Genomic DNA, 57,671 nt, shown 5'->3' on the forward strand with positions numbered 1-57,671 from the left:
GGATAAAGATGGGGTAACACATGATTACAGGTGCGTGCTACCGCATGGTTATCCACATCCATGACCGCTACTTTATAGCCGCCAGCTTCGATGGCTTGGCTGCGAGTACTCACACTTGAGGCTCGAGCCGCCATCAACATGACGCGTTGCTGCCCAGGTAGCGAAGGATGTTCTCCTAGACTTTCGTAATCGTAAACATGGTCTATGGCCGTATCAACGGATAATAGGTCAGGGTCTGATTCGATTTTTTCGCCAATAGCTTCGTCATCCAGCTCAATATCCATCGCTATAATACGCTGCATGGCTTGATTACCGGATATCGCAGCCACCGCAACACGCGCATGGCCCATGCGTTTGCGTAGCTGGGCAATCATTTTGCCGAGCTTGTCTATATCGACAATCTCATCACCATCCATGATCTGTTTGGCCAGCGTCACCTCGGCCACATGCTCAATGCTGTAGCTGTTATCGGTAGGCATGATCTCGACACCACGAACGGCCTCTGCTGAGATATCAATACCTAGCCCCGGTTTCTTACCAAAGCCAAATAAACCCATGGAACTCCCCTAACTGGAATAGGAATAGTATAGCGCACGTGTTATTAAAATTGTTCTATGCGAATGATCATATTAAGCGCAAATGTAATGATCATGCAAAGCACTTTGCAAATTCTAAATAATCGTTCTGTTTATTCTGGTATCTTTCTATAATATGTAGAACTTATACGCAACCCGCGAATCAACAGATGACACGGATACAAGGGGCGACTTTTTGAAGATTTTGAAGTGGTTTTTATGGATAACGATCACTACGGTGGTGCTAGGTGCGCTCACCGTAGCCGGCTTATATTTATTTTTAAAGGATGATTTACCAAGCGTTGCCGAGCTTAAGCAGGTGCAATTACAAACTCCCATGCAGGTCTATTCTGCCGATGGTGAGCTGATTGCGCAGTTTGGCGAGATACGCCGTATTCCTTTGCAATTAGACGAAATTCCGAAACCATTAATACAAGCTTTTCTGGCAACTGAAGATCAGCGCTTTTATGAGCATTTTGGCATCGACCCCATAGGTGTGGCTCGGGCCTTCTTTTTATTGGTCAGCACAGGCGAAATTCAGGGCGGTGGCTCGACCATCACCCAGCAATTAGCGCGTAACTTTTATCTCAGCTTTGAACAAACCTGGTCGCGTAAAGTAAAAGAAGCTTTTATTTCGTTGCGGATGGAAAAAGAGCTCAGCAAAGATGAAATTCTTGAGCTTTATTTGAATAAAATCACCTTTGGCCATCGTGCTCACGGCGTGGGTGCGGCAGCCCAAGTGTATTATGGTAAAGATGTTAAAGACCTGACTTTGGCGCAGATGGCTATGATAGCTGGTCTCCCGAAAGCGCCCTCGACCATGAACCCTATCAGTAACCCTGAGCGCGCTGAACAGCGACGGGCGGTGGTATTAGGCCGGATGCTGGCAGAAGGTTTCATTACCGATAGTCAGTATCGGCAAGCCTTAGCTGAGCCCATTGCGACTAAGCTACATGGCGCTGAAGTAACCATGGATGCGCCTTATTTAGCTGAAATGGTGCGTGCTGAAATGGTCAATCGTTACGGCGAAGAGATGGCTTATACCAGCGGCTTTAAGGTTTATATTACCGCCAATGCCAAGCAGCAACGTGCGGCTCAGCAGGCCGTTCGACTGAACTTGCACGGCTATGATGAGCGCCATGGTTATCGTGGGCCAGAGCAAGTGTTGTGGCCAGCCGACGCCGAGCCCTGGACCGCAGAAGCTATTAATCAGCATCTACAAACCCAAGAAAATATTGGCTTAACAGAACCCGCAGTAGTGATCGAAGTGGCTGAGCAACAAGCCACGGTGCAATTAAGTCATGGTCGCCTTGGTCGTCTAGCATGGTCCGCCCTAGCATGGGCAAGACCCTACCTGCATGCCGATCGGCAAGGGCCTGCACCGCAACAAGCGGCGGATGTGCTTAAAGTCGGCGAGCAAGTACGAGTAAGACAAACAGAACAAGGCTGGCGCTTAGCGCAAATTCCTGAGCCGAGCGCTGCTATTATTGCGCTGCGCCCCCAAGACGGCGGCATTGCTGCTGCCGTTGGTGGTTATAGTTTTAGCGTGAGTCAATATAACCGAGCAATTCAAGCCAAGCGTCAGGCCGGCTCTAACATCAAGCCCTTTATTTATTCTGCGGCATTAGAAAATGGCTTTACCTTAGCTACGCTCGTGAATGATGCCCCGATTAACCAATGGAATCCAGGCAGTGGTGTTGCTTGGCGACCACGCAATTCACCGGATGTGTATGAAGGTCCGATTCGAGTTCGGCAAGGTTTAGCTAAATCGAAGAACGTCGTTTCGGTACGTTTATTGCGTGCGCTAGGAGTAGACACCACGGTTGAATATCTAACTCGATTTGGTTTTGCCATCGATGAACTACCGCGTAACGAATCATTATCGTTGGGTTCAGCTTCGATGACGCCGTTAGAAGTTGCACGCGGTTATGCGGTATTTGCGAACGGGGGCTATCTGGTGAATCCTTATTTTATTGAGCGGATTGAAAATAGCCAAGGCGAGATCCTTTATTCGGCCCGCCCAGCAGTAGCCTGTGTGCTTTGTGAAAGCGGTGAGCGTGAGGTGTTACCTGCCCCGCAGGTGATTACCGAGCAAAATGCCTTCTTGATTACGCAAGGGCTGCAATCAGCAGTGTGGGGTGGCGGTAGCTGGCAGCATCGTACTGGCTGGAACGGCACCGCTTGGCGAGTACAGCAATCTAAGCCCCTGATTAACAGAGCTGGCCGTAACGTCGTGGGTAAAACAGGTACTACCAACGATGTGAAAGATACTTGGTTCTCGGGCTACGTCAGTGGTTTGGTAACAGCTGCATGGGTAGGCTTTGATAATCTAGAGCGGGCTTTGGGCAGCACCACCATGAATGAGAATCTAAGTAGTGCGGAGCAGCCCATTAGCGGCACAGAGGCGGGGGCAAAGACGGCCCTGCCGATGTGGATAGACTTTATGGAAGTGGCGGTGCAAGATGTTCCGGTGGAGCCTTTTATTGTGCCACCGGGTTTAGTCTCGGCGCGTATCGATTTGGCGACGGGTAAACTCAGCCGTGCCAATGATTACACTTCCAGATTTGAATATTTCTTGCCGGGCACAGCGCCCACTGAGTATGCCAAGGGCGAGACTAATCGTGACATCTTTGCTGAGGATGACTCGATTTTCTAGTGAGCCTAAGCTCACGTCATAAGACCTAAAAAAAGCTGGTAGGGCATAGGCACTACCAGCTTTTTTGTGGTCATTGCTAGCTTAGCGCTGGCTAATCAAGCGACTTAACAGTTGATTCAAATCAGATTGCACACCACCGGCGGTTACTTCTTTACCTGCGCCTGGGCCACTAATAACTAGGGGCATCTCGTGGTACCAATCGGTATAAATCACAAAAATATTCTCGCCCGGAATGAGGTTGGCCAGCATATCGCCTTCCGGAATATACTCAATGCCTACACGAGCCCGCACGCTGTCGTCATCTTGTACTGCAAAGCTAGCCAACAAGCGCGGTACCTTGCCGGTTTTTTGTGCATCAAGATAAAGGTCATGCATGCCAGCATCAAGTTCAGGTAAGCGCTGCATAAACTCATCTAAGGAAATATCAGCCAAGCTTTCTGGTAACAGACTGTCGACATCAATGTCTTGCCAGTCTAAGCGCAAGCCGATTTCACGAGCCAAAATCAACATCTTACGAATGATATCTTGGCAGGATAAATCTTCGCGTGGATCGGGTTCGCTCAGGCCTCGAACTTTGGCTTCGCGCACCAAATCGCTGAAATTTACTTCAGCGTTAAAGTTCTCAAACAACCAACTCATGGTACCTGAGAAGATACCCGAAATACTTCGAATGGTATCACCCGAGTTACGCAAATCATTCAGCGCGTAATTTAATGGTAAGCCAGCACCGACGGTGGTGTTGTAGTACCATTCACGTTCGTACTCGCGCTGAATGGTGCGAATTTCGTTGTATTGCGATTCGCCTGACGCACCCGCGCGCTTATTGGCACTGATAATGTGCAAACCGTTGGCAAAAAAGCTCGGATACAGTTGTGCTACCGCAATAGCATCGGTTAAATCCAGCATCACCAATTCATCATAAGGCGCATTTGGTAATTCGGGTATCAACTGACTCATCTCGTACGGACGCGCAAATTGATCAAATTGCTGCTCCCAATCATTGAGACCCAGACCGTTGTAATCTAACCACATTTGTTTGGAGTTCAGGATCCCGATGATGCGGACGTCCATTTGCTCGTTGATACGTTCACGCAAGCGTCGATAAAGCGCTAACCAAGCGCTACCAATGTTGCCACGGCCTACCACCAACACGCCAAGACTGCGGCGATAGTTAAATAATTGGCTGTGAATACGATTGAGTAAGCGGTTATCCAGCTTTTGCTCCAAAATAGCAATCACTGCATTGTTATCTGGCGAAAACGCCAAACGCCGCAGGTTCTGTGCGCTTAACTCGGTTTTAAAGGTGCTGTACTGGGCCGTCTCTTGAATCCGATTACCTACCAAGGCAATCATCGAGTAGCCTTCCATCTGCACCACATGATCCGCTTTATCTACCTCAAGTAACCACTGCTGTAAAAAGTCGAGATGGTTTTGGTGATAGGCATAGTAGGCATGATGTTGTGCTACTTCGTTCCAGCTAATAAGCGGAGTCAGTTCTAAATTTTCAAATTTATCAATCAGCTGGGCATCGCTTAAATCAACTCTAAACAACACCACGTCGGCTAGCGACGTTAACACCTTGCCTTTAGCTTCGGTATCTTCGTATAAGCCGATACGAGTTTGCTGATTCTCTACCTTCAAACTAGAGCGTACCGCAATCACCATGCGTTCGCGGTTAACCGGCTGGAAGGTACGCGGGTGTAACACCGGGCTACCTAACCGTGCCAGTTCTTCAGCTTCTTGCCAATCTAGAATAGGTAGGCTCACCACCCGCTCTACTTTACGCGGATCCGCTGAGTACACCCCAGCCACATCCTTCCAGATAGTGACCTGCTTAGAATCTATTAAGCTACCAACGAGGGTGGCAGAATAGTCACTGCCGTTACGACCTAAAATTAAGGAACGCCCACTAGGGTCGGCACAAATAAAGCCGGTCACAATAAATCTTGTACCCGGGTGAGGTGCAATGCGGTTGAGCAAGCCAGCACGAGATACGGGCACCTGAATCAGTGGCTCGGGCGCATCTTCAGCTACCAAGAACGTACGGGCATCAATGTAATCGGCGGTGACCCCTTGCTGTTGCAATAGGGCTGCTAATAAACGGGCACTCCATAACTCGCCGTAGGACAGCAATTCAGGCTTATGGGTAATTACTTCTTGGTCGTTTAACCACCCGTACCAGCGCTTAAAATCTTGTTGCGATAGGTCTAGTACGCGTTGTTGGTGGTCACCGTTAAGCAACTCGTTGATCAGCCCTTGCTGATATTTTTCGAGTTGTTTCAGCAGCACTTCGGCAACGCCACGGTCATCAGCTTTGGCATCAATAATGGCAAGAATACGGTTGGTGGTATCGCCCGCAGCAGACACTACGACCAAATCGCTAGCACCGGCGTATTCGCTAACAATGCGAGCGACGCGACGATAACAGTAGGCATCGGCCAAACTGCTGCCACCAAATTTGTGAACCTGAACTTGCTCGGCCACGGTTTGAATTTGCTCGGGGGTAACTTTAACCTCAACCGTCATGATGCGTGTGCGTTCTCCTGTGTGCAGCGGTCTGCTGATAATGAATGAACAATAATTATAGGGGGTAGCCCCCATTCAATAAAGCGCGCGATGCATAAAGTTGGTGACCTTAGCATGTGCTTACGTGAGTTTTACTGTGCAAGATTAAAACGAACAGATAAAGAAGTATAGACCGCTATACGTATAAAGTTGACTGATTTAATATCCACAGTACAATTCACCACAAGCTTTAAGGTTTTTAACTTTTTATTTTGCTGAGTTTGCTGACTGTCATTAGCAGTTGCAGTCAGCCCAGCCAATGAACAGGGTGTATAGGTGCGGTATGGAATGGGATGGTGAGTATATTTACCCGTATGTGGAACACGGTAGAAAGAGCGAGCACGTAAAAAAAATTACGGTGTCTATTCCTACCAAGGTACTCAAGGTGCTAACCGATGAGCGAACTCGTCGTCAGGTCAAGAACTTACGTCATGCCACCAACAGTGAGCTACTGTGCGAAGCTTTTTTGCATGCTTTCACTGGGCAACCGCTGCCTACCGATGATGATTTACGCAAAGATAATCCACATAAAATTCCTGCCGAAGTGCGGGCTGAATTAGAACGGCGTAACCTACCTATTCCGGAAGTAGAAGATCTGTACGACGACGAAGATTAACGAGGGTTAATTTGTAGCACAGCGACCAAGCAATAACCCGTGGCAGCAGCACTACTTCTACTACGGGTCACTTGCAGGGGCGGTTAAGTCTGGTTATTTCAATAAATACTCAAGCGCGGTCTCGTCACAGTTCTCTTTACGAGGACAGATGTCGCAGTCCTTCATCACTTTTTCTGGTAACGCATCTTTCACCGTCAGCTTAAAGTTCAACTTGCCAAAGAACTCAGGTACACGGGTTAGCACTATGGTCCGTTTAATCCCAAGCTCACGTGCCTTCCAGAGTAACCAAGCGACCAATTCTGCTCCCAGCCCCTTACCTTGCGCTTGTGGAAATAATCCTAAGCTACGAATTTCGGCCAAGCCAGTGGTGTAGACGTAAAGTGCTGCGCAGCCTACCACTTCATCATTCATTTCTGCTACGGCAAAGCTCTGAATCGCTTGCAATACATCCGCTTTGTCACGAGGTAAGTTTTCACCTTGCTCAGCCCAGTAGGCGATCAATTCACAAATCTTGTCGGCGTCTGCTAAACGAGCTTGGCGCACATGTTTACTTGCCGCTTCGGCCGCATGTAACCAGTCTTCGGCGTGCTTGATAGCTAGTTTAACGGCGCTTGGGCCGGTGCCACCCAGAGCCTGCCGCTTATGCAAACCGTATTGGCTATCAAGAACCTGATAGACATCGGCTTGCAACTGCGGACACACTTGTTGCATGGCGGCTAAATCGAGCTGCTCGAGTGCTACGCCAGCTTGCTGAGCCAAGAGCACTAAGCTACCGGTAAGGTGATGAGCATCCCGAAACGGAATCCCTTGCGCCACCATGTAATCAGCCAATTCAGTCGCATTGCTGTAGCCCAACAAAGCTTGCTGGGCGGCATGGTCTTGATTCACCGATAACTCAGGTAAGGCGAACGCGAGCATGGCCAGACAATGCTGATAGGTCTGTAGGGCATCAAACAGGCCTTCTTTATCTTCTTGCATGTCTTTGTTGTAGGCTAATGGCAAGCCTTTTAAGGTGATGAACAACGCTTGTAAATGGCCCAGAACTCGCCCTGTTTTGCCCCTTAACAACTCAAACAAATCTGGGTTCTTCTTCTGTGGCATTAACGATGAGCCGCTGCTGATACGGTCGCTCATGGCAAAGCAGCCACTTTCGCCAGAACAATAGAAGATGACATCTTCGGCCAGACGCGATAAATGCATCATCCCGGTGCTAGCGATATGCAGCAAATCTAGGGCGAAATCTCGGTCCGACACACCATCTAAGCTATTTTCGCATGCTTGACGAAAGCCAAGCTCGTGCGCCAACGCCTGCCGATCGATGGCGGCAGTTGTTCCTGCTAAGGCACCACTACCGAGCGGGCAGACATCCATCCGTTTGCCGGCATCGCGTAGCCGGCTAACATCGCGTTGTAGCATCTGTACGTAGGCCATAGCCCAGTGCCCAGCTACTATCGGCTGGGCCCGTTGCAAGTGGGTGTAGCCCGGCAATAAGCTGGTTTGATAGCGTTTAGCAAATTCGAGCAAAGCCTGCACAGCGGCTAAGTTTTCGCGAATGAGTTGCTGGGTAAACTGTTTACACAACAAGCGTAAATCAGTCGCCACTAAATCATTTCTGCTACGGCCGGTGTGAAGCTTCTTCGCAGTATCGCCAATCCGCTTGATCAGCTCGCCTTCCACCCAGCTATGAATGTCTTCAGCCTGGCTTTGCAAGGGCAACTGAGGATCAACCGTTACCGCCTGCGCTAATTCCGCCAAGGCTTGGTCCAGCTGTTGTTGTTCGGCAGAGCTAATCAGCTCTGCACTCAATAAGGCCTCAGCCCACGCCCGAGAAGCCTGGATATCAAATGGTGCCAGTACATAATCAAACCGCAGCGAGTCATTAAACTGCTTGAATTCATCGGCACTGGCTTGGCTAAAACGCCCGCCCCATAAACTCATGGTTGCTCCTTGTCGGCAGCTTCAGCTGCGGCAGTTTGATGTAAACAACGAATACGACTAGCTAAGCTGTACAAACGAATAAAGCCTTCGGCATGTTTTTGGTTGTAAACAGTATCCTCGTCAAACGTAGCAAAAGCATTGGAGTACAAGCTGTTGGGTGAACGTTTTTGCGTGACGCTCACGGTACCCTTGTAGAGTTTGACCACCACATCACCGGTTAAAGGCTTCGCAATTTGTTCTGCCGCAGCTAACATCACATCTTTGAGTGGAGTAAACCAGCGGCCATCGTACATAAGTTGCGCAAACTCGTTGCCCAAACGAATCCGATAATCTTGCGTGGTACGATCTAGAACTAAGCTTTCAAGGCCTTGCAGGGCTGCATATAAAACCGTGCCAGCAGGAGTTTCATAACAGCCGCGTGACTTCATCCCAACCAACCGGTTTTCTACCATGTCTAAGCGGCCAATACCGTGGGCTCCAGCAATTTTATTGAGTTGCTCAATTGCCGCTACTGCCGCAATCGGTTGCTCATTAATCGCAGTGAGGCTGCCAGCAGTAAAGCTTAACTGTAAATATTCTGGTTGCTCCGGCGCTTGCTCTGGGGCGACAGTCCAAGTCCATACTTGCGCTGATGGCTCGTTCCACGGGTCTTCTAATTCACCGCCTTCGGTAGAGATGTGCCATAAGTTAGCATCACGACTGTAAATTTTAGTCGCTGAAGCCGCACACGGAATATTGCGCTCAGCAAGATAGGCTAAGAGATCTGGCCGCGACCGCATGCTCCACTCGCGCCAAGGCGCAATCACGGTAAGATCAGGAGCAAGAGCGGCAAAAGCGGATTCAAAGCGTACTTGGTCATTACCTTTGCCGGTACAGCCATGAGCCAGTGCGTCGGCACCTACTTGGCGCGCTACCGCGACTTGTGCAGCAGCAATAATCGGCCGAGCGAGCGCAGTGCCTAATAAGTATTGGCCTTCGTATAAGGCTCCCGTTTTCAGCGTCGGGTAAATAACCTCTTGAGCAAACTGCTCTTTTAAATCAACAATGTGACAGCTGCTGGCGCCAGAAGCGATAGCTTTTGCTTCAACGCCTTCTAGCTCATCTTCACCTTGGCCCACATCGGCCACAAACGCTACCACTTCACAGTCGTAGTTCTCTTTTAACCAAGGCACAATGGCAGAAGTATCAAGACCACCAGAGTAGGCCAAAACAACTTTTTTAACAGATGCAGTCATGATTAAGCTCCAGCAAATAATTCAACAAGAATGGCGTTTTGTGCAAACAAACGATTTTCCGCTTGGTGTAGCACCAAGCTCTGTGGCCCATCGATAACCTCAGCCGTAACCTCACGACCGCGATAGGCAGGCAAGCAATGCATAAAGAAGCGCGCTCCTAGTTGTTTCATCAGCGCGCTATTAACTTGGTAGCTAGCAAAGTCATGCATCACCTCGTTACTATCGCGCTGCTGCCCCATCGAGAACCAAGTATCGGTATAAATAGCATCGGTTTGTTGCAGCTCCGTGATCTGGGTATGCAAGCTGATCTGGCTGCCCGTGGTTTGTGCCTGCTGTTGCGCTAAGGCCACCAAGGCTGGGTTTGGTTGATAATCAGCGGGGGTTACAATTTGCAAGTTCATCCCGGTAGCGGCAGCGCCAGCCATCAATGCTTGGCAGACGTTATTGCCATCGCCAATGTAGGTTAGAGTAAGGTCTGCTAGCTCGCCAGCATGCTCCTTTAAGGTAAGCAGATCCGCTAATGCCTGACAGGGATGGCACTCATCACTAAGAGCATTCACCACGGGTTTATCAGATGCGGCGGCAAGTTCGACCAAGGTCGCCTGAGCGTAAACCCGTGCTACGATAGCATCGTGCCAAAGAGCCAAATTAGCGCCAACATCACTGGCCGGCTCGCGTACTCCCATCAATTGCGCAGCATCAAGGTAGATGCTGTGGCCACCTAACCGATGAATACCTGCGGCAAAGCTGGCGCGGGTGCGTAATGACGGCTTTTCAAACAACAACGCAATACTTTTGCCTTGTAGGGTTTGCTGCCAAGCGCTCGGACGCTGTTTGATGGTCTGCGCCAATTCCAATAAATGAGTGACCTGTGCGCTGCTTAAATCGCGCATAGCTAATAAATCATGCATAGTAAATTCCAGTAAGTAATCAGATGGATAGCGTCGGCTTAATATCTAACGCGGGTTCCGGCGGCTTCACCCTTAGCCAAACGGGTGAGCGCGTTGGCATCTTGCCAGCCGGCCACCGCGATGCTTCGTCGCGAGGCGTGTGCAGCTTGCAATGCTGCTTGCAGTTTCACCACCATCCCGTCTTTGATGACACCACTGGCAATCAGGTCAGGAGCTTGGTCGGCGTGAATGGTATCGATGAGTTGACCGTGCTGGTCAAGAATGCCAGGCACGTCGGTCAGTAAAATAAGATCTGCATGTAGCACTTGGGCAATCGCTGCAGCAGCAAGGTCGGCATTCACGTTTAGCCGCTCGCCCGCTGCACTCACCCCAATGGAGCTCACAATGGGTAAATAATTCTGTTCAATCAGACTTTCTAGCAGTTGCGCTGAGCCCGGGCTAGGAATTCCAACCGCGCCCCGGCTGGTGTCTTGGCTGCACTGTACGGTGCCGCCAGCGGCTAGGGTTAAACCTACCGCAAGCAATTGATGTTGCTGCGCTACTGCGCACAATTGGGTATTGATATCACCGGCTAAGACTCCCGCCACAATCGGCATGTGGGCGACAGGCGTGATCCGTTGCCCATCTACTTTGTGGCTGCTCTGGCCAAGCTGTTGTAATAAGCTTTGTACTTGGTCGCCGCCGCCGTGAACCAGCACCAACGGCCGTAGTGCCGCAAGCCGTGTAACTGTGCTGAACAATTGCTGCAAGCAGTCGTTATCAGTGACCACGCGGCCGCCTAATTTGATCACGAGTGGCACGCTCATATCACAGCTCCAGCATGCAGTAAGCCACACTCAGTGGGTAAGCCAATGTATTGATTAGCTAATTGTACAGCTTGTGCAGCGGCTCCTTTTTGTAAGTTATCCAGAGCAACAGACACCACCAGTTGGCTACCTATCACAGTAACGTGCACATCCACATAAGGCGTGCCCACTACTTGCGCCAGCTTGGGTGGGGTTTGGCAAATTCGTACTAGAGGCTGGTCGGCATAGGCCTGATGGAAGGCTTGCTGCACTTGATGCGCGCTTACGCCTGCGGCTAATTGGGCGTACACAGTCGCTAGAATACCCCGTTTGAACGAGCCTAAATGCGGCACGAATAGAAGCTCGCAGCCCAACGTTTGGGCCATTTCAGCTTGGTGGCGGTGAGTACCAATAGCATAGGCTTGCAAGCTTACTTCACAGAAGCTGGTATGAGCTTGAGCTGCGCGTCCTGCACCTGAAACGCCACTAACAGCATTTACAATAGGGGCAATATCGGGCTTAAGCATGGCCCGCACCGGCATCAGTGCAGTTGCTGCTGCGGTAGGATAGCAGCCAGGCACGGCGATAAGCGGCTCGTCACCTTGTAAGTCAACCCATTCGGCTAAGCCATAAGGAACTGGCTGGGCTAAGTGCGGCTGTTTAAAGCCATAGGCCGCTTGATGCTGCTTAGCATCTTGTAACCGAAAAGCGCCAGATAAATCAAACACAGTCATGCCTGCCTTGATTAATAACGGCGCAAGTTCGGCACTGGCTTGATGAGGGAGCGCTAAAAATGCAACCCGAACTTGCTGGGCGACAGCGCCTAACAAGTTGGGATGCCAAGGTTGCAGAATCAGGTCACAGCGTCCGGCTAGTTGCGGATACAAAGCAGCGATAGGTTCTGCGGGACGTGCGCTAGAGGTAAACCCGTAGGCAACGTTAAATTGCGGGTGATTATGCAGCAGCCATACCAGTTCAACACCGCTATAGCCGCTGGCCCCAAATACAGCACAAGGAATTAATTTACTCTGGTTCATCCACAATCATACGTTACGCAGTTAACAATGGCGTAAGTATAGTGAATAAAAATTCATTAAACAAGCATAAATATATTGCTTGTTGAATTATTCCTGCATGTAATTTTTCGGTAGTTTAATCCGTGCAGCGCCTGACGCTATGGCGGCTTCTGCAACGGCTTTAGAAACCCGTGTGCGTAACCGTGGGTCGAGCGGTTTGGGGATGATGTAATCTGGCCCAAACTCAAGTTTATCAACCCCTGCAGCTTCAAGAACCGCAGTTGGCACAGGCTCTTTGGCTAATTGGCGAATGGCTTCGACAGCCGCTAGCTTCATCTCGTCATTGATAGCTCGCGCACGCACATCTAAAGCGCCCCTAAAAATGAATGGAAAACAGAGTACGTTATTCACTTGGTTTGGATAATCTGAACGCCCAGTTGCCATGATCAGATCATCACGCACAGCAACAGCTAACTCAGGTTTAATTTCAGGATCTGGATTAGAACAAGCAAAGACAATAGGCTTAGCGGCCATCAATTTTAACGCATCGGGCGGTAACAGATTCGGACCCGATACCCCAACAAAGACATCGGCCTCGGTAATCACTTCAGCTAACGTACGTTTATCGGTGTTGTTGGCGAACAGGGCTTTGTATTCGTTTAAGTCTTCACGGCGCGTATGAATCACGCCTTTTGAATCGAGCATATAGATATGCTCACGTTGCGCGCCGCATTTTATCAGCAACTCCATACAGGCAATAGCGGCGGCGCCAGCACCTAGACACACGATTTGCGCTTTACGTAATTCTTTGCCTTGAATTTCTAACGCATTGAGCAAACCTGCTGCGGTTACAATAGCGGTACCATGCTGATCATCATGGAAAATCGGCACATCACAACGTTCAATTAAGGCTTGTTCGATTTCAAAGCATTCTGGAGCCTTGATATCTTCGAGGTTTACCCCACCAAAACTGTCAGCAATATTGGCAACGGTATTGATAAAGTCTTGGGTGGTACGGTGGGTGACTTCAATATCAATCGAGTCTAAGCCAGCAAAACGCTTGAATAACAGAGCTTTACCTTCCATCACGGGCTTAGATGCCATCGGCCCCAAGTTACCTAATCCGAGAATAGCGGTACCATTAGAGATAACTGCGACCATGTTGCCTTTAGCGGTGTATTTGTAAACATCATCAGGGTTTTCAGCGATAGCACGCACAGGTTCAGCAACGCCGGGACTATAGGCTAGCGCTAAATCTTTACTGGTTGCGGCTGGTTTTGTGAGTTCAATACTGATTTTACCTGGCGTTGGATACGCATGATAATCCAAAGCCTGTTTACGAAAGTCGGTCATGGTTGTTATGCACCTTGGGCTATCGCCAATTTAACAGGGGTTATAAAGAATATAACGATGATGAATAATTGACGGGTTAGATGCAATGATTTTTTCAACATGTCATACCTCATAACAAGTTCAGTTAGGCGGTTGAGCGGGCGATATTGAATAACCAAGAGCAGCGATGGTTGGGTCGATATAAGGTGAGATTAAACTATTCGTGACGAGGCAAACAGCGGGATGATACAACAGGTAGAAAGTACAGGTGCTTAAATTAGCACCATATCAAAATCTTTATAAAACAATGGCTAAAGACTATATTCAAACAAAAAAGGCGCATTTCGGCGCCTTTTTTGCAAATCTCGCTAGAAGAGCTTGAAAACAGCTTACTTCTTGCCGCCCAACACGCTGAAACGCTTGTTGAACTTCTCAATACGACCACCGGTATCCATGATACGTTGCTTACCAGTGTAGAACGGGTGACACTCTGAACATACGTCTAAGTGCAACTCGCCGCCTTTGGTTGAGTTGGTGGTGAACGAGTGGCCACATGCACAAGTTACTTTCATTGCGCTGTAATTAGGGTGAATACCTTCTTTCATGGGGGTTACCTCAGTTAGGCTGCATCGCCACCCGATCTGCTGCCGAGCACCATGCAAATTCATCAATACACAATACGATGGATTATTATCCAATCGCTCAAAATTAGGGCGCGAATTGTAACGGATGTTTGGCGCTTAGTAAAGTAGCCGATAAAGCTTTAACCCGAGGCCTGCGCTCAGGTAAACTGGAACTATGACTCAGGTAATTCAAGTTGCGCTGCCGGTACCCTTGCTGCGCCTATTCGACTATGACTGCAGCACCTTGCCAGCGCGAGGGGCGCGGGTACGGGTGCCGTTTGGTAAGCGCGTGATGGTCGGAATTTGTATTGGTGCCGCAGAGCAGCCGCAGCCCTACCAGCGCAAAGCCGTGCTCGAGGTGCTTGACGAGCAATCCTTGTGGCCTGAGCACCTGTGGCAGATGCTGACCTTTGCCGCTGATTACTATCAGCATCCACTCGGCGATGTATTGCAACATGCCTTGCCTGCTTTACTGCGCCAAGGTGAAGGTGCCTCTTATCAAGCTACCACCCTCTATCAAGTGACTAACGCTGGAGCCGCACAAGAGTTAGCACCATTGCAGCGCGCTCCACAGCAGCAACGATTGTTGGCTACCCTGCAGCAGCGTGCGTTGTTAGCACGCGATATTCGCATTGAAGAGTTTTCAGCAAGCGCCCTCAAAGCCCTACAAAGCAAAGGTTGGGTTGAGGCTGTAACTCATGTGCCCGCAGCCGATACGCAGTGGGGCTTTAAGATTGCTGCCGAGCCATTGCAGTTAAATCCTGAGCAGGCCCTTGCGGTTGCGGCTATTGCTGCGGCAACGCAGCCGCGGCCTTATTTGCTGGAAGGCATTACCGGCAGTGGTAAAACCGAAGTGTACCTGCAAGCGATGGCGCAAGTGTTGCGAGAGGGCAAACAAGTGCTGATGCTGGTGCCTGAAATTGGGCTGACACCGCAAACCTTACGGCGTTTTCAACAACGTTTTGACGTCCCTGTGGTGATGTTGCACTCAGCGCTGACTGACCGCGAGCGTTTGGATGCTTGGTTAGATGCGCGCGCGGGTAGCGCTGCCATCATCATTGGTACCCGTTCGGCTATTTTCACGCCCTGCGCCAAGTTAGGCATGATCTTGGTCGATGAAGAACATGATAACTCGCTAAAGCAGCAAGACGGCTTTCGCTATCATGCTCGCGATCTTGCCGTGGTGCGCGCTCAATTAGAGCAGGTGCCGGTGATTCTAGGTTCAGCGACTCCCTCGTTCGAAACTCTCAATAATGCCTTACAGGGGCGTTACGGCTATTTACAACTAACCGAGCGAGCTGGCTTGGCTAAACCTGCCAAGCACGTCGTCATCGATATGAAAAATCAGCCACTTAAGGCTGGTTTATCCAAACCTTTGATTAGCCTCATTGAGCAACAACTAGCTGCAGGACAACAGGTACTACTGTTTTTAAATCGGCGCGGTTATGCACCGGCACTGCTTTGTCATGAATGCGGTTGGCTAGCCCAATGTCGCCGCTGTGATGCTTATTACACTGTCCATCAAGGGGATAAACAGCTACATTGCCATCATTGCGGGGCCACGCAACGCCTGCCGCAGCAATGTCACGACTGTGGTTCAACGCAATTAGTAGGCCGCGGGGTTGGTACTGAACAATTGGAACAAACGCTCACTGAGTTGTTCCCAGCGTATCCAGTGCTGCGTATCGACCGTGACAGTACTCGCCACAAAGGTAGTTTAGCGAAGTACTTAGAAGATGCGCGCGCTAATAAGTATCAGATTTTAGTGGGCACCCAAATGCTAGCCAAAGGACATCATTTTCCTGAAGTAACCTTGGTTGCTTTGCTAGATGTTGATGCCGCTTTATACAGTGCCGATTATCGTGCAGCCGAACGCCTAGGCCAACTCTATACCCAGGTAGCAGGTCGGGCCGGGCGGGCTAGTAAACAAGGCTTAGTGGTGCTGCAAACCCATCATCCGGAGCACGAGCTCGTACAAGACTTGGTCAATAATGGCTACGGGCATTTTGCGCGGACGGCGCTGCATGAGCGTCAGCTTACCCAGTTGCCGCCATTTTCCTATCAAGCATTGTTTCGGGCAGAAGCTCAGCATGCGACTGCAGCCGTCGCGGCACTGGAATTTATTGCCAGCTACTTTAACGAGATTGCTGACATCAGTGTGTTAGGGCCATTACCAGCGTTACTGGAACGCCGAGCAGGTCGCCACCGGTTTCAATTATTGCTGCAATTTCAACAGCGTGGGCTTCGTGCGCAAGTGCTGCGTCATGTTTTGCCTCAATTAGAGCAGCGCGCCGAACTGCGCAAAGTGCGCTGGTCGTTAGATGTTGACCCACAAGACTTCACCTAGCGGTTTTTTTTCTGCCCCCAACAGCGTAAAATGCGGCAAGATATTTTTTGCTTTTCACTCTTTGTTTTTAAGGCCATATCAATGAAAGAACAGTTGGAACAAATTCTTGCCACCGCGATTGCTGATTTACAGCAACAGGGCGTGCTACCAGCCGATGTGCAACCACGCATTCTGCTCGACCGCCCCCGCGATAAAAGCCATGGCGATTTTGCCACCAACTTAGCTCTGACCTTGGCCAAGCCGGCGGGAATGAACCCGCGCGCCCTAGCCGAGGCGTTGATAGCAGCCTTACCTAAGGTTGATTGGTTAGCTCAAGCGGATATCGCAGGGCCAGGATTTATCAATTTCACCCTGAGCCAACAGCAGCTGATTGATCAATTGGAGCACGCTTTAGCCAGTGCAACTACGGGGATTCAAGCGGCCTCGGCGGCAAAAACCATCGTGATTGATTACTCATCGCCTAACCTCGCCAAAGAAATGCACGTTGGCCATTTGCGTTCAGCTATTATCGGTGACGCTGTGGCGCGGGTACAAGAATTGCTGGGCCACAAGGTGGTACGACAGAATCATGTGGGCGATTGGGGTACCCAGTTCGGGATGCTATTAGCGCACATGGAAGAACTAGGTGATGCTGAGTTAGACATGCAGCTTAGTAATCTAGAGACCTTTTATAAGGCGGCCAAGAAACGTTTTGATGACAGCCCTGAATTTGCTAACCGCGCGCGCGAGCTGGTGGTTGCGCTGCAATCGGGTGAGGCGCGCTGCCGTCAGTTATGGCAACAGTTTATCGATGTGTCGTTAAGCCACTGCCAAGAAGTTTACGACCGTTTAGGCGTGGCCCTTACACGAGCTGATGTGATGGCGGAGAGTGCTTACAATGAGGATCTGCCGCAAGTCATTGAAGATTTAAAAGCACAAGGTCTGTTAGTAGAAGACCAAGGTGCACAATGTGTCTTCCTAGACGAATTTAAGAATAAAGATGGTGAAGCGCTACCGGTTATCGTACAAAAATCGGGTGGCGGCTACTTGTATGCAACCACCGATTTGGCAGCAGTACGCTACCGCCAGAATGTGTTGCATGGCGACCATTTGATGTACTTTGTTGACCAACGCCAAGGCTTACACTTTCAGCAGATCTTTACCCTAGCTAAAAAAGCCGGCTTTGCCCGGGCTGATTTGCAAATGGACCACTACGGATTCGGTACCGTGATGGGTAAAGATGGGCGCCCGTATAAGAGTCGTGACGGTGGTGTCACCAAGTTAGCAGATTTGCTTGATGAGGCAGAAAAACGCGCGCTAGAACTGGTGCAGCAGAAAAATTCAGATTTAACTGCCGCCGAGCAAGAGCACGTAGCTAAAGTGGTCGGTATCAGCTCAGTGAAATACGCGGACTTATCAAAAAATCGCACCAGCGATTACATTTTTGATTGGGACACCATGCTTAGCTTTGAAGGCAATACTGCGCCTTATCTGCTGTATGCTTACACGCGGGTGGTCAGTATTTTTAACAAGGCCCAGATCAATCCGGCAGAAGTGAGTGGCGAGTTTGTCTTAAATGATGAGCGTGAACTGGAGTTAGCCAACTTATTAGTTCGCTTTAACGAAGTGGTGCAGCAAGTTGCAGATAAAGCCATGCCACACTTCTTATGTGGCTATCTGTTTGAGTTGGCGGGTAAATTCTCAAGTTTCTATGAAGCCTGTCCGATTTTACAGCAAGACGACCAAGCGCTGCGTCAAAGTCGCTTGAAGTTAGCCGCTTTAACTGCCAAAACGTTACGCCAAGGGTTGCAGTTATTGGGTATTCATACACTTGAGAAGATGTAAGCATGGATTACGCCAATCGTAAGCGTCCACCCAAACGGCCACCGGTAAAGAAAAAGCCAGCCGCCAAAAAGGCCTCAGCTCAACGCGCTGTGCCTTGGCGCATAGTGGTGTTAGCTCTGGTACTGGTTGGCTTGTTCGTGTGGGGTTTGGTTACTATCGCTGGTAAACGCCATCAGCAACCAGCGGTCAGTCAGTCACAGCCCGAGCCTGTGCCAGCGACGGTGCCACAATCCATCAATGAACTGCCAGAGTTACCGCAAGAGCGCTGGGAGTATATTGACGAGCTAGAAAACCAAGAAGTGATTGTGGATGTGCCAGAACGTGAGGTGGGCCCACCGAAAGTGATGCAATGCGGTTCGTTTCGGCAATTGGCCGATGCAGAGCGCTTGCGTGCGCAAATTGCGATGGCCGGCTTAGAGTCGCAAGTCCGTACTACCGAAGGTCAAACTGGCACCTGGCATCGAGTGATTCTAGGGCCTTACGCAACAAAACGCGAAGCCGAAGCCGAGCGCCACAAGCTAGAACGTGCCCGCATTCACAATTGCATGATTTGGAATTGGGAATAACCTGCCTATTGAATTTCGCAAATTCGTCCTCATAACTGGTTCATAGCAACCAAGAGGACGAATTGTGACTACTATCGTATCTGTCCGCCGCGGTGACAAAGTTGTCATCGGTGGCGATGGCCAAGTTTCACTTGGCAACACCGTAATGAAAGGCAATGCACGCAAAGTAAGACGGCTATACAACGGTCAAGTATTGGCTGGGTTTGCTGGCGGTACTGCGGATGCTTTCACCCTATTTGAACGTTTTGAAAAGAAACTTGAGGTGCATCAGGGTAACCTCATGCGCGCTGCTGTTGAGCTTGCCAAAGACTGGCGTACCGACCGTGCTCTACGCCGACTCGAGGCGCTGTTGGCCGTGGCTGACAAGCATACGTCACTGATCATCACTGGTAATGGTGATGTAGTGCAACCCGAGCATGATCTCATTGCGATTGGTTCAGGCGGGCCGTTTGCCCAGTCAGCAGCCACGGCACTACTCGAAAACACCGATTTAAGCGCGCGGGAGATTGTTGAGAAAGCGCTCACTATCGCAGGTGATATCTGTGTCTTTACTAATAGTTTCCAAACCATCGAAGAGCAGGAGTCGGTAGCCAATGTCTGATATGACCCCACGTGAAATTGTTGACGAACTTAACCGTCATATTATTGGCCAAGACAATGCCAAAAAAGCAGTCGCAGTAGCGCTACGTAACAGATGGCGACGGATGCAGTTAAGTGATGAATTGCGTCCTGAAGTGACCCCAAAGAATATTTTGATGATAGGGCCAACCGGGGTGGGCAAAACTGAAATCGCACGGCGGTTAGCTAAGTTAGCCAATGCTCCTTTTATCAAAGTAGAAGCCACTAAATTCACTGAAGTTGGCTATGTTGGTAAAGAAGTGGAGTCTATCATTCGCGATCTTACTGATACAGCAGTGAAGCAAACGCGTGAACAGATGATGCAAAAAGTACGTTTCCGAGCTGAAGAAGCCGCTGAAGAACGTATTCTCGACGCGCTATTGCCACCCGCTAAAAAGACCGGTTGGGCTGACGAAGCCGAGCCAGAGCGTGATAGCAGTAATACTCGCCAAGTATTCCGCAAAAAACTGCGCGAAGGTCAGCTTGATGATAAAGAAATTGAGATTGAGTTAAGCGCGCCGCAAATGGGCGTAGAAATTATGGCGCCACCAGGAATGGAAGAAATGACCTCGCAATTGCAGAGCATGTTCCAAAACCTAGGTAGCGGCAAAGCAAAACCGAAGAAGCTGAAGATCAAAGACGCCTTCAAGCACCTGATTGAAGAAGAAGCGGCGAAAATGCTAAACCCTGAAGAAATCAAGGAGCAGGCGCTGCAGTCGGTTGAGCAAAATGGCATTGTGTTCTTAGACGAAGTGGACAAGATCTGTAAGCGCGGTGATGTCTCGGGCCCAGATGTAAGTCGCGAAGGCGTACAACGCGATTTGCTTCCACTCGTAGAAGGCACCACAGTATCAACCAAGCACGGCATGGTAAAAACCGACCATATCTTGTTCATTGCTTCAGGTGCTTTTCAGATGTCTAAGCCATCAGATCTGATTCCTGAGCTGCAAGGTCGGTTACCTATTCGAGTTGAGCTTAATGCGCTAACCAGCGGTGACTTTGTGCGCATTCTGACCGAGCCGAATGCCTCTTTAACTACCCAGTACAAGGCTTTGATGGCAACCGAAGGGGTAGATATTGAATTTACCGCAGATGGGATTGCGCGGATTGCTGAAACAGCGTTTCATGTGAACGAAACCACGGAAAATATTGGGGCGCGTCGTTTGCACACAGTGCTGGAGCGTTTGATGGAAGAAATATCTTTTAAAGCCAGTGACTTACATGGGCAGAGAATTGAAATTGATGCTGCCTATGTCGAGCAACATGTGGGCCAATTAGCACAAGACGAAGACTTAAGTCGCTTTATTCTGTAAGCGCTTGAGCTAACGCAGTAAAGCCTTGCTTTTGCCTAGGCCGTTTACCCGCTATACTGTGCAAAGTTAACGCATCGGTGCCTACCTGCAAGCCCGCAGGTAGGTTGCCAGCACAGAGAGTAGGGGAATGGCCATGGAATACAATACTTCAGAACTTTGCGATTTATATCCGGACATGATTGATGTGGTCGAGCCCATGTTTATTCATTATGGCGGGCGCATCAGTTTTGGTGGTCAGTTAGTCACCATCAAGTGCTTTGAAGATAAAGGCGTGATTGAAGAAGTCGTACAGCAGCAAGGCACTGGCAAAGTACTTTTAATTGATGGCGGCGGTTCTAATCGACGTGCATTGATTGATATTGCTATCGCTGAATTAGCCTTTGATAACGACTGGGAAGGTATTGTTTGCTATGGCGCAGTGCGCGATGTTGAAGCTCTAGACGAGCTTGATATGGGCATTATGGCAGTCGCTTCTATTCCGGTTGGAGCCATCAGTGAAGGCGTTGGTGAAGTGGACGCAGCAGTGAACTTTGGTGGGGTAACCTTCTTACCTGAAGACCATCTTTATGCTGATAGTACCGGCGTGATTATTTCTCCAGAACCTCTCGATATCGAATAACCTATGTTGTTTGAAGCCCTACCCACCGCTACTTGGTTTACCCCTCGTAGCGGTGAAACTCGCTTGGGCCAAGTGCTCACTTGGCTACCACCTGTTGCTGATATCCCTGCTTATAACAAGGCCCTCGCCCATGCTTGGCAGCAAGGCCAAAGAATCGCGATTATTGGCGTGCCTGAAGGTATTGGCCCGCGTGCCAACTTAGGCCGAGGGGGTGCTGAACATGGCTTTCATGCCGCCTTAAAAAGCTGGCTCAATTTACAAGCTAACGCCCACCTAGTAACGGATCAGATACTGATGCTAGGCGCTTTAGCTTGTGATGATTTACAGCAACAAGCGAACCAGCTTGAGGTAACGGAGCCGTCACAATTGGCCCAATTAAGGCAGCTGTGTGCCGAGCTTGATAGTCGCCTAAGCGCTGTGTTGACGCCGCTCTTTAGCCAAGGTTTTCGGGTGATTTTAATCGGTGGCGGACACAATAATGCCTATCCGTTATTACAATCATTAGCCACTGCCAAAGCTAGCCCTGTTGCCGCCATCAATTTAGATCCCCATGCTGATTTTCGTGCTTTAGAAGGGCGCCATAGCGGTAATGGTTTTTCTTATGCACATGCGGCTGGGGTGTTACAACACTACCATGTGATGGGGCTACACCTAGCTAAGAACAATGCCGCCAGCCTGCAAGCATTAACTGCTGCTGGGTTTAGCTACAGCAGTATTCAAGCCATTTACCAACAGGGCTGGCAACCTTTGTGGTCAGCGCAACTAGCGCAGCAAGCGCAGGGGCAACTGCCGTTAGGCATAGAAGTGGATATTGATGCGATTCAAGGTGCGCCTGCAAGTGCGATTAATTATTTAGGCGTGAGTGCGGCGCAGGCCTGTCAGTTTGTCGCACAATTGGCGCAGTTACCCCATGCCGCATACCTGCATTTAGCGGAAGCCGCACCCAGCTTACACCCCGCCGGACAGGCTGTGGGAGACATGGTGTGCGGGCAACTACTCAGCGAATTAATGCTGGCTTTTATCGGCGTTGACCTTGATGCCAGCAACCACGCAACTGCTGCAGGCCAAACTGATAGCTAAGTGTGGCTGGGTCGGCACAGTCCCACCAGCATAGATCAGCCCGCATTCCAGCTTTTAACTGACCGCGGTCGTGAAGCCCCAGTGCTTGTGCGGCCGCCACCGTTACTCCACGTAAACACTCTTCTGGGGTTAGCCGAAACAATGTCGCGCCCATCTGCAACATCAATAACAAACTAAAAATAGGCGAAGTGCCTGGGTTGGCATCCGTTGCTAAGGCAATAGGTACCTGGTACTCACGCAACAATGCTAATGGCGGTAATTGTTGTTCCCGCAAAAAGTAATAAGCTCCGGGTAACAACACCGCAACGGTATTACTCGCCGCCATGGCCGCGACGCCAGCCTCGTCGAGATATTCGAGGTGGTCACAAGATAACGCCTGATAACGCGCGGCTAATTGGCTCCCTGCTTGGTTACTGAGTTGCTCTGCATGTAATTTAACCGGCAGATTTAGCGCTTTGGCTGCAGCAAACACGCGCTCAGTTTGAACCGTGGTAAAGCCCACCTTCTCACAAAAAGCATCCACTGCGTCGGCTAATCCCTCGGCTGCTATTTGCGGTAGAATCTGCTCTACAATGAGGTCGATGTATGCATCAGGCTGCTGTTGATATTCAGGTGGTAAGGCATGGGCTGCGAGCAAAGTGGTTACCACCGACACTGGATTGTTATCGGCTAAGGCTCTAGCCGCTAATAGCTGTTTCCGCTCATGCTCATAGCTGAGGCCATAGCCAGACTTGATCTCGATGGTAGTAACGCCTTCACGCATCAACGCCTCTAAGCGTGGTTGGCTCAGCGCGATTATTTGCTCAAGGCTTGCCGCTCGAGTGGCGGCAACGGTAGCTGCAATACCGCCGCCTTGAGCAGCGATATCAGCGTAGCTAGCGCCATGCAAACGCTGGGCAAACTCATTAGCGCGCGAGCCTGCCCAAACTAAATGAGTATGGCAGTCAATCAGGCCGGGGGTAACCAAGCCGCCGCCACCGTCAAGCAATTCTACTTGGCTTAGATCAGGGCCTCCTTCGGCATGACTGAGATGCTCACCAGCATACTGAATTCCGCTAGCGTTAAACACAATCAGGCCTTGTTCAATAAGACCGTAGCCATCGCCTTGCATGGTGGCTAAACGGACATTGTGGATGGCTTGCAGGGTGGAAGCTGACATGAATTTTCCCTTTGCTACTTGTATATACAATTAAGCTTGCCTACACTCTAGCACAATTTAATAAATCTTAAAGTGTAGAGGCATGGCAAAGTTCTCGGTTATTAAACAACATCTGTATCAAAAAATAGCCTCTGGAGAGTGGCCTGAAAATCATCCGGTAAGCTCAGAAAATGCCTTAGCACAGCAATTTAACGTGAGTCGCATGACCGCGCGGCGTGCCCTGCAAGAACTGGCGGATGAGGGCTTGGTGTTGCGCAACAAAGGCTCTGGTACCTATGTGGCGCCGCTAAAGTCGCAAACATCCTTTATGGCTATACGCAATATTGCCGATGAAATTGCCAATCGCGGCCACCAGCATCAAGCTATTGTGCACACACTTAAAGCTCAACCGGCTAGCCCGCAAGTCGCGGAGTTTCTGCAAGTACCGGTAGCCAGCAAAGTCTTTTTCTCGGTCATCACTCATCTAGAAGACGGGGTGCCGGTGCAGGTAGAAGAGCGTTACGTGAACCCTTCCATGGCCACGCACTACCTCAAACAAGATTTTACCAAGCTCACCCCGCATGAATATTTGAGTGCGGAATCACCGCTAACCGAAGCTAGCCACCAAATTGAAGCGGTTAGCCCTAGTGCACAATTGTGTGAATGGTTGCGCTTAAGCAAGCCAGAGCCGTGCCTACGGATTATTCGCCGTACCTGGAGTCATGCCGGTATTGTTACTTATGCCGTGCTAACCCATCCAGGTTCACGTTTTGTGCTAGGCGGCCATTTAACCTTTAAATCTTAGTAAGCAAAGGAGCTACGATGAGTTTCACCCGATTAGATAGCAGTCGCCAGATTCGTGCAGACCGCGGTAGTCAGCTCACTACAGCAAACTGGCAGATTGAAGCTGCCAAACGGATGCTGATGAATAATCTCGACCCAGAAGTGGCAGAACATCCGCAAGCGCTCGTGGTGTATGGCGGTATTGGCCGCGCCGCGCGCAGCTGGGAAGCCTACGATAAAATCGTTGAAGTATTAGAACGCTTGCAGCCCCATCAAACTTTATTGGTTCAATCGGGTAAGCCAGTGGGAGTATTCACGACTCATGAAGATGCGCCGCGAGTCCTGATTGCCAACTCAAATTTAGTACCTCAGTGGGCCACTTGGGAGCACTTTAACGAATTAGATCAGCAAGGCTTGATGATGTACGGTCAAATGACCGCAGGGTCTTGGATCTACATCGGCTCGCAAGGCATTGTTCAAGGTACTTACGAAACCTTTGTGGCCGTGGCGCGCCAGCATTTTGGCGGCGAAACTCGTGGCCGTTGGATCCTTACCGGCGGGCTTGGCGGTATGGGTGGAGCGCAGCCGCTGGCGGCAACCATGGCGGGCTACAGTATGCTGGCTGTTGAAGTGGACGAAACTCGAATTGATTTTCGCTTGCGCACGCGCTACCTGGACTACAAAGCCGAAAGCCTAGATCAAGCACTGCAACTGCTAGAGCAAGCACGAGCCAAGGGCGAAGCTATTTCGGTTGGCTTGCTTGGCAATGCCGCCGATGTTTATGCGGAGCTGGTAGCCCGTGGGGTTACTCCCGATGTGGTGACAGACCAAACTTCAGCACACGATCCTTTGCATGGCTATGTCCCACAAGGTTGGAGTTTAGCCGACTATCAGCTACAACAGCAGCAAGCCCCAGCCGCCACCGTAGCTGCCGCGAAACAGTCGATGGCAGTACAAGTACAAGCCATGTTAACGCTGCAACAGCGAGGCGCGGCAACCCTTGATTATGGCAATAATATTCGGCAGATGGCAAAGGATGTGGGGGTAGCCAATGCCTTTGATTTTCCAGGCTTTGTGCCAGCTTATATTCGTCCTTTGTTTTGCCAAGGGATAGGCCCATTCCGTTGGGTCGCGTTATCTGGTGACCCTGAAGATATCTATAAAACGGACGCCAAGGTGAAAGAGCTTATCCCAGACGATAAGCACTTACATAATTGGTTAGATATGGCGCGTGAACGTATTGCCTTCCAAGGCTTGCCGGCTCGTATTTGCTGGATTGGCCTAAAAGACCGTGCGCGCATTGCAAAAGCTTTCAATCAGATGGTAAGAACCGGCGAGTTGAAAGCGCCGATTGTGATTGGCCGTGACCATCTAGATTCTGGCTCTGTGGCCAGCCCTAACCGCGAAACCGAAAGCATGTTAGACGGCTCCGATGCAGTGTCAGATTGGCCGTTGTTAAACGCCTTGTTAAATACCGCAGGTGGCGCAACTTGGGTTAGCCTACATCATGGCGGCGGGGTTGGTATGGGTTACTCCCAACATGCCGGCGTGGTGATTGTTGCTGATGGTAGTGATGCTGCTGAGCAACGTTTAGGCCGAGTGTTATGGAACGATCCTGGCACTGGCGTGATGCGTCATGCCGATGCTGGCTACGAAATTGCACAAGAGTGCGCCCGTGAGCAAGGCTTAGATTTACCTATGGTGGAGCAATCCAAATGACAGCAATGACGAAGATGCCAAGTTTTGAATTACAGCCAGGTGCATTGGGTTTAGAGCAACTGCGCGACTGGTGGCAGCAGCCACAGCAATTGAGTTTGACGAGCGCAGCTTATGAAGCAATTGCTAAGTCACAACAAACCGTAGCTGCGGTGCTGGCCGCCGGCAAAGTGGTCTATGGCATTAATACCGGCTTTGGCTTGCTGGCAAACACTCGTATCCCACCCGAAAAATTAGAAGATCTACAGCGCCGTATTGTGTTATCCCATGCTGCAGGTACTCAAGAGCTGATGAGTGATACCGTTGTCCGCTTGATGTTGTTACTCAAAATCAACTCGCTCAGCCGTGGCTATTCTGGCGTCCGCCAAGAGGTTATTGATGCGTTGGTTGATTTACTTAATCATCAAGTGTACCCCTGCGTACCCAGCAAAGGCTCAGTAGGTGCGTCGGGTGATTTAGCCCCGCTGGCGCATCTGGTGTTGCCACTACTAGGTGAAGGCCAAGTTCGCATCAATGGCGAGATCTACGATGCGGTTACCGGTTTAGCTAAAGTAGGGTTGCAGCCGCTCGGCCGCTTAGCACCCAAAGAGGGCTTAGCGCTACTTAATGGTACCCAAGCGTCCACGGCTTTGGCGTTGCATGGTTTATTCCAAATCGAGCGGGTATTTGATGCAGCCTTGGTCACTGGAGCTATGTCAGTAGAGGCTGCCATGGGCTCGCGTTCACCCTTTGATGCACGAATTCATGCGGTGCGTGGTCAACCCGGCCAAATCGCTGTCGCAGCGAGCTTCCGGCAGCTCTTGGGTGATACGTCAGAGATTGGTAGTAACCATGCGGATTGCGAAAAAGTTCAAGATCCTTATTCGTTGCGATGCCAACCACAGGTGATGGGTGCGGTCTTTGATCAGCTGCAACATGCCAGCGCTATTTTGGTGCGCGAAGCTAATGGTGTAACCGATAACCCGCTGGTATTTTTTGATAATGGCGACATTATTTCAGGAGGCAACTTCCATGCCGAACCAGTGGCAATGGCAGCTGATATCTTAGCGATTGCGGCCAGTGAGATTGGTGCCTTATCGGAACGCCGTAGTGCACTTTTAATCGACCACCATCTAAGTAACTTGCCACCTTTCTTAGTGAATGACGGTGGGGTTAACTCGGGCTTTATGCTGGCGCAGGTGACTGCAGCTGCTCTTGCTTCAGAGAATAAAACCCTAGCGCATCCGGCATCGGTTGATAGTCTGCCGACCTCGGCAAACCAAGAAGATCATGTGTCTATGGCTACCTTTGCCGCACGAAGATTGTCAGATATTGCAGCTAACGTGCGTGATATTGTAGCTATTGAGCTATTAGAAGCGGCTCAAGGGTTAGATTTTAGACGCCCGTTAAAAGCTGCTAATGCAGTAGAACAGGCGCATGCCATGGTAAGGTCAAAGGTAGGTTTTTATGATCAAGATCGTTACTTTTCGCCTGATATCGCTGCTATTTCACAGCTTATCAAGCAAGGTGAGTTATCTTCATTAATAACCACCGGGGCATTACTTGAGGACGCTTAAGCGTCCTCTTCTTCATCTTTAAGCGCTTGGCAGTCAACACACAGAGCAACGTCTGGTTTGGCTGCTAGCCGCGCTGCTGAAATTTCGTCACCGCACTCAATACAATAGCCATATTCGCCACTACGCATACGTTGCAGTGCAGCTTGTGCGCTTTCAGCGTTACGGCTGTTGGGTTGCTCGTTGACCACGGTTTCTAACTTACTACGGATGCGTAACAACTGCTGGGCGGTTAATGATTCACTCATGTTTACGTCCTTTTTATTTTTTCTTCGCTAAAACAACAAACTGGCCAGTAAATTCTGCGACCGGTTTATCGCCATCGTAAATTTGCGACTTAAGCGTTACGCGTGCGTTTTGCCCCTGGCTAAGGCTGCTTAAATCCCCGGTAAAACTTGATAAGCGAGCCAGCGCTCTAGGTTCTTTACTCACCGGTTTGTGGTAGCTGATCTGTCCATCGGCTAACACAATGGCTCCGGCTAACTCTCTTTCGCGCAATTGTAAATGCAGTAAGCCCCAGCATGTCAAGGTTGCGAGTGAATAAATACTGCCGGCAAACATAGTGCCATGCACATTAATATTGCGCGACAAGATGGCAGCCGTCTCAAATTCGCGCCCCGTATACTGAGTAATACGTATGCCCATGGTATCCGTGATAGGAATTTCTTGATGCCAGGTTTGTTGTAGATCTTGGCACCAACTAGGACGATAAATAATGCGGTTAAACTCGGTAAAGGTTTTGCGCAACTGGTGCTCGGCTTGCGGGTTTTTCACGGTATCGCCTTCTTCTACCACCTCGTAGCCGCATTTAATGTAAAAACCGAGGGTATTATCACGTGAGTTAATCACAACATGCTTGGCACCTTCAGCACGAGCTACCTTTTCTAGTTCATGCACGATAGCTACGCCATGGCCTTCGCCCCGGTGCTCAGGAGCCGAGGCCATAAACCTGATTTGTCCCTCGTCAGGGCTATTAAAATGTAAACGGCCAATAGCAATGGCTTCGCCGGCACTGTTCACCACCATACGATGTTGACCTACACCATCATATTCATCTTGTTCAGAGCCGCGTGGACGTTGAAAAGGCTCGCGCAATACCCGCCAGCGCAGATAATAATAACTTTCCCATTGTTCTGGCGTAGACGGCGTAATTACTCGATACATAAATGTTTTTATCCTTTACTAAGTCTTTGCTGCGGGTACCTGCAGTAAGAAAGTCACGGGGCCATCGTTCACCAGGCTAACTTGCATGTCGGCACCAAACTGACCGGTTTGGCAGAAAATACCAAGCTTAGTTAACTCTGCAACAAAGGCCTCATAAAGAGGCTCTGCTTGAGCCGGAGCTGCCGCAGTAGAGAAACTTGGCCGTCGGCCAGAATCAGTATCGGCTGCCAAGGTAAACTGCGACACCACTAACGCTTGGCCACGGGCATCGATTAAACTCACATTCATTTTGTCATCGGCATCGGCAAAGATGCGATAGTGAGCCACTTTGTTCGCTAACTTGTGCGCATCAGCTAGGGTATCGCTGGTGGCTACCCCGAGCAAGATCAGTAAGCCCTGTTCTATCGCACTAACCTTAACATCAGCCACACTCACGCTAGCTTGGCGCACTCGTTGAATTAAAGCTTTCATTCAGACCCCTGATCTCCAGTGTTAGAGGTTGCTGCTGCAGCGGGATCGGCCTCAGGAGGTGCCGCTGGGGTAGTGAACTCTTCAATACTTGCGGTTAATTCGGCACCCAGCAACACAATATTCCATGACACGAAAATCCACAGTAACAAAATTGGGATAGCAGCCAAAGCCCCATAAATGGCTTCGTAACTAGGGAAAGCAGTGATATAGGCCGCAAAGCCTCTTTTGCTGACTTCGAACAAGATGGCCGCTAGCAACGCACCCCAAAAGGCATGCCGCACCCGTACGATACGGTTCGGCATCATTACGTACAGCAGTAAAAAAGCAACCAGCGAGGTGACAATCGGCACTGCGCTGAGGAGCGTGGTACGAATTCCTGATACGTAATCTTCAGCAAATGCCGTCAAAGATATCAGATAAGAGCTCACGGCCATTCCCGAACCCATCAAAATAGGGCCCAAGGTTAAAATCATCCAGTACACAGCTAACGCAACCACAATGCGGCGGCGTTGATGGTTACGCCAAATACGGTTCATGGTGGCATCAATGGTGCTGATAAGATTTACCGCCACCACAATCACAAAAACCACCCCAATGGTGGTCATCTTAGAAACATTACCAACAAAGGTATTTAAGTACTCGCTAATGACTTCGCTAGAAGTGGGCAGCAAATTGGCGAATAAAAAGGCTTCTAGCTGTTCACGTAACTCTTCAAACATAGGAAAAGCCGAGAAAATCGAGAACATCACCACCATCATCGGCACCAACGCCAACATGCTAACAAAGGTTAAGTGGCCGGCAATAATGGTGACGCGGTCGTCTAAACAGCGCTTGCCAAAATACAACAAAAACCGCCCTGCGTAGCGCAGCCGTTCTAACCCTTGTTGTTGCCAAGATGACAGCTCGGTCATGGTGATTCCTTGAGTTAATCTGACTATTTAGTAGGGCGTTATAATCCCAAACCCTAGTGCTTGCGTAAAGACTATATCAAGATAGAGGAGCAAGTATGCGGATAATTATAGGTGCAAATGGTGGTTTAGGTCGTGCGTTGGTGGATTATTACAGCCAAGCTGAACCTGTGATTGCTGTTTCTCGAACAGCGCCGCCGGTATCCTTGGCCGCTGAGGTGACTTGGGTACAAGTCGCAGGTTACCAGCCAGAGCATTTAGCGCCGCTGTTTGAAGTCTTAACGGAGCAGTTGGCCGCCGGTCAGGTCGTGAGTGGGGTGCTTAGCGCTATTGGGTTATTACACACCGATAGTTATCAGCCAGAAAAGCGTTTAGCGGATCTTAATCTGGCGCAGTTACAACATCAATATCAGGTGAATGCCATATTGCCGCTATTGCTGTTACAGCAATTAGTGCCTTACTTACCTCGGCAGCAACCATGCAGCTTTGTGCAATTGAGCGCCAAGGTTGGCAGTATCACTGATAACCATTTGGGAGGCTGGTACAGTTATCGAGCCAGTAAAGCGGCCCTAAACATGTTGCTTAAAACCGCCGCGATAGAGTTACGACGTACACATAAACAGCTCACCATCGCAGCGATTCATCCGGGTACCACGGATACCGAACTTTCTAAACCCTTCCAAGCCCGACTCACGCCAGATAAGCTCTACTCTGCGCAACTATCGGCACAACGTATTGCAGCTGTCATCGCACAACTCGATCCGCAGCACAGCGGTGCGCTTTGGCATTGGGACGGTACCTTACTACCTTTTTAGATGGTGGCTATGATAGTTTGTTGGTTAGTTTCTTTATTAAACAACAGCCTTGCAGGTATACTGTGGTGATTACACCACAGCAAATAAGGAGATGTTATGCGAGTTCTGCTGCAGATTGCCAGTGTTGCCTTAGGCGCAGTACTGTTAACGGGCTGCCAAAGTGCTTACTACGGCGCCATGGAAAAAGTCGGCATTCATAAGCGCGATATTCTCGTGGATAGAGTGGACGATGCTCGTGAAGCGCAAGGCGATGCCCAGCAAGAATTTAAATCAGCGTTAGAACAACTTGATGCGTTGTTGAACATTGACGGTGGTGAGCTAGAGCAGCGCTACAATGCGTTAAATGATGATTATGAAGCCAGTAAAGCGGCGGCCGAGCGGGTTAACGATCGCATTGAAGCTATTCATGATGTCGCCGAAGCACTGTTTGACGAATGGCAAGATGAACTTGCGATGTACTCTAATGACGCCATGCGTCGCCAAAGCGAGCGCTCACTTCGTGATACCGAACGGCGGTACAAAAGTCTGTTAGCAAGTATGGAGCGGGCCGCGGCAACCATGGACCCCGTGTTAGCTAAACTGCAGGACAACGTTCTATTTTTAAAGCATAACCTCAATGCGTCGGCGGTAGATGCCATTCGCGGCGAGTATCGTAGTTTAGAAACGGATATAGCTGTGTTGATCAAAGAAATGGAAGCGGCAATAGCGGAATCTGACGCCTTTATTAAAGCCATGCAAGAGGGACAATCATGAGTTTACTTATCATTGCCGGCAGCAGCCGCGTAGATTCTATTAATGCCGTGCTGCAGCAACGAATTGCGGCAGTCGCAACGGCTGCGGGCGAGGCCTGCCACCTGTATGCTGCCGCCGATTTAGATGCACCTTTGTATCAAGGCGACTACGAGCAAGAAAATGGAGTACCGTCAAATATTCAGAAGCTAGCGACAGCTATCAACGACGTCACCAAAGTGATTATTGTATCGCCTGAATACAATAGTTCGATTCCGCCTTTATTAAAAAATGCGATTGATTGGTCGACCCGGCTACCACAGAATCCGTGGCAGGGTAAAACCGTGTTACTAGCTGGCGCTGCGCCAGGTCGCTTAGGCTGTATGCGGGTATTGACCCATTTAAATACAGTGATGAGTGCTGTACAAAGTTGGGTTGCACCCATGTTTCTTAGCTGCGCTAATGCCAGCGCAGAAAGCCTAGCTGAGTTTGACCAAGCAGCTATTGAGAGCTTTATTGCGCAAGGTGGCTAATTTTAAGCCGAGTTAAGCCTGCAAGCCCTTGAAGTAACATTCAATGGCTTGTTTGGCGGTACTGTTTAAATCAAACAAGCTTTTATCGAGTAGCCAGTTGTACATCAGCCCATCAACCAAGCTGAATAATCCCAACACAATCGCTTGAGAATTAAGATCGGCACCAATAAGGCCTTTCTTTTTTGCTTCATCAAGCAAAATACAAGACTCTTCAATGCAAGCGTTACGACCGCCTAGATGGCGTAAATGAATCGGTAAGGCATCGTCCACGTATTCGCATTTGTGCAGCAAGATATTGATTAGCGCCTGCATGTGCGGATCGTGCTCAACCTGGTGAATAATATGAAAGCACCGCGCTTTTAGAATAGCTAGTGGATTATCCTGATGAGCTTGGACAATTTCTTCTAGCATTTCATCCACAGGCAGTTTCACCCGATCCATCAATGCATTGATAAGATCCAGCTTGTTTTGAAAGTAATGATAAATAGCGCCGCGTGTTACCCCAGCGGCTTCGGCAACTTGCATCATCGAGGTATTAGCTACCCCGTTACTACTAAATACTCGCTCAGCGGCATCTAATAACTCAGTGCGGGTTGTTAATGCATCAGCTTTTGTACGGCGTACCACAATTCACCTCAATTGAATAAACTATGGACGATTATAAACTATTTTATACAAACATGCATGTATGTATGTATAAATGCAAAACTTGCAAGATAAGATCTTAATCCCCATAGCTTAACTATAGAGTTAAAGTATAGAGTTAAAGACAAAAAATAGTCATTGTTGAACCGCAAGTGCTATGCTCAAACGTAGCCTAATAAGTTTTAACAGGGGGTTGCCATGAAGAATGAGATTGATCAACGCTTAGTATTAGATGCTTATGAGACAATTCATGAATACGGTAAAGCCGAACAAGGTAAGCATACCTTAGAGGGTATTTCGGCCTATACCGACCACGATGGCTATACCGTCTTTTTAGAGGGACATGGCGTACGTATGACGCTAGAGTTCCACAATAAATATCATTTGGATTATGAAAATGAACGCCAGTATGAAATGTTCATGCGGGCACTAGAAAATATTAGCCAAGGCCATTACGAGCCCAAACGCACCGAAACTTAACCCAGAGTAGGATGGCATGACCAAGATAAAGCACAAAGCCTATAGTGTGGCTGAAGAAGTCGCCCATGCGTTAACCCATGGTGCCGGCGCCATAGCAGCCATTGTCGGATTAGTGCTGATGCTGGCTTGGGCCAGTACTTATGGTGACACTTTTCATGTGGTCAGTGCGGCTATTTATGGCGGAAGTTTGATTTTATTGTATTCGGCCTCGACGCTTTATCATGCATTTCCGTGGCCGCGAATTAAGGCGTTTTTCCAGCATCTTGATCATGCCGCCATTTATGTACTGATTGCCGGCACCTACACCCCGTTCGCCTTGGTAAACTTACGTGGCGCTTGGGGCTGGACCCTGCTAGCCGTGGTGTGGAGCATTGCTATCTTCGGCGTGGTTATTGAGCTTGCGCTTAAAGAACGCAAGAAATGGCTTTCGCTAAGCCTCTACTTAGGGCTAGGCTGGATGGCCATTCTGGTGATTAAACCCATGCTAGATAACGTAGCCGCCGGAGGTTTGTGGTTATTATTAGGCGGTGGCTTAGCTTACACTTTTGGTGTGATTTTTTATGTCTGGAAGTCATTGCCATTTCATCACGCCATATGGCATCTCTTTGTTTTAGCCGGCAGTGTGCTGCACTTCTTATCCGTCTTTTATTACGTTTTGCCCCAGCCGAATATGATCTAAGTTATGGTAGCTTGCCTTTCCTAAATGAAAGGGCTATGGTTGCGCTTAAGCAAAGAGGGTAACCAGTTTTATTATGTTTAAGTACGATTATTCAATTCTAAGTACCGCACTCACCTTTCCAAATTAAGCCGATTGCAGTTTAAGCAATCGGCGTATCTTGTTTTTTCCAAAGCAACTAGCCATGTAGCTAATTAATGATTTTTCGTGTTTTAGTTCGGTAGGAGTAAAGCCGTGCTTGCGCGTATTTGGGGTTATTGTAACTCCGCCGCTTGTTTACATCAGTCATGGTTTCAATGTCAGCAATTTAGGGTACTACAAGACCCTTTGTTACTTGCCGATCTCTATCAACGCTTAGAACTCAGCGACCGTCCTGCATCAAAAATGAATGCACGGGTGGTGATAGGTTCGCGGGTAACCGTGCGTCAATTAAATGCCAATGATAAACAAGTTTTTCATCTGACAATTGTCGAGCCAAGTAGCGCTAACTTACAGCGACATAAGATCTCTTATCTTTCGCCGATGGGGTTAGCGCTACTTTCTTTGCCGTTAGGCGCTACTTTTTATTTGTCTGATAGGGCCAGTGAAAGTCACTGGTGTGTTGTTGCCATCAACTCAGCAGGAGATCATCATGAGTAAAGAAAAGCAGAAGAAAAAGCCGCAAAAAACGTTGAAAGAAAAACGTAGAGAAAAGAAGAACAAAGCGGACTAACCGGTACCATCAGGATAACCGAAAAAAAAGCCAGTCAGAACCTTCTGACTGGCTTTTTTAATCAAGCTGTTGTGACTAATCAATTAGCTACGGCTAGCTCGTTTACGCTCGTTCTCAGTAAGCAAGCGCTTACGAACACGAATTGATTTTGGTGTGATTTCTACCAATTCATCGTCATCAATAAACTCAAGAGCTTGCTCTAATGACATCCGAATAGGTGGCGTTAGTAACAAGGCATCATCAGTACCAGCTGCACGGATGTTGGTTAATTGCTTACCTTTCAGACAGTTTACGGTTAAGTCGTTAGAACGGCTATGAATACCAATCACCATACCTTCGTAAACTTCTTCCGCGTGGCCAAGCATTAACCGGCCGCGTTCTTGTAGGTTAAACAAGGCGTAGGCTAGGGCTTTACCTTGGGCGTTAGAAATCAAGACGCCGTTGATGCGCTGGCCAATGTTGCCGCCTTTAAACGGACCATAGTGATCAAAGCTATGGTAAAGCAAACCGGTGCCTGAGGTTAAGGTCATAAACTCAGTCTGGAAGCCAATCAAACCACGGCTAGGTACAACGAAGTCGATACGAATACGGCCTTTACCATCTGGGGTCATGTTGGTCATTTCAGCTTTACGCAAGCCAAGTTTTTCCATCACTGAACCCTGGTGTTGTTCTTCAATATCCACGGTCAGGTTTTCAAACGGTTCTTCTTTCACGCCGTCAACTTCGCGCATGATAACTTCAGGGCGAGATACCGCCAGCTCAAAGCCTTCGCGACGCATATTTTCAATAAGTACGCCTAAGTGAAGTTCACCACGGCCAGACACCCGGAAGCGGTCTGGGTTGTCAGTTTCTTCTACGCGTAAGGCAACGTTGTGCTTAAGCTCTTGTTGCAGGCGCTCAAGAATTTGACGCGAAGTAACATACTTACCTTCTTTACCAGCAAACGGAGAGGTGTTTACTTGGAACGTCATGGTTACTGTTGGCTCATCTACAGTTAATGCAGGCAGAGCTTCTACTGAGCCAGCCGCACATACGGTGTCAGAGATTTTTAATTCGCCTAAGCCAGTAATAGCAACGATGTCGCCGGCACTCGCTTTATCGGTTTCGATACGGTCTAAGCCCAAATAACCAAAGACTTGGCCAACTTTACCGTTACGAGTAGAACCATCAGCGCCAACCACAGTTACCTGCTGGCCAACTTTCAATGAACCACGTTTAATCCGGCCAATACCGATAATGCCCACGTAGCTTGAGTAATCAAGCTGTGAAATTTGCATTTGCAATGGACCATCACGATCCGCATCGGGCGGAGATACTTTGTCTAGAATGGTTTCAAACAACGCGGTCATGTTGTCAGTCACCACGTTATAATCGTGGGTTGCCCAACCGTTTAATGCAGAAGCATAAACGACTGGAAAATCTAGTTGCTCATCGGTAGCACCTAGGTTGTCAAACAGATCAAAAATTTGGTCGATAACCCAATCAGGACGAGCGCCCGGACGGTCGATTTTGTTTACAACAACAATCGGCTTCAAGCCATGCGCAAAAGCTTTTTGCGTAACGAAGCGGGTTTGTGGCATAGGTCCGTCAACGGCATCAACCACCAACAACACTGAATCGGCCATCGACAATACCCGCTCAACTTCACCACCAAAATCGGCGTGTCCAGGGGTATCAAGAATGTTGATACGGTAGTCTTGATAATTTACCGCTGTATTTTTCGCCAAAATGGTAATGCCACGTTCTTTCTCAAGATCGTTGGAGTCCATCACCCGTTCTTCAGCGCCACCGCGGCTTTCTAAAGTGCCGGAGCTTTGAAGAAGTTTGTCAACAAGGGTGGTTTTGCCGTGGTCAACGTGCGCAATAATTGCAATATTGCGCAGCTTGGAAAGTTCAGTTGCTTGAATTGTCATTGATAAAGCCTGTAAAAACGCGAGGATAGGACCCCAAAATGGCCACGCCGCGAGAATGTCACGAGTGGTTAAAATAGCGGCGTATTATACGCATACAGCTAACACTACGCTAGTTTTTTTACAGGCTTGTGGCAGCAAAAGACTTAACTTACGCTGTTATTGTCGTGTTTGAGGCGCTTACCCCAGCGTTGCTGGGCATAGCGACGAAGGCTCGGAACTGTATCAGTTTCGTCCATAATAGGCTGGCCGAGGATGGTTTCAATGATGTCTTCTAGTGTCACTAAGCCCATCCAAGTGCCATGCTCATCGTACACCAATGCCATATGTTGACGCTGCTGAATGAGTCTTGCCATCAGTTTTTCAACGTTCACCATCTCGCTAACAATTTCGGCTTCGCGGGCTAATTCAGCAATGTTTTGCGAGGTGTCTGACTCCAGTGCTTCATTGCGTAAGATAATGCCATGAGGTACTTCGTCTGCATCAATAATCGGAAAGCGCGAATAGGGCATCGATTTTACTCGATACAAAAAGTCACTGACGGTCTCATCTGGGCGTACAGATTCACACACCGTACGTGGTGTCATCACATCCCGCACACGAATGGTGTGCAGGTCCAGAATATTACTGATCACTCGACGCTCATCGGTATCGATGATTTTTTGCTCTTCACCCAAGGTCGCCAGCGCCTTAATTTCTGAGCGCACATCAACATCTTCTTCTCCACCAATACGTTTGGTGACTTGATCGGATAGCCAAATGAAAGGCTTCAAGATGAGGATCATCAGATTCAGGATGCCAGGCAATAAAGGAGCTAGCTGACGCCAGAATTTGGCACCGATGGTTTTAGGGAGGATTTCTGAGAGCACCAAAATTAAGACAGTCATGACTGCTGAGGCAATCGCTAAATAACCATCGCCAAACACCACACCAACTTGTGCACCTACGCCCGCTGCACCTGCAGTATGGGCTACGGTATTGAGGGTAAGAATAGCCGCAAGGGGGCGGTCAATATTATCTTTGAGCGCTTGTAGTTTGCCATGCAATGCCGGTTGTTCTGCCTTAAGTTGCGCCACGTAACTTGGCGTGATAGAAAGCAAGGCAGCTTCAAGAATGGAGCATAAAAAAGAAATACCAACGGCAATAAAAGCAAACAGAATCAGCAGGAACATGGGTTTCACATAAGTTAAATAAGACAAGCGATTGTGGCACAACTGTAAGCACAAAAAAAGGGGCCGCAGCCCCTCTTCGCAAGTACTTAAACGCTGGTTATTAGAAGCTGTAGCTGGCTGAGAACCAGAAGCTGCGGGCGCGTTCAGCCGTGTTGTAATCGGGCGAACATAAGTACTCAACTTCATTGTCGGCTAGCAAACAGCTGCGGCTAGACAAGTCGGTATCAAGCAAGTTGTTGATTCTGGCCCGTAAAGTCCATGATTCAGAGAGCTCGTAGTTAGCCCCTAAATGCAACAGTTCGTAAGCTTTGTAATATTCCTCAACGGTTTCAGGGCCGGCCGGGCCGGTCACGTTGGCGGTACCACGGAAGCGTTCACCACGTACTTCGGCACGTAAATCAAAGCTCAGTGCATCGGTTAGGGCGTAACTTAGCGTAGCATTGGCCATGTGCTCAGGCGTATTGACCAAGGGTAAACCTTTGTCAGCGCCGCTGCGCACTTCACTGTGAGTGTAGGTGTAGTTACCGCGTACGCTTAAAGCATCGGTAATATCGTATTCAGCATACACCTCAGCACCTTTGGTGACCGCTTTGTCAACGTTGGCATATTGAGTAAAGTAGTCGTAGCCAAGGTCCGCCCAACCCTCACCAATGTCTACACAATACTGACCTGGCTGTGCGATCTCACAGTTAGGGGCACTGTCTTGACGAATGATTTTGTCGTCAAACTCGTTGTAGAACACGGTGAGGTTGGCGGTAAAGTCGTATGCGTTATCAAAATACACGGCCGCTTCGTAGTTCACGCTCGTTTCTGGTTGCAGGTTAGGGCTACCCACCAAAGGAATGGTACCTTGGCGACCAAAGCCAGTGATGCCAGGGAAGAGATCATTGGGTTTAGGTGCTTTATAGCCGGTGCTGATCCCGCCTTTAACGGTCCAGTCTGGGTTAATGCTGTAGTTTAAGTAAACGCGCGGACTCCACTGTCCAGAGAAGATATTGTGATGATCGTAACGGGCGCCAGTCGTTAAGGTCAGCGAGTTGGTTGCATCAAAACTGTTCTCTGCAAAAATAGCCCATTGGCGATGGTCTTGAGTGGTTCCTGCGCGATAATCACTACCGTAAAAACCAAACACCCCGTCTTCCATGGAGACATCAAGGTATTGCACCCCAGTCACCAGCTTATTGCGGGCGAAGCTCATCTCAAAAGTCGAATCAAAAATCCAGTTGGTCAGTTTTAGTGGTCGATTAGGGCGAGGTAAGTATTCGCTCTCAATCACCGCGCGAATATCATCAGTCAGTACCGGTCGGCTCACGCCTTGGTCTGCGACTGCTTGGTCCCACAGCTGTTGAAACGCAGCACGTTCTGCCAAAGACAGCGGTAAGCTACGGCCTAAGTTCTCGCTGATACTATGGGTGATGCTATTGCGCCATACGCCAGCATCAAAGGTACCAATATGAGAGAGCACAGCTTGCTCACGTTGCACCCGCTGGTAAGGCGCATAACCAACCCGGGGCTCAACTAAACCGTTGCCGCCAGCTCGCCACATGTTCTCGGCAGAATCAAGCGTACCCACTTGGCTTTGAGTGTTATCGTAGCGCTGTTTAGCTAAATCGTAACTAAGCGCAAAGCGCTGCTTTTCAGTCAGGTTATAGTCTAAAGTAGCACCGTAGTTCCAAGACTTACCGCCGACAATCTTGCGGTCGCCAAAGCTGCCTGAATCGGTCCAAGTGCTGCCATCGGGCAACGGCAGTTCAGTCACGTAGCCCGGTTCACTAGGCTCGCGCCAATAACCACTGCCGCGTAAGGCAAGGCTCAAGGCCTCGTTAATAGGACCGGTAAGGTAAAAATCAACTTTTTGGTCATTGCCGTATTGGTCATCTTCTTGCAAAGTACCAGCTACCGACACATCTCCGTGCCAAGCATCTAGGGTGCGGCGAGTAATGATATTCACCACCCCACCAATGGCATCGGTACCATACAAAGTAGACATAGGCCCGCGTACCACTTCAATGCGTTCAATAGCTGCCAACGGCGGCATGTACATATACTGACTGTTACCGAAGTTGTTAGGCCCAATATCACCGGTATCATTTTGGCGACGGCCATCAATCAACACTAAGGTGTATTCAGCGGGTAAGCCGCGCATGGTGATACTTAAGTTACCGTTCTTATCCTGTCCAGAACCTACATCAATACCTTCTATATCACGCAAGGCATCGGCTAAGCCCGAATAGGGTTTGGTTGCCAAATCTTCGCGAGTTACCACGGTTACACTCGCTGGTGCATCAATAACCTTGGTTTCGTAGCCCGCAGCAGTAACCACGATCCGCTCTACGCGGTCTTTTGCATCAGGGTCTGGAACCGGTTCGCCAGCAGCCATAGCTGGCGCTTGGATAGTGGTGAATACCAGTGATGCAATCATTAAAGCAAGCGGTGTAGGACGAGTCCGAAGTGACATAAAACAACCTTTTAATGAAAATTAATGAATCCGATGTTGCAAATGATAATAACTCTCATTTATCATGTAAACAGTTAAATGATAATAATTCTCAAAAACATTGACCAAGTCGGTTTTTGCTTTGAGAGCTCAACTAGGTAGAACGGATTCGAAGAATGTGCCCAATCACTTCATCAACAAGTCAATCGCCTAAATCCAAGCGCCGTCATGCTGCACAGGATAAACCCACGCGCCGCAAATCAGGCTGGCGCGATCTGAAAGCTTGGCATTGGGTTAGTTCAGCCGCCTGCTTAGTTGCGACACTTTTGTTCGCGCTTACGGGCATCACCTTAAACCATGCGCATCAGCTAGAAGCCTCGCCCTCTACAACAGTGATAGAGCAGCAGCTGCCCACGGCTGTGGTACAGGCAATGCAAGCCCGCCAGCAGCAATTACTCGAAGGGTCTTACAGCGCGGAAGGGCCTCTACCAGCGGTGTTCAGAGGTTGGTACTTAAGTTCGCAGCAGCAATCCTTGCCTGCTGAAAAAGCCGCCCAGTGGGACGAGTTTGAGGCCTATTTTGGCTTACCTCGGGCCGGTGGTGATCTCTGGTTTCGAGTCGATTTAGAGACCGGCATGTTTTACCAAGAAAGCATTGATCGAGGCTGGATTGCCTATTTCAACGATTTACACAAGGGCCGCAATACCGGCTGGGGATGGATAACTATGTTAGATATTTTAGCGGTCGTGATGCTGGTGTTTTCAGTAAGCGGTTTATTGTTATTAAAGCGCTATGCCAAAGGTCGTAAATCTACTTGGTGGTGGGTAGCTCTGGGCGTGGTTGTTCCTTGGTTAGCCTTGTTGGTACCAGCCCATGCAGCACAAGCCGCTTCGCCCAAGCAGATGCTATTGCACGTAGAGATCCCGCAGTTAGATGTGGCTGAATACCATCGACCTTATGTTGCTATCTGGTTAGCCGATGCGAAACATCAACGGGTGGCTGACCTCGCCGTTTGGTATGACGGCAAACTAGCAAATAAAGAGGGCGAAAAATGGCTCAAGGATATGCGTCAATGGTGGCGCCGCAGTGGCCGCATGGCCACCATGCCGATTGATGGCGTTACTGGAGCAACCCGCCGTCCGGGCAGCCATAACCTTAATTTAAGCCAATTTTTACCGCAGTTAGCCGAGCTACCGCCAGGTGAGTATCGGTTGAATATTGAAGCCGCGCGTGAGGTTGGTGGTCGTGAACATCTACAACTGCCTATCACCCTGCCATTGCAGGCACCGGTGAGCGCTCAAGTGCAAGGTCAACACGAGCTCGGCCTGATTAAGTTAAGCGTAACAGCACAATAATCACGCGAATCTGAATGTGAACACTTACTATCTTTGATTGAAATAGAAAGAAAGGAAACTAGCATGCGTTATATTATTTTATTCGGGGCCCTCGCCCTAAGTTTTTCGGCCGAGGCGCATCGCGCTTGGATCAAACCTGATGCCACGGTGATTTCTAAAGAAAATGCTTGGGTCACCTTTGAGGCGGCAGTTTCTAACGAAATATTTGCTCGTGACCATGTGGCGTTCCGCCTGAATGGGGTTGTGGCATTAGCACCCAACGGTCAGCCGCTAGAGTTACAGAATGCCCATACGGGTAAATTGCGCTCCGTTTTTGATTTGCAGCTTACCGAAAATGGCACCTATAAAGTTGTTACCGCATCGAAAAACCTGCAAGCCCGCTGGGTAGATGCCAACGGTGAACGTCAATTCTGGCCAGGTCGTGGGGTTACGCCTAAGCCGGGTGATTTTGAGCGTGAAGTGCCAAAACAAGCGCAAGATTTAACCATTACTGAATACTCGCGTCGGATTGAAACTTTTGTGACCAACGGAGCCCCGAGCGATACGGTGTTGGCGCCAACTAACCAGGGCTTTGAAGTGGTTCCAGTAACCCATCCAAACGATTTGTACGCTGGCGAAACCGCAGACTTTAAAGTGCTGTTTGATGGCAAGCCTGTAGCTGGTGCTGAAGTTACTGTTATTCGTGAAGGCATGCGCTACCGTGCGCAGCAAGAAGAGCAAACAGTGACCAGTAATGGTGCCGGCGAATTCTCAGTAACTTGGACCGAGGCCGGCCAGTATTTTATGGAAGCTGAGTATCAAGACGACCAAGGTAAGGCCCCTGCAACTCAACGTAGAGGCAGTTACGGCGCGGTTTTCGAGGTTCTTTAGAAAAAAGCGAAATAAATCATCCCAAGTTGCTAGAATATGCTCTATAATTTTTTCTATAGAGTTTTCTAGCAAGGGGATGAAGATGATTTTAAATCGTAGTTTAGTCGGCCTGATGTTCAGCGCCGCACTCGTTTTAGTCACCAGCAGTGGCATGGCTCACGCCACCGATTACACCGTAAAGCAAGCATCTATTGCTGAATACATTCATTTGCAAGGGGTGGTTGAGTCAACCAACAGCGCGACCGTATCAGCGCAAGTTTCTGGCCGTATTGAAGCCGTTAACGTGGATGTTGGTGACCAGGTTGAAGCGGGTGCCACCATAGTCACCATCACCTCCGTTGATCAATATCAAGCTGTGGCTCAGGCCCAAGCCCAAGTAGCGGCAGCACGAGCAACCCTAGTGGCTGAGCAGCAGGAATTTGATCGAGTCACTAAATTAGTGGCGCAAAAGTTAGTGCCCGATGCCGAACTCGATCGGGCTAAAGCGCGCTTAGACAATGCTAATGCCCAGTTAAAGGCGGCACAAGCAGCAACCAAACGCGCCCAAGAGCAACTGTCTTATACCGCAGTCAAAGCTCCTTACAGCGGTGTCGTGAGTGAGCGTTTCGTTGAGCCCGGCGAATTAGTGCAGCCAGGCACTCCGTTGATGTCGGGCTTTGATCCGGCCGAATTACGAGTGCATGTTGATATTCCTGCGCTGTTTGCAACGGCAGTTGAGCAATTCAAATGGGCTGAAGTGGCCGGCTTAAAGCCCGTAGCACAGCGTCTATTTCCCACCATTCATAGTGCCTCCAGTACCGTGCGATTACGATTAAATTTGCCTGCAGACGGTAATCTATTACCCGGTCAGTGGTTACCGGTGGTCGTGCAAGTGGGTGAGCACGAGGGCCTTCTAGTACCGCAGCAGGCGGTGTTGCAACGTGGTGAACTGACCATGGTGCGAATGCAAGATAATAGCTGGCGTGCGGTTCGCTTAGGCCTCACTCAAAATGGTCAGGTAGAAGTGGTCAGCGGGCTAAAAGCTGGCGAGGTTATTCGTTATGAGTAATAAACCACTAGGGATTGCAGGTAAGTTTGCAGCCTGGGGTGAGCGCTCCCAACTAACCCCGCTGTTGGCGCTGTTTGGCTTAATTCTGGGGATTATGGCGGCGATGATCACGCCGCGCGAAGAAGAGCCCCAAATTGATGTGACCATGGCTGATGTCATGATCGCCTTTCCCGGTGCGGATGTGAGTCAAGTTGAACAGCAACTGACCACACCGTTAGAGCGTCATTTTGCCCGCATGCAGGGTATTGAGCATATTTTCTCGGTGTCACAGCCTGGCCAAGCCTTAGTGACGGTGCAGTTTGAGGTAGGCATTGCGCGCGACACGGCATTGGTGCAATTGTTTGATACGTTAGCCGGTTGGCAGCAACAGCATCCGCAATTTACCCAACCGCTTGTGAAAGCTCGAGGCATTGATGATGTCCCAATTTTAGGGCTAACCCTAACCGGCGCTGACTTAGAGCTAAAGGATGTAGCTGATAGTCTGATTGAGCCGCTGCAAAACGTCGCCGGGGTGCGAGACATCAGTATTATTGGTGCCGAGCCCGAGCAAATAAATGTCACCTTAGATAACACCGCCCTCACTCGTGTTGGTTTGGATTTTAATGCGGTTAGCCAAGCGCTAGCTAGCCAAAATCAAAGTGGGCAAGCGGGGTATCGATTACAGGGCAATCAGTACATCCCAGTGCAAGTAGGTGGGTTTATTGAAAGTGCTGAGGCGCTGAGCAATCTGATTGTAGCCAATATTGATGGTAAGCCAGTGCGCTTGCATCAAGTGGCGGAAATATCAACCCAAGCAGAAGTACCGTCACAGTACGTGTGGTCGCGGCAAAAGGGGGGTGAGCTTGCACCAGCAATAACCTTAGCCATTACCAAAAAGGCAGGCGAAAACGCCGTGGTGGTAGCCGAGCAAGTACTCGCTCGTTTAGCTACCATGCAGCAGCAATTGTTGCCTGAACAATTGCAGGTAGAAGTCACTCGCAATTACGGCCAAACTGCAGACGATAAAGCTTCTAAGCTGATCCAAAAACTGATCTTTGCGACTATCTCGGTGGTGGCTTTAGTGCTGCTCACACTTGGTAAACGTGAGGCCGTGGTGGTGGGCAGTGCGGTGGTCTTAACCCTAGCCATGACCTTATTTGCATCGTGGGCGTGGGGCTTTACCTTAAACCGCGTGTCGCTGTTTGCCCTGATCTTCTCGATTGGTATTTTGGTGGATGACGCTATCGTGGTGGTAGAAAATATTCACCGCCATTTAGGGCTGGGCAAGTCACTTAAAACGTCCATTCCTGCTGCTGTAGACGAAGTAGGTGGGCCAACGATATTGGCAACCTTCACGGTGATTGCCGCGCTCTTGCCCATGGCCTTTGTTAGTGGCTTAATGGGCCCATACATGAGCCCCATTCCTATCAATGCATCTTTGGGAATGTTGCTGTCGCTGCTGATTGCGTTAACCGTTACCCCTTGGCTGGCGCGCCACTTACTCAAAGATGAGCATCATCAAGAGCAGCAAAGTGATAAATTGCATCGTTTCTTTCATAAGCTGATGCTACCGCTGCTAACTCATCGCAAACGTCGCTACCTGATGGGCTTTGGCCTCATTGGCCTGATTGTGGCGATGCTCGGTCTTGCGGTGGTGCAAGCAGTGGTGATGAAAATGCTCCCGTTTGACAACAAAAGTGAAATTAAGCTGGTGTTGGATATGCCCGAAGGCAGCACCTTAGAGCAGACCAACGCGGTGCTGGTGGAACTAGCGCAGACGCTTGATAGCGTGGACGAAGTAGCCGCGACGCAGATTTATGCGGGTACCGCATCACCGATAGGCTTTAATGGTTTAGTGCGGCAGTACTATTTGCGCCAAGGCGCTAACATGGGCGATGTGCAAGTCACTCTGAAAGAGCTTGGCGAGCGAGAGCGGGCAAGCCATGAGTTGGCCTTAGCCATTCGCCCGTTACTGACACCTATTGCCGAAGCTGTTGGCGCGTCATTGAAAATCGTTGAAGTGCCGCCAGGGCCACCGGTGATGGCACCCATTGTTGCAGAAATTTACGGCCCAAGTGCACAGGCTCGGGCTGATGCCGCTCAGTTAACCTTGGCACAACTGCAGCAAACCGAAGGTGTGGTGGATATTGATAGCACCTTGGTGAGCGATAGTTTAGAAGAAGTTTGGCAGGTTAACCGCGAGCGTGCGGCGCAATTAGGAGTGACGGCTGAACAAGTGGTACGGGTATTGCAAACGGCCTTGGCAGGGATGGATGTCACTTATTTAGCCATTCCCCATCAAACCCAACCGGTAGCAGTAAAAGTACGGTTACCAAACACTTGGCAAGGTCAGTTAAGCCAGCTGCAAAATGTCACTGTGCTATCACAAACCAGTGGCCAGGCGATTCCGGTGGCGGAGCTTATCGACCGAGTTCAGCGCCCTTATGCCCAGCCGATTTACCACAAAGACCTACGTCCGGTGGTTTATGTGACGGCAGATATGGCGGGTGATTTGGATAGTCCTTTATACGGTTTGTTTGCCGCAGCTGGTGACATTGAGTTGCCACAAACCTACATCAGCCAGCCCGATGTGTGGGATACGGCTGCACTAAAATGGGATGGAGAGTGGCAAATCACCTACGAGACCTTCCGTGATATGGGAGCTGCCTATGCCGTCGGTTTGTTGTTGATTTACTTGCTGGTTGTGGGCCACTTTGGCAGCTACGCGGTACCGCTGGTAATCATGGCTCCGATCCCGCTCACCCTGATAGGGATTATGCCAGGGCATGCGTTACTGGGAGCACAGTTTACCGCAACCTCGATGATCGGGATGATTGCGTTGGCTGGCATCATTGTGCGCAACTCCATTCTCTTGGTGGATTTTGTCCGCGAAGAAGTGGCGGCTGGCAAGGATTTGAACGAGGCAGTGATAGAAGCTGCAGCGGTGCGAGCTAAGCCGATTGTATTAACGGCACTAGCGGCCATGTTGGGGGCGTTCTTCATTCTGGATGACCCGATTTTCAGTGGTTTAGCAGTGAGTTTGATCTTCGGTATCGCAGTATCAACAGCATTAACCTTGGTGGTTATTCCGCTGCTGTATGCGTCGTTATTACGACGCAAGGCTAAGCATCTTTAATTGTTCAACCTTGTTCGTTACTGATTGATTGCGAAGGGCTCCGTGGGTGGGGCCCTTTTTTTGTGCATTTTACCGGTTGCACTATCGCGATGCACTATCACAATGCACGCAAATGCACTATCATGGTGCAAAAGGTGAGTAAAAGCACCTCCTAATATCGTTAGCATAATTATTAGTTATTGATTTAATTGATATTTAAATAGTTGGCACGGGGTTTGCTTTAGTTTTGTGCAAACGCAGTGCAGAAAGTTTCAGTGCACGCTATACTCATTGTTCATTTTGACGATTGCGATCGCGGAGGATCACATGTCTACACCACAAGACGTTATGGCTTTTATTGAAGAAAACGAAGTTAAATTTGTAGATTTGCGCTTTACCGATACCAAAGGTAAAGAGCAGCACGTGACCATTCCGGTGTCGCAAATTAACGAAGAATTCTTTGAAGAAGGCAAAATGTTTGACGGCTCGTCGATTGGCGGCTGGAAAGGTATTAACGAATCAGACATGGTACTGATGCCAGATTGCAGTACCCTAGTATTAGACCCGTTCACTGACGAAGTCACCATGAACGTGGTTTGCGATATCCTCGAGCCAGATACCATGCAAGGTTACGATCGTGACCCACGCTCTATCGCTCGTCGCGCTGAAGAATACTTACAAAGCATGAACATCGGTGACACCGCGTTCTTTGGTCCAGAGCCAGAGTTCTTCTTGTTCAACGATGTACGTTTTCATACTGACATGAGCGGCAGCTTCTACAAAATTGAAGCCGACGAAGCAAAATGGAACTCAGGTAAAGAATTCAAAGACGGCAACTTAGCGCACCGTCCTGGCGTAAAAGGCGGTTACTTCCCTGTGCCTCCGGTAGACTCAGCGCACGACATCCGCAGCACTATGAGTACGGTGATGGAAGACATGGGCTTAGTGGTTGAAGCGCATCACCACGAGGTTGCTACTGCTGGCCAGAACGAAGTTGCCACCCGTTTTAACACATTGGTTAAAAAAGCTGACGAGATTCAAACCTACAAGTATGTGGTCCACAACGTGGCCCATTCTTACGGTATGACCGCAACCTTTATGCCGAAGCCGATTGTTGGCGATAACGGTTCAGGTATGCACGTTCACATGTCGATTAGCAAAGATGGTAAAAACCTGTTTGCTGGCGACCAGTACGGCGGTTTGAGCGAAATGGCGTTGTATTACATCGGCGGTATCATCAAGCACGCACGTGCCTTGAACGCTTTCTGTAACCCAACCACCAACTCATACAAGCGGTTAGTCCCTGGTTACGAAGCACCGGTCATGTTGGCCTACTCAGCACGTAACCGTTCTGCCTCTATTCGTATCCCAGTGGTTGCTAGTGCAAAAGCACGTCGTATCGAAGTTCGCTTCCCAGACCCAGCCGCTAACCCATACTTATGTTTTGCGGCACTCTTAATGGCTGGTTTAGACGGTATTAAAAACAAGATTCATCCTGGCGATGCTATGGATAAAGACTTGTACGACTTACCACCAGAAGAAGCGAAAGAAATTCCAACCGTGTGTCATTCATTAGAAATGGCCCTAGAAGCGTTGGATAAAGATCGCGAGTTCTTAACCGCTGGTGGCGTGATGACGGACGACATGATTGATGCATACATTAAGCTGAAGCACAAAGAAGTGATGACGCTGAAAATGACCACTCACCCAATCGAGTTCGACCTTTACTACAGCGTCTAATTCAGCTGAGGTTTGAACCTAGGAGGACCGATGCTTATTAGCCGCCTCATGGTTGTGATAATGCTGGCCGTTGCAGTTTCAACTGCAGCGGCACAGCAAGTTTACAAACGGCAAAATGCTGATGGCTCGGTCACATATTCGGATCAACCCTTACCCCAAGCTGAAGTGATTAACTTACAGCCGGTGCCAGTCACCGAATTCACCACGCACACCCCGGTTACTACCCAAACTCAAACCGCCATGCCAACGGTTACTGATGCCGCAGCGCCCACGGCCCAGATCATTGCGCCCGCGCAACAAGCCGCGGTGCGTGCCAACGATGGTTCAGTTGCGGTGCGGTGGCAAACCACACCCAACCCACTACCCGATGGCTATCAGTTACAATTGCGAGTTGATCAGCGCATTGCTTGGCAGGGTTCCAGCCAAACCGAACTGACCTTGACTGATATCGACCGCGGCGAGCGGCGCTTGCAACTGCGGGTGCTTGATGCCGAAGGTAACGAAGTATCGCGCTCAGATACTATTGTGGTGTATGTGCTGCGGGCTAATATCAACAGCCCAGCCTTGGCGACCGGAGCAACTAGCGGTGATGGTGGTGGCAATGACGGCAACTAACGCTGATTGCACCACTGTGGTGCAACCTAGTTTAGATCAGCTCTTAACCGCGGTGGTGCAACTCGATACCGATTATTGTATTGCCTACATGAACACCGCGGCCGAGGCGCTTCTTGATGGCAGTCGTAATCGGCTGCAACAGCAGGATTTTTTTAGTCTGTTTAGCTACAGCAGCATCGACCCCAACACCCTCAAGCAAGCGCTCAATGACGACCAATCGGTATCCGACAGCGACGTGACCTTAGTTTTTCATGACGGCCAACGCATCACGGTCGAGCTAGTTGCGCAGCCACTGAAACTAGAGCAGCAGCGCATTGGCGTATTGCTTGAGCTGCGGCAAATGGACCAAATTAGGCGCATTAATCAAGAAACCGTACAACAGCAGCAACTACTGGCAGCGCAAAGCATGGTGCGCGGCATGGCCCATGAAATCAAAAACCCGTTAGGTGGCTTACGTGGCGCTGCGCAGTTGCTGGCAAGCGAACTTGATGATGCCGAATTACAAGAGTATACCGATTTAATCATTAACCAAGCCGATCGTCTCAGCACCTTGGTTAATCGCATGTTAGGGTCAAATCAGTTGCCCCAACCAGAGCCCAGCAACATCCATGCGGTGCTCGAGCGGGTGCTGCAAGTGGCCCGTTTAGCTGGTGCCGAACAGATTCGTTGGCAACGAGATTACGACCCAAGTTTGCCTGAGTTAACCATGGCCGCAGACCAGATTGAACAAGCGTTACTCAATATCGTCATGAACGCATGTGAAGCGCTGGCGCCAGAAGCTGGTGGCGAGATTGTGCTACGAACCCGCATCGCCCACCAACAAACCTTGTATGGTAAGCGCTACCGGCAATGTGCGGTGGTCGTGATTCAAGATAACGGCCCGGGTATTGCCGAAGCACTCCGCGATACCCTGTTTTATCCTATGGTAAGTGGGCGAGCCGGCGGTACTGGCTTGGGCTTAGCGATAGCGCAGAATATCGTGCACCAACATAGTGGCAAGATTGAGTTGCAATCGCGCCCAGGGCACACCGAATTTACCCTTTATCTACCCTATGTAGAAACCTTAACATGAACAACCTAAGCAGCAACGAAGCAAACCGCAGCAGCAATGCGGACATTTGGATTCTGGATGATGACAGCTCCATTCGCTGGGTATTAGAGCGGGCGCTCGCCCGGGCGGGTTTAAGCTGTCGCAGTTTTGCCGATGCCAGCAGTGTGTATCAGGCCTTGGCACAGCAAGCGCCCAGCAGCCAGCCGCGGGTGCTGTTAAGTGACATTCGGATGCCCGGTGATGATGGCTTAGCGGTGCTAGAGCATATGCGTCATCATTATCCGGAGCTAGCCGTAATCGTGATGACTGCCCATTCTGATTTACAATCAGCGGTGAGTGCGTTTCAGGGTGGTGCCTTTGAATACCTCGCCAAACCCTTTGATTTAAACGACGTGGTGCAAACGGTGAGTCGCGCCTTACAAAGAGAGCGCAGCCAAGCTCCCACTCCAGCTACCGCGGTTGAACCTAGCAGCGGGCTGCGTGGTTTGATTGGCTCAGCACCAGCGATGCAAGATGTGTTTCGGGCCATTGGGCGGCTCTCTCATTCTAGCGTGACGGTACTGATCAATGGTGCATCGGGCACTGGTAAAGAACTGGTCGCCCGAGCGCTACATGACAATAGCCCGCGCGCGCACAAACCCTTTATTGCGCTCAACATGGCGGCGATTCCTGCTGACTTGATAGAAGCTGAACTGTTTGGGCACGAAAAAGGTGCTTTTACCGGGGCCAGCAATGCCCGCCAAGGCCGTTTTGCGCAAGCGCATGGCGGCACACTCTTTTTAGATGAAATTGGTGATATGCCGTTAGCGGTGCAGACGCGCTTGTTACGTGTGCTCGCCGAAGGCCAGTTTTATCCCATCGGTAGCTATGAACCTGTTACTGTTGATGTGCGTATCATCGCAGCCACCCATCAGAATCTCGAACAACGAGTCAAAGACGGGTTGTTTCGGGAAGATTTGCTGCATCGGCTCAACGTGATCCGACTAACTTTGCCTACTTTAGCTGAACGGCGTAGCGACATTCCGCAATTGGTGGAACATTTTCTGCAGCAAGCAGCGCAAGAACTCGGTGGTCAACCCAAGCGTATCAGTGCGGCTGCCATGGCAGTGTTACAGCAAGCGCCTTGGCCCGGCAACGTACGCCAACTCGAGAACAGCTGCCGCTGGCTAACCGTAATGGCCCCCGCCGCCGTGGTCGAAGTAAGCGATCTGCCCCCTGAGTTGCAAGCCGAAAGACATTCGGCCCCAGCTACGGAGCTGGGTCTGCAAGTGGTTCTTCAGACGGAGTTGAAGCGGCGCATCGCGGCCGGCGAGCAAGATATTTTGGCACCTTTGTGCAAAGAAGTGGAACAACTGGCGTTGGAGCTTGCCTTAGAACATACTCAAGGACACAAGCAAAACGCCGCGAAAATCCTGGGTTGGGGGCGCAATACCTTAGCGCGCAAACTTAACGAAGCGTAAAGTTAAGGTAAACCCTGTGTAAAGCAACGAGCTTTCTTTACATAATTAAGAAAACTATACTTCTAGAAAACTCAGGAACAACACCATGACCAAGTTATTGTTAGTAGATGATGATGCCGAATTAAGCAGTATGCTGGAGCAGATTCTGACCAAAGAAGGCTATCAATTAACCTTAGCCGCCGATGGTGAGACGGGTTTAGAGCGTGCCCTTAGCGGCTCTTATCATCTCATTCTGTTAGATGTGATGCTGCCTGGTATTAACGGTTTTCAGTTATTACAGCGCTTACGCCAGCAGCAACGCAGCACCCCAGTGTTGATGCTAACCGCGCGTGGTGATGATGATGACCGCGTACAAGGCCTTGAGCTAGGTGCTGACGACTACCTGCCTAAACCTTTTAACCCGCGCGAGTTAGTTGCAAGAGTGAAAGCCTTGTTGCGACGCACTCCAAATACGACAGTGGTGCCTGAGCCTATTCATTATGCGGGCTTTTGGGTTGACCCTCAGCAAAACGAAGTGCGCTGCGATGAAGCTAAGCTAGAACTGACCCCCACTGAGTTTGATATTTTACGAACCTTAGTGCAGGGACAAGGCCAAGTTGTGAGCAAAGATCAGTTATCAGTAGCTGCGTTGGGACGTCAACTTGCGCCATTTGATCGCAGCCTTGATGTGCATATCAGCAACATCCGTAAAAAAATTGAGCTTAACCCCGAGCGCATTCAAACCGTGCGTGGCCGCGGTTACCGCCTACTGCAACTGGCCTAAGCTAGGGACAGCATGGCTATTCGCTGGTATCAATCGCTTACCTTAAGACTATTGCTGTTGTTCTGGCTACTGCTCTTTGCGGTAGCCACCAGCGGTTATCTATTAGCGCTATGGTATGCCAAACCAGCCCAGCCAGAACCCTTACAAGACAGTATTAAAACTGCCTTGGCGCCGCTGTTATCCGATCAAGTAACCTTCAGCTCACTATCGCCAGGGCGTTTAGTAGCAGCCCAGTACCGAGTGGCAGCGGCTGTCACTTCCGAGGCCGGGCCCAACCGCCTGCAGCTAGAGCCTAATTTAGCCAGTACCCATTACGAAGTGCTGCTAAGCCAGTTAGCCGCCGACCAGCCCGAACAATTACGGCTCGCCAATGGCTTATTGATCGGCCCTTTTAGTTTAGGCGAACAAAAGATTCTGTTGATTCGACCGCTGAGTGCAACCGAGCAAGCAGAGCAACAAGCCGACGCCCAGCAATCAGAGCAAGCACAAACTCTAACCTTGGTGTTTGGCAGTTTGCTCATCGCCGTCTTGCTTGGCTTTTGGTTGGTGCAGCCGCTGAAGCGGCTCACCTTTGCTACCAAGGAAATTGCCGAAGGTGCAGAGCGACTGCATCTAAAAAAGCTCCCTAAACGTTCCGATGAGTTGGGCGAACTAGCTCGCTCATTAGAGTCTGCCGCACACGATCTTACCGTGTCACGAAACGCCCAACGGCGTTTATTGAGTGATGTCTCGCACGAGTTGCGATCACCGCTGGCGCGGATGCAAGTAGCCTTGATGCTAAGCCAAGACGATGATAACCCTGATAGCAACCCACACTTAAGCCAGATGGCCCGTGATGTGGATCGCTTAGGCACCATCATTGAGCGAATTTTATCTTTATCGCGCCTAGAAAACGGCTTAGTACCGCTACAGCGTGAACAACTTGATGTCGGCGAACTCATGCGCGTACTCGCAGCTGATTTGGCTTACGTAGATGCCAGCTACGGGGAGCGGGTGAGGGTACTAGATGGTGATTGGCCGATTACTGCTAGCGATGACGAACTGTTGCGCCTAGTGATAGAAAACTTAGTGCGTAATGCGCTGCAATATACCGACCATGGTATTGAGATCAGTTGCGAGCTTGGCGATAGCGAGTGCTTTATCTTGGTGCGTGACCACGGTGATGGCGTGCCAGAAGAGCAACTAGCGCAGCTGTTCGAACCTTTCTATCGTGGTGACCCATCGCGCCATCATAAAGCTGGCGTTGGGCTAGGCATGGCGTTAAGCTTAAGGGCAGCAAATGTGTTAGGCGGCTCGGTGAGCGCGCGCAATCATCCTGACGGTGGCTTAGAAGTGACAGTAACACTACCCTTAGTGAGCGAGGATGAAACCGCAGCACAAGCACCATCTGCCTAAGTTGAGGCCCAATAGTTAACCAGCGGTAACCATGCAATGACGCAGCAATCTGTGCCAGCCGATAATGATCCTCAATGGCTGCGCTTTTATCTACAAACCATCACTCCCTTTTGGCAGCAGCAAGTACAAACCCTGCAGTTAGTGCGCCCTGATAAGGTTAACTTAACCTGGTATTTGCATCAGCCGGAGCAAGCCAAAGCCTTGGTGCTGATTAGCCCAGGGCGAGTAGAAGCGGGCTTAAAATATCAAGAATTAGTCTGGTGGCTAGCCCAACAAGACTACGCCGTGGCCGTGTTAGATCACCGTGGCCAAGGTTTCTCAGATAGGTTAAGTAATAATCCTCACCATGGCCATATCGACCAATTTGAAGATTTTGTCACCGACCTTGAAGCCGTTGCTGCCGCCGCCACCGACCTGTGTCCGCAGTTGCCACAATACTTGCTGGCTCACTCCATGGGCGGCGCTATTGCCAGCTTGATGCTAGCTCGTGGTAACCATAAGATTGAGAAAGCCGTGTTTTCAGCGCCTATGTTGGGGCTAGATACCGGCCGTACGCCCAAGTGGCTGGCGCAAACCATTGCAGTATCAGGCGCTTTGTTGAATCGATGGGTACAGCCGCGCAAGCCTTGGTACTTTATTGGGATGGAAGATTACCGCACGGTGCCCTTTGACGAAAACGAACTCACGCATAGCGAAGCTCGTTATCAGATGTTCCGTGACTTGTACGATCAGCATCCGCAAGTACAACTAGGCGGGCCTACATTTAATTGGGTAGCACAGGCCTTTGCGGCTGTGCGCGCAGCTCAGCAACAAGCAGCGCAAATCAGTATTCCGATCTTAATGTTGCAAGCTGGGGCTGACACCATTGTCGATAACCAAGGCCAACGACAGTTTGTGCAGCAACTACCGCATGCGGCTAGCCGCATCGAAGTGATAAAGGGAGCTCGGCATGAATTATTCATCGAAGCAGACCCGTATCGGCAACAAGCGCTAACGCACATTCAAGCTTGGTTTAACCAAGCGCATCCCTAAAAAGGCGTGTCGTCGTTATCTGGTACCACCGATTGTGGATCCATGTGCACAATCACATCGGTAGGCGGAAACAGCGCCGCTACTTGGCGTTCAACCGTATCAGCAATGTGATGAGCTTGACGAATCGACAAATGATCATCTAATTCTATATGGCATTGTACAAAACGAACTTGGCCGGCTTCGCGAGTGCGTAAATCGTGCACGCCCAACACCCCCGGTACCGCTTTAATGGTGGCTAAAATCTGCTGCTTCTCAGCTTCTGGTAGTTCTCTATCCATCAAGCTTTGAAACGCATCCCAGCCGATGCGCACCGCGCCATAGGCCAAGAAAATAGCAATCCCGATAGCAAACACACTATCCGCCCAGCCCATGCCATAGGCATTGAACAGGAGCGCAACAATAACTGCGGTATTTAAGGCTAAATCAGAGGTAAAGTGCAACGAATCAGCAGCAATGGCTTTAGATTGTGTTTTTGCCACCACAATGCGCTGCAAGATCACCAAGGCCAAGGTGGCGACAATAGCAAATAGCGACACATAGATACCAATCTGGTGTTGTTGCACCGGTGAGCCTTGCACCCATTGCTGAATACTATGCACAAACAACAACAGCGCGGAGCCCGTGATGAGCGCCGACTGCACTAACGCGGCTAGCGATTCAGCTTTACCATGGCCAAAGCGGTGCTCGTTATCGGCTGGCTGAATAGCATAACGAACGGCGAAAAAGGTGAACAGGCTGGCTAAGCTATCTAGCATGGAATCCGTCAGCGAGGCCAACATACTCGATGAGTCTGTCATCAGCCAAGCACCGGCTTTAACCACAATCAACAACAGTGCCACCGACACCGATGCCCGTGTTGCTAGTTTTACCCAAAAGCCATAATCACGCATTGCGTTACCTATTGTCCTTGTGCGAAACCCTGCTGACGCCAAGCTTCGTAGCTCACCAGCGCCGCCGTATTAGATAAATTGAGCGATCGGTTGTTGGGCATCATGGGAACTCGCAAACGTTGGGCTGGTGCAATTTGCTCCATCACCTCAGGCGCTAAGCCACTGGTCTCGGAACCAAACAGCAGCACATCGTCGGGCTGATAAGCTACCTCGGTATAACCTACAGTACCTTTGGTGGTAATCGCATAAAGGGTACGCTCACCCATAGCCTGCTTAAACGCAGCAAAATCAGGATAGCGTTCGACCCGGCTTAAATCATGGTAATCCAACCCTGCACGGCGTAGTTTCTTCTCTTCAAAATCAAAACCCAGCGGCTCAATTAAGTGCAACATACAGCCATTGTTCGCACATAAACGGATAATATTACCGGTGTTGGCTGCCATCACCGGGTTAAACAAAGCAATATGAAACATGCAAATGAACTCTCTTTACTCATTAGCAGCGGATGCTACTAACGATCTTTGTCAGTATCTAACTGGGCGTGCTCAAGATCAGGCTCAGAGTAAAATTGACGAATCTCGCCCGAGCTCACCAATTTTCTAAATTGGGTATCAAACCAATCCCGCAGCAGGCGACCGCGCGGGGTATTATGAAAAAGCACATGAAGAGGATCCGCTTCACGTAATTTCAACTCATGGTAAGGCGTAGTAATCCAGTCGGGTTGATTGGCCCTGAAAGTGACCACGGCGCCAACCCGTCCTTTATCTAACATCACAAAACAATCCAGCGAGTTGCTGCCATAGTAAAATGATGTGCCGGTCGGAAAGTAGTGCTCATAATGGTACCCGGCAACAAAACATACAGGGCGCTTCAACGCGCCTTGCATGGCAGCGGTGATGCTGTGCTGATTGAGAGCAAACACATATAAATCCATATCGTAGTCAACATGCAGACGTGAGCTAATAGCATCCACACGAACCTGTTCTATATTGCTGCCAATGAGCATATCGAAGCGCTGATCTTGCAGCCCCAATACCGCGCGCTGAAAGCTGCTGGTATGTAAATCAAGTTCGTCTGCGACGGGTTCAAAAACGTGCCGAATGACATCCCAATAACGGCCTGACCCATCCACCGAGGTGCGCGTTCGCCATAACCCGGCAGCGGCTGACACTAACTGAAAATGGGGCGGCTGGTTAAACTCTTGTAGCGGCTCGATAATCACTTGATGGTCATTAAAAATTTGCGTGATACGACCGTTATCGTGCATCTCGTCAAGGGTGCTATCGAGCTTGGCCAGCAAGGCTTCATGCTGCTTGTGTAGGTAATGATAACCAACGATGTATTTGAGTGGCACAATCACCAAATGTTTTTGCTGATAGTAACCCAATTGACGCGCTTCAAAATCGTTGATGAGCAGCGCCCGAACGCGATTATTACTAAACATCAAGTGCAACTGGTGCAGGTCTTGAGCCTGTACTGTCGGGCCCTTAAAAGACTCCTGTTTGAGTAGTTGCACCGGCCCTTGTTGACCATTGATGTAGGCTAGGTTTTCGACATCTTGCAAATTACACACGCCGCAATAACGACGATCGGCAACCAGCACTAATTGAAAACCAAACAACGGAAAGCTGCTGCGGCGTAAATTCGGATAGTTTTCGTCTAAATCAGGCAAGCGCCCTAGCTCGCCGGCAATTCGGCCGTTGTTGGCTTCAACTAAACTGCGCGTACGCGGCATCTCGACGTACTCAACTTGCACGTTATGCTGGGCATAAGCTTCTTGCATAATCTCTTGCAGCGCATGGCTTAGGGGGCCAGGCTCGGGCGCACGAAATACCAAGGTCTGAGATGTCGTTGGGACGGCTACATTTGCTGTCGCCTGGGCCGCTTGGGCCGCGGG

Annotated in this window: 50 protein-coding genes (2 of these 50 cut by a window edge); 29 read left to right on the forward strand and 21 right to left on the reverse strand. The window is 49.8% G+C overall.

The window, feature by feature from the left end; all coding sequences use genetic code 11:
* A protein-coding gene (gene pilM / locus ACQ661_RS07850) for a type IV pilus biogenesis protein PilM (protein WP_153826273.1) crosses the window boundary here: on the reverse strand, positions 1–557 show its 5' portion. The gene continues 511 nt to the left of window position 1, outside the view; 557 of the gene's 1,068 nt are visible here — the first part of the coding sequence; it begins with the start codon at positions 555–557; its stop codon lies off the left edge, out of view.
* A gap of 214 nt (positions 558–771) precedes the next feature.
* Here pilM and ACQ661_RS07855 point away from each other — a divergent pair, with 214 nt between their 5' ends.
* Complete coding sequence (locus ACQ661_RS07855; protein WP_431668094.1) at positions 772–3,231, forward strand: penicillin-binding protein 1A; 2,460 nt, start codon at positions 772–774, stop codon at positions 3,229–3,231.
* A gap of 81 nt (positions 3,232–3,312) precedes the next feature.
* Here ACQ661_RS07855 and metL read toward each other — a convergent pair whose 3' ends face one another.
* On the reverse strand, positions 3,313–5,757 hold the full coding sequence (gene metL, locus ACQ661_RS07860) for a bifunctional aspartate kinase/homoserine dehydrogenase II (RefSeq protein ID WP_431668095.1): 2,445 nt from the start codon (positions 5,755–5,757) through the stop codon (positions 3,313–3,315).
* Positions 5,758–6,079: 322 nt separating this feature from the next.
* Between metL and metJ the strand changes: the two genes are divergently transcribed.
* Positions 6,080–6,412, forward strand: coding sequence for a met regulon transcriptional regulator MetJ (gene metJ, locus ACQ661_RS07865; RefSeq protein ID WP_153826271.1), 333 nt, complete (start codon positions 6,080–6,082; stop codon positions 6,410–6,412).
* Between the two features lie 93 nt (positions 6,413–6,505).
* Here the strand turns inward: metJ and argH are convergent, their stop codons facing one another.
* The 7 genes from argH to rpmE all read right to left on the reverse strand — a co-directional run bounded on the left by argH (position 6,506) and on the right by rpmE (position 14,234).
* A complete protein-coding gene (gene argH, locus ACQ661_RS07870) occupies positions 6,506–8,350 on the reverse strand; it encodes an argininosuccinate lyase (RefSeq protein ID WP_431668096.1) in 1,845 nt (614 codons plus the stop codon).
* Positions 8,347–9,585: an argininosuccinate synthase gene (locus ACQ661_RS07875; RefSeq protein WP_153826269.1), complete on the reverse strand. Its 1,239-nt coding sequence runs from the start codon at positions 9,583–9,585 to the stop codon at positions 8,347–8,349. Before ACQ661_RS07875 ends, argH begins: the two co-directional genes overlap by 4 nt.
* A gap of 2 nt (positions 9,586–9,587) precedes the next feature.
* Positions 9,588–10,496, reverse strand: coding sequence for an ornithine carbamoyltransferase (gene argF, locus ACQ661_RS07880; RefSeq protein WP_110076429.1), 909 nt, complete (start codon positions 10,494–10,496; stop codon positions 9,588–9,590).
* A gap of 38 nt (positions 10,497–10,534) precedes the next feature.
* Entirely contained in the window at positions 10,535–11,302 is a 768-nt protein-coding gene (argB, locus tag ACQ661_RS07885; RefSeq protein ID WP_153826268.1) for an acetylglutamate kinase, read from the reverse strand.
* Positions 11,299–12,318 (reverse strand): N-acetyl-gamma-glutamyl-phosphate reductase, encoded by a 1,020-nt coding sequence (argC, locus tag ACQ661_RS07890; protein WP_431668097.1) that lies wholly within the window; start codon positions 12,316–12,318, stop codon positions 11,299–11,301. The genes argB and argC overlap by 4 nt, the downstream gene beginning before the upstream one ends.
* Positions 12,319–12,405: 87 nt before the next feature.
* The gene (locus ACQ661_RS07895; protein ID WP_110076426.1) at positions 12,406–13,650 is read right to left on the reverse strand and encodes a malic enzyme-like NAD(P)-binding protein; all 1,245 of its coding nucleotides are present in this window, start codon (positions 13,648–13,650) and stop codon (positions 12,406–12,408) included.
* A gap of 368 nt (positions 13,651–14,018) precedes the next feature.
* Positions 14,019–14,234, reverse strand: a complete 216-nt coding sequence (gene rpmE, locus ACQ661_RS07900; protein ID WP_110076968.1) for a 50S ribosomal protein L31 — start codon at positions 14,232–14,234, stop codon at positions 14,019–14,021.
* A 193-nt stretch (positions 14,235–14,427) separates the two neighbouring features.
* Between rpmE and priA the strand changes: the two genes are divergently transcribed.
* From priA to ACQ661_RS07935, 7 genes are all read left to right on the forward strand, one after another.
* Positions 14,428–16,599 carry a primosomal protein N' gene (priA, locus tag ACQ661_RS07905; protein WP_313932936.1) on the forward strand — a complete coding sequence of 724 codons (2,172 nt, stop codon included), beginning with the start codon at positions 14,428–14,430 and terminating at the stop codon, positions 16,597–16,599.
* Positions 16,600–16,680: 81 nt separating this feature from the next.
* Complete coding sequence (gene argS, locus ACQ661_RS07910; RefSeq protein ID WP_431668098.1) at positions 16,681–18,423, forward strand: arginine--tRNA ligase; 1,743 nt, start codon at positions 16,681–16,683, stop codon at positions 18,421–18,423.
* 2 nt (positions 18,424–18,425) lie between these two features.
* Positions 18,426–18,989 carry an SPOR domain-containing protein gene (locus ACQ661_RS07915; RefSeq protein ID WP_153826264.1) on the forward strand — a complete coding sequence of 188 codons (564 nt, stop codon included), beginning with the start codon at positions 18,426–18,428 and terminating at the stop codon, positions 18,987–18,989.
* 64 nt (positions 18,990–19,053) lie between these two features.
* Positions 19,054–19,590: an ATP-dependent protease subunit HslV gene (gene hslV, locus ACQ661_RS07920; RefSeq protein ID WP_110076971.1), complete on the forward strand. Its 537-nt coding sequence runs from the start codon at positions 19,054–19,056 to the stop codon at positions 19,588–19,590.
* A complete protein-coding gene (gene hslU, locus ACQ661_RS07925) occupies positions 19,583–20,920 on the forward strand; it encodes an HslU--HslV peptidase ATPase subunit (protein ID WP_110076972.1) in 1,338 nt (445 codons plus the stop codon). The genes hslV and hslU overlap by 8 nt, the downstream gene beginning before the upstream one ends.
* Before the next feature lie 133 nt (positions 20,921–21,053).
* Positions 21,054–21,539 carry a ribonuclease E activity regulator RraA gene (gene rraA, locus ACQ661_RS07930; RefSeq protein ID WP_110076973.1) on the forward strand — a complete coding sequence of 162 codons (486 nt, stop codon included), beginning with the start codon at positions 21,054–21,056 and terminating at the stop codon, positions 21,537–21,539.
* Between the two features lie 3 nt (positions 21,540–21,542).
* On the forward strand, positions 21,543–22,619 hold the full coding sequence (locus ACQ661_RS07935) for a formimidoylglutamase (RefSeq protein WP_431668099.1): 1,077 nt from the start codon (positions 21,543–21,545) through the stop codon (positions 22,617–22,619).
* Here ACQ661_RS07935 and hutI read toward each other — a convergent pair.
* Positions 22,558–23,763, reverse strand: coding sequence for an imidazolonepropionase (gene hutI / locus ACQ661_RS07940; RefSeq protein ID WP_110076988.1), 1,206 nt, complete (start codon positions 23,761–23,763; stop codon positions 22,558–22,560). The two genes, ACQ661_RS07935 and hutI, sit on opposite strands and share 62 nt — an antisense overlap.
* Positions 23,764–23,860: 97 nt before the next feature.
* Between hutI and hutC the strand changes: the two genes are divergently transcribed.
* From hutC to hutH, 3 genes are read left to right on the forward strand one after another with little or no spacing between them, the layout of a single operon-like run.
* Positions 23,861–24,562: a histidine utilization repressor gene (hutC, locus tag ACQ661_RS07945; protein ID WP_153826262.1), complete on the forward strand. Its 702-nt coding sequence runs from the start codon at positions 23,861–23,863 to the stop codon at positions 24,560–24,562.
* A gap of 17 nt (positions 24,563–24,579) precedes the next feature.
* On the forward strand, positions 24,580–26,259 hold the full coding sequence (gene hutU / locus ACQ661_RS07950) for a urocanate hydratase (protein WP_153826261.1): 1,680 nt from the start codon (positions 24,580–24,582) through the stop codon (positions 26,257–26,259).
* Positions 26,260–26,273: 14 nt separating this feature from the next.
* Complete coding sequence (gene hutH, locus ACQ661_RS07955; protein ID WP_153826316.1) at positions 26,274–27,812, forward strand: histidine ammonia-lyase; 1,539 nt, start codon at positions 26,274–26,276, stop codon at positions 27,810–27,812.
* Here the strand turns inward: hutH and ACQ661_RS07960 are convergent.
* The 4 genes from ACQ661_RS07960 to ACQ661_RS07975 are packed head-to-tail and all read right to left on the reverse strand — an operon-like array spanning position 27,809 to position 30,355.
* Entirely contained in the window at positions 27,809–28,057 is a 249-nt protein-coding gene (locus ACQ661_RS07960) for a TraR/DksA family transcriptional regulator (RefSeq protein ID WP_110076977.1), read from the reverse strand. The two genes, hutH and ACQ661_RS07960, sit on opposite strands and share 4 nt — an antisense overlap.
* A 13-nt stretch (positions 28,058–28,070) precedes the next feature.
* On the reverse strand, positions 28,071–28,973 hold the full coding sequence (locus ACQ661_RS07965) for a bifunctional GNAT family N-acetyltransferase/hotdog fold thioesterase (protein WP_313932942.1): 903 nt from the start codon (positions 28,971–28,973) through the stop codon (positions 28,071–28,073).
* A gap of 18 nt (positions 28,974–28,991) precedes the next feature.
* A complete protein-coding gene (gene dtd / locus ACQ661_RS07970; protein ID WP_431668100.1) occupies positions 28,992–29,444 on the reverse strand; it encodes a D-aminoacyl-tRNA deacylase in 453 nt (150 codons plus the stop codon).
* Positions 29,441–30,355 (reverse strand): virulence factor BrkB family protein, encoded by a 915-nt coding sequence (locus ACQ661_RS07975; RefSeq protein ID WP_110076980.1) that lies wholly within the window; start codon positions 30,353–30,355, stop codon positions 29,441–29,443. Before ACQ661_RS07975 ends, dtd begins: the two co-directional genes overlap by 4 nt.
* 95 nt (positions 30,356–30,450) lie before the next feature.
* Between ACQ661_RS07975 and ACQ661_RS07980 the strand changes: the two genes are divergently transcribed.
* The 3 genes from ACQ661_RS07980 to ACQ661_RS07990 all read left to right on the forward strand — a co-directional run bounded on the left by ACQ661_RS07980 (position 30,451) and on the right by ACQ661_RS07990 (position 32,429).
* The gene (locus ACQ661_RS07980) at positions 30,451–31,167 is read left to right on the forward strand and encodes an SDR family NAD(P)-dependent oxidoreductase (RefSeq protein WP_110076981.1); all 717 of its coding nucleotides are present in this window, start codon (positions 30,451–30,453) and stop codon (positions 31,165–31,167) included.
* 96 nt (positions 31,168–31,263) lie between these two features.
* Positions 31,264–31,920 (forward strand): DUF2959 domain-containing protein, encoded by a 657-nt coding sequence (locus ACQ661_RS07985; protein ID WP_110076982.1) that lies wholly within the window; start codon positions 31,264–31,266, stop codon positions 31,918–31,920.
* Complete coding sequence (locus ACQ661_RS07990) at positions 31,917–32,429, forward strand: NADPH-dependent FMN reductase (protein WP_153826258.1); 513 nt, start codon at positions 31,917–31,919, stop codon at positions 32,427–32,429. Before ACQ661_RS07985 ends, ACQ661_RS07990 begins: the two co-directional genes overlap by 4 nt.
* A gap of 12 nt (positions 32,430–32,441) precedes the next feature.
* Here ACQ661_RS07990 and ACQ661_RS07995 read toward each other — a convergent pair whose 3' ends face one another.
* Positions 32,442–33,056, reverse strand: coding sequence for a TetR family transcriptional regulator (locus tag ACQ661_RS07995; protein ID WP_431668101.1), 615 nt, complete (start codon positions 33,054–33,056; stop codon positions 32,442–32,444).
* Between the two features lie 216 nt (positions 33,057–33,272).
* On the opposite strand from ACQ661_RS07995, the gene ACQ661_RS08000 reads away from it, so the two are divergent.
* The 3 genes from ACQ661_RS08000 (at position 33,273) to ACQ661_RS08010 (ending at position 34,869) form a co-directional block, all read left to right on the forward strand.
* A complete protein-coding gene (locus tag ACQ661_RS08000) occupies positions 33,273–33,554 on the forward strand; it encodes a DUF3081 domain-containing protein (RefSeq protein ID WP_110076985.1) in 282 nt (93 codons plus the stop codon).
* Positions 33,555–33,570: 16 nt separating this feature from the next.
* Entirely contained in the window at positions 33,571–34,233 is a 663-nt protein-coding gene (gene trhA / locus ACQ661_RS08005; RefSeq protein WP_110076986.1) for a PAQR family membrane homeostasis protein TrhA, read from the forward strand.
* Between the two features lie 231 nt (positions 34,234–34,464).
* Positions 34,465–34,869, forward strand: a complete 405-nt coding sequence (locus tag ACQ661_RS08010; RefSeq protein ID WP_153826256.1) for a GreA/GreB family elongation factor — start codon at positions 34,465–34,467, stop codon at positions 34,867–34,869.
* Between the two features lie 156 nt (positions 34,870–35,025).
* Here the strand turns inward: ACQ661_RS08010 and typA are convergent, their stop codons facing one another.
* From typA to ACQ661_RS08025, 3 genes are all read right to left on the reverse strand, one after another.
* On the reverse strand, positions 35,026–36,855 hold the full coding sequence (gene typA, locus ACQ661_RS08015) for a translational GTPase TypA (protein WP_153826255.1): 1,830 nt from the start codon (positions 36,853–36,855) through the stop codon (positions 35,026–35,028).
* Positions 36,856–36,998: 143 nt separating this feature from the next.
* A complete protein-coding gene (locus ACQ661_RS08020; RefSeq protein WP_431668102.1) occupies positions 36,999–38,024 on the reverse strand; it encodes a CNNM domain-containing protein in 1,026 nt (341 codons plus the stop codon).
* A gap of 100 nt (positions 38,025–38,124) precedes the next feature.
* Positions 38,125–40,482, reverse strand: a complete 2,358-nt coding sequence (locus ACQ661_RS08025) for a TonB-dependent receptor domain-containing protein (protein ID WP_258306597.1) — start codon at positions 40,480–40,482, stop codon at positions 38,125–38,127.
* Positions 40,483–40,637: 155 nt separating this feature from the next.
* Here ACQ661_RS08025 and ACQ661_RS08030 point away from each other — a divergent pair, with 155 nt between their 5' ends.
* The 11 genes from ACQ661_RS08030 to ACQ661_RS08080 all read left to right on the forward strand — a co-directional run bounded on the left by ACQ661_RS08030 (position 40,638) and on the right by ACQ661_RS08080 (position 54,884).
* Positions 40,638–41,816, forward strand: coding sequence for a PepSY-associated TM helix domain-containing protein (locus ACQ661_RS08030; RefSeq protein WP_431668103.1), 1,179 nt, complete (start codon positions 40,638–40,640; stop codon positions 41,814–41,816).
* Between the two features lie 63 nt (positions 41,817–41,879).
* Positions 41,880–42,686 (forward strand): DUF4198 domain-containing protein, encoded by an 807-nt coding sequence (locus ACQ661_RS08035; protein ID WP_110075627.1) that lies wholly within the window; start codon positions 41,880–41,882, stop codon positions 42,684–42,686.
* 82 nt (positions 42,687–42,768) lie between these two features.
* Entirely contained in the window at positions 42,769–43,734 is a 966-nt protein-coding gene (locus ACQ661_RS08040) for an efflux RND transporter periplasmic adaptor subunit (protein WP_181394903.1), read from the forward strand.
* Positions 43,727–46,849, forward strand: a complete 3,123-nt coding sequence (locus ACQ661_RS08045) for an efflux RND transporter permease subunit (RefSeq protein WP_110075625.1) — start codon at positions 43,727–43,729, stop codon at positions 46,847–46,849. Before ACQ661_RS08040 ends, ACQ661_RS08045 begins: the two co-directional genes overlap by 8 nt.
* 306 nt (positions 46,850–47,155) lie before the next feature.
* Positions 47,156–48,568 carry a glutamate--ammonia ligase gene (gene glnA, locus ACQ661_RS08050; RefSeq protein WP_219968236.1) on the forward strand — a complete coding sequence of 471 codons (1,413 nt, stop codon included), beginning with the start codon at positions 47,156–47,158 and terminating at the stop codon, positions 48,566–48,568.
* 30 nt (positions 48,569–48,598) lie between these two features.
* Positions 48,599–49,183, forward strand: coding sequence for a DUF4124 domain-containing protein (locus ACQ661_RS08055; RefSeq protein ID WP_110075624.1), 585 nt, complete (start codon positions 48,599–48,601; stop codon positions 49,181–49,183).
* Entirely contained in the window at positions 49,170–50,255 is a 1,086-nt protein-coding gene (glnL, locus tag ACQ661_RS08060) for a nitrogen regulation protein NR(II) (RefSeq protein WP_431668104.1), read from the forward strand. The genes ACQ661_RS08055 and glnL overlap by 14 nt, the downstream gene beginning before the upstream one ends.
* Positions 50,252–51,694 carry a nitrogen regulation protein NR(I) gene (ntrC, locus tag ACQ661_RS08065; RefSeq protein WP_153826248.1) on the forward strand — a complete coding sequence of 481 codons (1,443 nt, stop codon included), beginning with the start codon at positions 50,252–50,254 and terminating at the stop codon, positions 51,692–51,694. The genes glnL and ntrC overlap by 4 nt, the downstream gene beginning before the upstream one ends.
* Positions 51,695–51,779: 85 nt before the next feature.
* The gene (locus tag ACQ661_RS08070; RefSeq protein ID WP_110075621.1) at positions 51,780–52,457 is read left to right on the forward strand and encodes a response regulator transcription factor; all 678 of its coding nucleotides are present in this window, start codon (positions 51,780–51,782) and stop codon (positions 52,455–52,457) included.
* Between the two features lie 12 nt (positions 52,458–52,469).
* A complete protein-coding gene (locus tag ACQ661_RS08075; RefSeq protein WP_313932952.1) occupies positions 52,470–53,852 on the forward strand; it encodes a sensor histidine kinase in 1,383 nt (460 codons plus the stop codon).
* Between the two features lie 36 nt (positions 53,853–53,888).
* Entirely contained in the window at positions 53,889–54,884 is a 996-nt protein-coding gene (locus ACQ661_RS08080; RefSeq protein WP_431668105.1) for an alpha/beta fold hydrolase, read from the forward strand.
* Here the strand turns inward: ACQ661_RS08080 and fieF are convergent.
* The 3 genes in view from fieF to ACQ661_RS08095 are tightly spaced (at most 38 nt apart) and all read right to left on the reverse strand, a layout consistent with a single transcriptional unit that may run on beyond the window.
* The gene (fieF, locus tag ACQ661_RS08085) at positions 54,881–55,774 is read right to left on the reverse strand and encodes a cation efflux pump FieF (RefSeq protein WP_153826246.1); all 894 of its coding nucleotides are present in this window, start codon (positions 55,772–55,774) and stop codon (positions 54,881–54,883) included. The genes ACQ661_RS08080 and fieF overlap by 4 nt on opposite strands.
* 8 nt (positions 55,775–55,782) lie before the next feature.
* Complete coding sequence (locus tag ACQ661_RS08090; RefSeq protein WP_153826245.1) at positions 55,783–56,247, reverse strand: tRNA (cytidine(34)-2'-O)-methyltransferase; 465 nt, start codon at positions 56,245–56,247, stop codon at positions 55,783–55,785.
* A 38-nt stretch (positions 56,248–56,285) separates the two neighbouring features.
* A protein-coding gene (locus ACQ661_RS08095) for a hypothetical protein (RefSeq protein ID WP_431668106.1) crosses the window boundary here: on the reverse strand, positions 56,286–57,671 show its 3' portion. The gene runs 111 nt beyond the window's last position; only the last 1,386 of its 1,497 coding nucleotides appear in the window; its start codon lies beyond the right edge, outside the window — the gene reads right to left on this strand; the stop codon is at positions 56,286–56,288.

Source organism: Pseudidiomarina sp. WS423 (assembly GCF_050750165.1).
Classification (GTDB): Bacteria; Pseudomonadota; Gammaproteobacteria; order Enterobacterales; family Alteromonadaceae; genus Pseudidiomarina; species Pseudidiomarina fusca.

What these genes read in the sequence shown, in the direction of transcription:
- metL (WP_431668095.1), bottom strand. Translation starts at nt 5,757, where the DNA reads ATGACGGTTGAGGTTAAAGTTACCCCCGAGCAAATTCAAACCGTGGCC.
- metJ (WP_153826271.1), top strand. Translation starts at nt 6,080, where the DNA reads ATGGAATGGGATGGTGAGTATATTTACCCGTATGTGGAACACGGTAGA.
- argH (WP_431668096.1), bottom strand. Translation starts at nt 8,350, where the DNA reads ATGAGTTTATGGGGCGGGCGTTTTAGCCAAGCCAGTGCCGATGAATTC.
- ACQ661_RS07875 (WP_153826269.1), bottom strand. Translation starts at nt 9,585, where the DNA reads ATGACTGCATCTGTTAAAAAAGTTGTTTTGGCCTACTCTGGTGGTCTT.
- argF (WP_110076429.1), bottom strand. Translation starts at nt 10,496, where the DNA reads ATGCATGATTTATTAGCTATGCGCGATTTAAGCAGCGCACAGGTCACT.
- argB (WP_153826268.1), bottom strand. Translation starts at nt 11,302, where the DNA reads ATGAGCGTGCCACTCGTGATCAAATTAGGCGGCCGCGTGGTCACTGAT.
- argC (WP_431668097.1), bottom strand. Translation starts at nt 12,318, where the DNA reads ATGAACCAGAGTAAATTAATTCCTTGTGCTGTATTTGGGGCCAGCGGC.
- ACQ661_RS07895 (WP_110076426.1), bottom strand. Translation starts at nt 13,650, where the DNA reads ATGACCGACTTTCGTAAACAGGCTTTGGATTATCATGCGTATCCAACG.
- rpmE (WP_110076968.1), bottom strand. Translation starts at nt 14,234, where the DNA reads ATGAAAGAAGGTATTCACCCTAATTACAGCGCAATGAAAGTAACTTGT.
- priA (WP_313932936.1), top strand. Translation starts at nt 14,428, where the DNA reads ATGACTCAGGTAATTCAAGTTGCGCTGCCGGTACCCTTGCTGCGCCTA.
- argS (WP_431668098.1), top strand. Translation starts at nt 16,681, where the DNA reads ATGAAAGAACAGTTGGAACAAATTCTTGCCACCGCGATTGCTGATTTA.
- ACQ661_RS07915 (WP_153826264.1), top strand. Translation starts at nt 18,426, where the DNA reads ATGGATTACGCCAATCGTAAGCGTCCACCCAAACGGCCACCGGTAAAG.
- hslU (WP_110076972.1), top strand. Translation starts at nt 19,583, where the DNA reads ATGTCTGATATGACCCCACGTGAAATTGTTGACGAACTTAACCGTCAT.
- rraA (WP_110076973.1), top strand. Translation starts at nt 21,054, where the DNA reads ATGGAATACAATACTTCAGAACTTTGCGATTTATATCCGGACATGATT.
- ACQ661_RS07935 (WP_431668099.1), top strand. Translation starts at nt 21,543, where the DNA reads ATGTTGTTTGAAGCCCTACCCACCGCTACTTGGTTTACCCCTCGTAGC.
- hutC (WP_153826262.1), top strand. Translation starts at nt 23,861, where the DNA reads ATGGCAAAGTTCTCGGTTATTAAACAACATCTGTATCAAAAAATAGCC.
- hutU (WP_153826261.1), top strand. Translation starts at nt 24,580, where the DNA reads ATGAGTTTCACCCGATTAGATAGCAGTCGCCAGATTCGTGCAGACCGC.
- hutH (WP_153826316.1), top strand. Translation starts at nt 26,274, where the DNA reads ATGCCAAGTTTTGAATTACAGCCAGGTGCATTGGGTTTAGAGCAACTG.
- ACQ661_RS07960 (WP_110076977.1), bottom strand. Translation starts at nt 28,057, where the DNA reads ATGAGTGAATCATTAACCGCCCAGCAGTTGTTACGCATCCGTAGTAAG.
- ACQ661_RS07965 (WP_313932942.1), bottom strand. Translation starts at nt 28,973, where the DNA reads ATGTATCGAGTAATTACGCCGTCTACGCCAGAACAATGGGAAAGTTAT.
- dtd (WP_431668100.1), bottom strand. Translation starts at nt 29,444, where the DNA reads ATGAAAGCTTTAATTCAACGAGTGCGCCAAGCTAGCGTGAGTGTGGCT.
- ACQ661_RS07975 (WP_110076980.1), bottom strand. Translation starts at nt 30,355, where the DNA reads ATGACCGAGCTGTCATCTTGGCAACAACAAGGGTTAGAACGGCTGCGC.
- ACQ661_RS07980 (WP_110076981.1), top strand. Translation starts at nt 30,451, where the DNA reads ATGCGGATAATTATAGGTGCAAATGGTGGTTTAGGTCGTGCGTTGGTG.
- ACQ661_RS07985 (WP_110076982.1), top strand. Translation starts at nt 31,264, where the DNA reads ATGCGAGTTCTGCTGCAGATTGCCAGTGTTGCCTTAGGCGCAGTACTG.
- ACQ661_RS07990 (WP_153826258.1), top strand. Translation starts at nt 31,917, where the DNA reads ATGAGTTTACTTATCATTGCCGGCAGCAGCCGCGTAGATTCTATTAAT.
- ACQ661_RS08000 (WP_110076985.1), top strand. Translation starts at nt 33,273, where the DNA reads ATGAAGAATGAGATTGATCAACGCTTAGTATTAGATGCTTATGAGACA.
- trhA (WP_110076986.1), top strand. Translation starts at nt 33,571, where the DNA reads ATGACCAAGATAAAGCACAAAGCCTATAGTGTGGCTGAAGAAGTCGCC.
- typA (WP_153826255.1), bottom strand. Translation starts at nt 36,855, where the DNA reads ATGACAATTCAAGCAACTGAACTTTCCAAGCTGCGCAATATTGCAATT.
- ACQ661_RS08020 (WP_431668102.1), bottom strand. Translation starts at nt 38,024, where the DNA reads ATGTTCCTGCTGATTCTGTTTGCTTTTATTGCCGTTGGTATTTCTTTT.
- ACQ661_RS08025 (WP_258306597.1), bottom strand. Translation starts at nt 40,482, where the DNA reads ATGTCACTTCGGACTCGTCCTACACCGCTTGCTTTAATGATTGCATCA.
- ACQ661_RS08030 (WP_431668103.1), top strand. Translation starts at nt 40,638, where the DNA reads ATGTGCCCAATCACTTCATCAACAAGTCAATCGCCTAAATCCAAGCGC.
- ACQ661_RS08035 (WP_110075627.1), top strand. Translation starts at nt 41,880, where the DNA reads ATGCGTTATATTATTTTATTCGGGGCCCTCGCCCTAAGTTTTTCGGCC.
- ACQ661_RS08040 (WP_181394903.1), top strand. Translation starts at nt 42,769, where the DNA reads ATGATTTTAAATCGTAGTTTAGTCGGCCTGATGTTCAGCGCCGCACTC.
- ACQ661_RS08045 (WP_110075625.1), top strand. Translation starts at nt 43,727, where the DNA reads ATGAGTAATAAACCACTAGGGATTGCAGGTAAGTTTGCAGCCTGGGGT.
- glnA (WP_219968236.1), top strand. Translation starts at nt 47,156, where the DNA reads ATGTCTACACCACAAGACGTTATGGCTTTTATTGAAGAAAACGAAGTT.
- ACQ661_RS08055 (WP_110075624.1), top strand. Translation starts at nt 48,599, where the DNA reads ATGCTTATTAGCCGCCTCATGGTTGTGATAATGCTGGCCGTTGCAGTT.
- glnL (WP_431668104.1), top strand. Translation starts at nt 49,170, where the DNA reads ATGACGGCAACTAACGCTGATTGCACCACTGTGGTGCAACCTAGTTTA.
- ntrC (WP_153826248.1), top strand. Translation starts at nt 50,252, where the DNA reads ATGAACAACCTAAGCAGCAACGAAGCAAACCGCAGCAGCAATGCGGAC.
- ACQ661_RS08070 (WP_110075621.1), top strand. Translation starts at nt 51,780, where the DNA reads ATGACCAAGTTATTGTTAGTAGATGATGATGCCGAATTAAGCAGTATG.
- ACQ661_RS08075 (WP_313932952.1), top strand. Translation starts at nt 52,470, where the DNA reads ATGGCTATTCGCTGGTATCAATCGCTTACCTTAAGACTATTGCTGTTG.
- ACQ661_RS08080 (WP_431668105.1), top strand. Translation starts at nt 53,889, where the DNA reads ATGACGCAGCAATCTGTGCCAGCCGATAATGATCCTCAATGGCTGCGC.
- fieF (WP_153826246.1), bottom strand. Translation starts at nt 55,774, where the DNA reads ATGCGTGATTATGGCTTTTGGGTAAAACTAGCAACACGGGCATCGGTG.
- ACQ661_RS08090 (WP_153826245.1), bottom strand. Translation starts at nt 56,247, where the DNA reads ATGTTTCATATTGCTTTGTTTAACCCGGTGATGGCAGCCAACACCGGT.